Origin of the sequence: Roseivivax jejudonensis (genome assembly GCF_900172265.1) — a bacterium.
Classification (GTDB): Bacteria; Pseudomonadota; Alphaproteobacteria; order Rhodobacterales; family Rhodobacteraceae; genus Roseivivax; species Roseivivax jejudonensis.
Genome location: NZ_FWFK01000005.1, coordinates 1 through 54506, shown reverse-complemented (window position 1 = coordinate 54506; position 54506 = coordinate 1). Strand labels below are relative to the sequence as shown.

Here is a 54506-nt window from a genome sequence, read left to right as displayed (position 1 = left end):
CCGGCGCGCCCTGGCGCAGGTTCGACAGGAACCCGTAGCCGTCGGTGTTGTCGGCGTGGATGCGCCCGTCCTTGCGGAAGATCAGCGTGTTGACGGCGCCGATCAGCGTTGCGCGGTCGGTGACGAGATCGGCCAGTTCGAGCGTCGCCTCCTTGTGCGGGATCGTCACGTTGGCGCCGACGAAACCCATCTCGGGGAGGGTGCGGATCACGCGTTCGAGCGCGTCGGGCGCGACATCGAGCGGCACGTAATGCCCCGGAATGCCGTGCTTGCGCAGCCAATAGCCGTGCAGCCGCGGCGAACGCGAATGCGCGATCGGGTGGCCGATCACCGCGGCGAGCGGAATCCGGGCAGGGGTATCGCGGGTCATGACGGCAGATCGCCCCGCAGCGTGAGGTAGCTGACGAGTTCGAGAAGCGGCAGACCCAGTATCGTGAAGTGGTCGCCCTCTATCCGCGAGAACAGGCGCACGCCCTCCTCCTCAAGCTTGTAGGCGCCGACAGAGCTGGCGACGTCGGGCCAGTTGCGGTCGAGATAGGCATCGAGGAAAGCGTCGGAAAAGTCGCGCATCACGAGTCGCGCGACGCCGACATGCCGCCAGACCGGTTCCGCGTTCTCGTAGAGGACCGCGGCCGAGAGAAGCTGGTGGCGGGTGCCACGCAGCAGGCGCAGCTGATCGGCCGCCTCGGCGCGGGTTTCGGGCTTGGCCATCACGCCATCGGGGCCGGCGAGGATCTGGTCACAGCCAAGCACGAGCGCCCCGGGGTGACGCGCCGCGAGCTTGCGTGCCTTCATCTCTGCCAGTGCATCGGCGAGGTCGCGCGGGCCGGCGCCCTCGGCCTCCAGACCGGCGCGGGCCGCTGATTCGTCGATTCGCGCGGGCTCGGATCGGTGCGGAATTCCGGCACGGCGCAACATGTCGGACCGGATCTGAGACGCGGATGCGAGGACCAGCTCGAAAGACATCTGGGGACAATTCCGGGCACAAGTGCAGGCGAGATCTGCGCGCGGTTCTGCGGAAATCCTGCCGTCAATGCAAGCGACGTGGACAACCCGCTGATCCGTCCCGGTCGGTCCCGATCTTCTCCGCCCGGGGGAAGGACAAGTCTGCGCCTGTTGAGAACCGGCGGTCAGCCGGCCCGCAGCGGTTTTGTCCCACGCCCGGTTTGCTCAGCGCTATTTCGTATCCTGTTGATCAGAATATTCTTTTTTCGGTCGTATACCAATGTGCGCGGACTCGTCCCGTGACTTGTCCACATACCGGCCAGGATGTGCACAACGGCATGGAGGATCGCGTAATCCACAGAAATCCGGCTCCCTACTTTCCAAATCAACTCTTTCTTAAAGATATGATTGAGTAGGGAGACCGGACCGGGGCGCCTCATAGGCCGGCACGGATTGACTCCGACGCGGTGGCTGTCTATCTCCCCACTCACTCCTCGTCCGAGGAGAAACATCCCGACGACACATGACCGATCCGCACGGCGCGCCCGTGCCAGCAAAGACGTGCCGCGACCTGCCACGGGCTGCGTGCATCGGAGACGCAGATGAACCTCGAGAAACTGAACCTGTCCGACCTCAAGGCGCAGAGCCCCAAGGCGCTCCTGGCGCTGGCCGAGGAGCTCGAGATCGAGAACGCCTCGACCATGCGCAAGGGCGAGATGATGTTCCAGATCCTGCGCGAGCGTGCGGACGAAGGCTGGGACATCTACGGTGACGGCGTGCTCGAGGTGCTGCAGGACGGCTTCGGCTTCCTGCGCTCGCCGGAAGCGAACTACCTACCGGGCCCGGACGACATCTACGTGTCGCCCGACATGATCCGGAAGTTCTCGCTGCGGACGGGGGATTCCGTCGAGGGGCAGATCAAGGCGCCCGACGACAACGAGCGGTACTTCGCGCTCATCGATGTCGGTCAGATCAACTTCGAGGATCCGGAGAAGGCGCGGCACAAGATCGCCTTCGACAACCTCACGCCGCTCTATCCCGACGAGCGGCTCAAGATGGAGATCGAGGATCCGACGATCAAGGATCGCTCCGCCCGGATCATCGACCTGGTGGCGCCGATCGGGAAAGGCCAGCGGTCGTTGATCGTGGCGCCGCCGCGAACGGGCAAGACCGTGCTCCTGCAGAACATCGCGAGCTCGATCGAGCGCAACCACCCCGAATGCTACCTGATCGTGCTGCTGATCGACGAGCGGCCCGAAGAGGTGACCGACATGCAGCGCTCGGTGAAGGGCGAGGTCATCTCGTCGACCTTCGACGAGCCGGCGACGCGGCACGTCGCGGTCAGCGAAATGGTGATCGAGAAGGCGAAGCGTCTCGTCGAGCATAAGCGAGATGTTGTTATTCTTCTGGATTCGATCACAAGACTTGGTCGTGCGTTCAACACGGTGGTACCATCGTCGGGCAAAGTTCTGACCGGTGGTGTCGACGCGAACGCACTGCAACGTCCGAAGCGCTTCTTCGGCGCGGCCCGGAACATCGAAGAGGGCGGATCGCTCACCATCATCTCGACCGCGCTGATCGATACCGGTAGCCGGATGGACGAAGTGATCTTCGAAGAGTTCAAGGGCACCGGCAACTCCGAGATCGTGCTGGACCGCAAGGTTGCCGACAAGCGCGTGTTCCCGGCGATGGACATCCTGAAGTCGGGCACCCGGAAGGAAGAACTGCTGGTCGACAAGGCAGATCTTCAGAAGACCTTCGTCTTGCGCCGGATCCTGAACCCGATGGGCACGACCGATGCGATCGAGTTCCTGTTGTCCAAGCTCAAGCAGACCAAGACAAACTCGGAATTCTTCGACTCGATGAACACCTGACGAGGTGATGCCATGGACACGATCTTTGCCCTGGCCACCGCGCCGGGGAAGGCGGGCGTGGCCGTGGTACGGGTGTCGGGGCCAAAGGCCGGGGCGGCGGGCATCCGCCTTGCCGGGACGTTGCCCGAGCCGCGCCGCGCAAGCATCCGGCGCCTGACGGACGCCGCAGGTGCCTTTCTCGACGAAGCGCTGGTGCTGGTGTTCGAGCCGGGGCGCAGTTTTACCGGCGAAGCGGTTGTCGAATTTCATCTGCACGGTTCGATGGCGATCATCCAGGCGGTCCTGGCGGCATTGTCTGGTCTTCCCGGGCTTCGTCCGGCCGAGCCGGGGGAGTTCACGCGAAGGGCGATGGACAATGGACGCCTCGACCTGTCGCAGGTCGAAGCGCTCGCCGATCTGATCGATGCCGAAACCGAGGCCCAGCGTCAGCAGGCGCTTCGGATCTTTGCCGGCGCGTTGGGCGAGCGCGTCGCGATTTGGCGGGTGAAGCTGGTCCGCGCGGCCTCTCTTCTCGAAGCAGTGATCGACTTCGCGGACGAGGACATCCCGACCGACGTGTCGGGCGAAGTCATGGACCTGCTCGAGGACGTTCGGCATTCCGTTCGCACGGAACTCGCCGGTTTCGACGGGGCGGAGAGGGTGCGTACCGGGTTCGAAGTGGCGATTGTCGGTGCGCCGAATGTCGGCAAGTCGACGTTGTTGAATGCCCTCGCGGGACGCGACGCGGCGATCACGTCGGACATTGCCGGAACAACGCGCGACGTGATCGAGGTGCGGATGGATCTCGGCGGCCTGGCCGTAACGCTCCTGGATACAGCCGGGTTGCGCGAGACCGGCGATGCGGTGGAGGCGATCGGCGTGGCCCGCGCAAAGGAACGCGCCGAGGCAGCGGACCTGCGGATATTTCTGAGCGAAGCCACGGATGATCCTTCGAGCTTTGGCGGGGTTCGCGCGCAAGCAGGAGACCTGTCGTATCGGACGAAGTCGGACCTCGGTAGCGGAGAGGGAATCTCCGCTCTGACCGGGGCCGGGCTGGATCGCGTGATTGATGACGTTCGGCGGGCGCTTGAAGGGCGTGCGGCATCTGCCGGGCTGGTGACTCGGGAGCGGCATCGGCTCGCCATGACGGCCGGAGCCGATCGGCTTGAGGCGGCTGTGGACGTGGTGGCGCAGGGGCCGGAAATGTATGATATCGCGGCGGAAGAGGTGAGGACGGCGATTCGTCGTCTGGATGCGCTCGTGGGAAAGGTGGATGTCGAGACCGTTCTCGACGAGATCTTTGCGAGCTTCTGCCTTGGGAAATGATCGATCGACGGAGTGTTTCACGTGAAACATCAGGGCTACGACGTGGTGGTCATCGGGGGCGGTCACGCTGGTGCGGACGCCGCGCACGCGGCTGCCCGGACGGGTGCGAAGACTGCGCTTGTTACGATGCGCGAGTCGGATATTGGCGTGATGTCGTGCAATCCGGCGATCGGGGGACTCGGGAAAGGTCACCTCGTTCGCGAAATCGATGCACTCGATGGTGTGATGGGACGCGTCGCGGATCGCGCGGGCATCCAATTTCGCTTGCTCAATCGTCGGAAGGGCCCAGCGGTTCAGGGCCCCAGGGCTCAGGCGGATCGTGCGTTGTACCGGACGCATATGCTGGCAGAGATAAAATCCCAACCAAACCTCGACATCGTCCTCGGAGAGGTCGTCGATCTCGAGATGCAGTCCGCCCGCGTCACCGGTGTCAGTCTTGCGGATGGTAGCGTCGTTGCGGCCAAGGCGGTCGTACTGACGACGGGCACCTTCCTGCGCGGCGTCATTCATATCGGCGATGAGCGTCGATCTGGCGGCCGAATGGGCGACCGCGCGTCAGAGCGTCTGGCGAGCCGGATCGACGATCTTGGACTGCCGCTCGGTCGCTTGAAAACCGGAACGCCGCCGCGTCTGGACGGACGGACGATCGACTGGACGCGCTTGGAATCCCAGCCGGGCGACGACGATCCAGTCCTGTTCTCTTTTCTGTCCGACTCGCCTAGGGCGCGACAAGTGGCGTGCGGTATCACGCACACGAACGCGCGCACGCACGAGATCATCACGGAAAACCTGCATCGGTCCGCGATGTATGGCGGGCACATCAATGGCGTCGGACCACGGTATTGCCCGTCGATCGAAGACAAGGTCGTGCGCTTTGCGGAAAAGGAATCGCACCAGATCTTCCTCGAACCCGAGGGATTGGATACGCACATCATCTATCCGAACGGCATATCGACCTCGCTTCCTGTGGATGTCCAAGCGGAGTACGTTCGAACGATTGTCGGGCTCGAGGCAGTCGAGATCGAGCAGCCCGGGTACGCGATCGAATACGATTACGTCGACCCCCGGGCGTTGGATCTCCGCCTCGCGGTCGGTGCCTGCGATGGGCTGTTTTTGGCCGGACAGATCAATGGCACGACCGGCTACGAGGAGGCGGCGGCGCAAGGGCTCGTCGCGGGGCTCAACGCCGCTGCGTCCGCCATGGGGCGGGATCCGGTCACGTTCAGCCGCGCGGACAGCTACATCGGCGTCATGGTCGATGATCTGACGACGCGGGGGGTATCAGAACCTTATCGCATGTTCACGTCCCGCGCCGAATTTCGTTTGTCGCTCCGCGCGGACAATGCGGATCAGAGGTTGACGCCGAAAGGGATCGAGGTCGGGTGCGTCGGCGCGGAGCGTCGCGAAACGTTCGGTCGGAAGATGGAGTCGCTCAATGCGGCGCGCGACGTTCTGGAGGCGCTCAGCCTCACGCCCAAGGATCTCAAGGCGCTCGGCATCGAGGTGAACGCGGACGGAACGCGCCGCACCGGATCTCAGGTCCTGGCATTCGCGGATGTGGATGTCGCCCAGCTCGAACCCGCAGCACCGGCACTTCAGAATCTCGCCCCGCGGATTCGGCAACAGCTCAAATATGATGCGATCTACGCAAATTACATCGAGCGGCAGCGCGAGGACGTTGCGGTTCTGCGCCGTGAAGAGGCGACGGCAATTCCAACCGGTTTCGACTTCTCGGCGCTCGATGGTCTTTCGAATGAGCTGAAAACCAAGCTCGACGCTGCGCGGCCGAACAATCTTGCCCAGGCCGGACGGATCGACGGCATGACGCCGGCGGCGCTGACCTTGATTCTGTCGCGGCTTCGGCACGACGCGCGGAAGCGCTCTGCATGACCGTTGGCGGGATGGCGGGTGTGCTGCCCGATGTTTCACGTGAAACAACGGAACGGCTGGAGCATTACGCCAACCTTGTCCGCAAGTGGTCGCCGAAGATCAACCTCGTATCGCGGACCACTCTGGCGGACCTCGAAAACCGGCATATTGCGGATTCCGCTCAGATCTTCGCCTGCGCGCCGACGGCACGACGTTGGGCGGATCTCGGATCGGGTGCAGGATTTCCAGGGCTCGTCTGTGCGATCCTGGCGCTGGAGCGAAGCCCGGACACGACGTTCACGCTTGTGGAGTCCGATCTTCGCAAGGCGACATTCCTTCGGACCGTGATCCGCGAAACAGGACTGACCGCGACCGTGGTGTCCGAGCGGGCGGAGTGTACCGAACCGCTTGCGGCAGACGTGGTGAGCGCGCGCGCGCTCGCCGATCTGGCAACCTTGCTGTCTTACGCCGCGCGGCACATGGCATCGGGCGGTACCGCGTTGTTTCCCAAAGGTGCCACCTGGGAAAAAGAGGTCGCAGACGCCCAGGCCGCATGGTCATTTTCGATGACCCGGCATAAAAGTGGGACACACCCCGACGCCGTCATTCTGCAGATTGGAGATGTCGCCCATGTCTGATCCGACCCGCCCCGCCGGTCCCAAAATCGTCGCCATCGCCAACCAAAAGGGCGGCGTGGGCAAAACCACCACGACGATCAATCTCGGCGCGGCTCTCGCGGAGCAGGGAATGAACGTTCTGATCGTGGATCTGGATCCGCAGGGCAATGCGTCCACGGGGCTCGGGATTGAACCGGACGAGCGCGAGTACACGACCTACGAACTTCTGCTCGAGGACATCGCGCTCAATGACGTGATCCAGAATACGCAGATGGAGCGGCTCGCCCTGGTGCCGGCAACTGTCGACCTCAGTTCGGCGGATATCGAGCTTTATTCCAACGAGAAGCGCAGCTTTCTGCTGCGCGATGCGCTGCGCCAGACGGGAATGGACCGGTACGGATACGACTTCATTCTGATCGATTGTCCTCCGTCCCTGAACCTTTTGACCGTCAATGCCATGGTTGCGGCCGATTCCGTGCTCGTTCCGCTCCAGTCGGAGTTCTTTGCGCTCGAAGGCCTGTCGCAGCTGATGCTGACGATTCGAGAGGTTCGGCAATCGGCCAACCCCGCGCTGCGGATCGAAGGCGTCGTGCTGACGATGTACGACGCGCGCAACAACCTCTCCCAGCAGGTTGAGGCCGATGCACGCGCCAACCTGGGGGACCTTGTTTTCGATACGGTCATTCCCCGCAATGTCCGGGTCAGCGAGGCGCCGTCCTATGCCATGCCGGTGCTGGCCTATGACAGCCAGTCCAAGGGGGCGATTGCCTATCGCGCGCTGGCGACGGAATTGCTGAAAAAGAACACACGGCTGGCGGCCTGACGAGGAGACAGAGCAGATGGCAGACAAACGCGAACAGCGTCGCGGCCTCGGCCGTGGACTTTCCGCCCTGATGGCGGATGTCGAACCGACGCAAGAAAACGACTCGCCCGCGACGGACGGCGCCCGCCGGGCCGATCGCCTGATCCCGATCGACATGATCGAACCCAATCCGGATCAGCCGCGGCGCACCTTCACTCAGGATCAGCTCGACGAGCTCGCAGCGTCGATCCGTGCCAAGGGCGTGATTCAGCCGATCATCGTTCGGCCGAAGCCGGATGACGACGACCGGTTCGAGATCGTCGCCGGTGAACGCCGCTGGCGCGCGGCGCAGCTGGCGAACCTGCACGAGATGCCGGCGCTGGTGCGGAGCTTTACCGACACCGAGGTGCTCGAGGTCGCGATCATCGAGAACATCCAGCGCGCGGATCTGAACGCCATCGAAGAGGCGGCGGGCTATCGGCAATTGATGTTCAAGTTCGGCCACACGCAGGAAAAGCTCGCCGAGGCGCTCGGCAAGAGCCGGAGCCATATCGCGAACCTGCTGCGTCTCCTGAACTTGCCCGACGACGTGCAACAGATGGTTGGCGCGGGCGAGCTGTCCGCCGGCCACGCCCGCGCGCTGATCACGGCGCAGGATCCGTCGGCGCTCGCGCGCCAGGTGGCGAAGAAGAAGCTGTCCGTGCGCGAGACCGAGAAGCTCGCCAAGATCGGTGGTGAAGGCAGCCCCCAGCTGCGCAAGAGCCGGCCCGACGGCATGGCGCTGGAGAAGGACGCCGACACCAAGGCGCTCGAGGGCGATCTGTCTGCCGCGCTCGGCATGAAGGTCTCGATCGATCACAAGCCCGGGGCTGAAGCGGGGCGGCTCACGATCAGCTACGATTCGCTGGAGCATCTCGACGCGCTCTGCGGCCTGCTCGGGTCCGGCCGCTGAGCCTCAGGGCAGAAGTTCGGCGATCACCCCGTTCAGGACGAGCCGTCCCTGCGGCGTCGCGGAAAGCCGTGACCCGGTCTGCGTCACGAGACCCAGATCCTGCAGATCGCGGCTGCGCGCGGTCAGGTCGAGCTCCGGCGCGATCGCACGGGCGCGATCCACATCTATGCCATCCAAAACTCGCATCCCCATCATGATGTATTCGCCAACATGATCCTGTGGGGATAAAGGATCATCGACACGATCACCGGTCCCGTCCTCCACGTGTTCGAGCCATGCGCCCGGATTTCGCCAGGCTGCGACGGCGCGACGCGTCCCGTCCAGTGTCAGCCTGCCATGCGCCCCGGGGCCAATCCCGGCGTAGTCGCCGCCCCGCCAATAGACGAGGTTGTGACGCGACTCGCCGCCCGGCACCGCGTGGTTCGACACTTCGTAGGCGGGCCGCCCGGCGGCATCGCAGATCTCCTGCGTGCGCTCGTACATGTCGGCCGAAAGATCCTCGTCCGGCAACCCGGGCAACGTCCCGCGCCGGGCGCGATCCCAGAACGCCGTGCCCTGTTCGAGCGTCAGCTGGTAGAGCGAGAGGTGATCCACCGCCATCGCCAGCGCCTCGTTCAGTTCACGCTCCCAGTCCGGCACGGACTGATCCTGTCGCGCATAGATCAGGTCGAAGCTCACGCGCGGAAAGACCGCGCGCGCGGTATCGTACGCCGCGCGCGCCTCGGCGACCGAGTGCAGCCGGCCGAGCCGGTGCAGATCGCGGTCGTTCAGCGCCTGAAGCCCCATCGACAGGCGGTTCACCCCGGCCTCGGCATAGCCGCGAAACCGCCCGGCCTCGACCGAGCGGGGGTTGGCTTCCAGCGTGATCTCGGCGTCCGGCGCCAGGGTCCAGGCACGGCGGGTCGCGTCGAGGATCCGCGCCACCAGATCCGGCGACATCAGGCTGGGCGTTCCGCCTCCGAAAAAGATCGTGTCCAGCTGGCGCGGGCCGGTGCGCCGCGCAGTGCGTGCGATCTCGGCCTCGAACGCCGCGCCCCAGCGCGCCTCGTCGATCTCGCGCGAGACATGGGAGTTGAAGTCGCAATACGGGCACTTGGCCTCGCAGAAGGGCCAGTGCAGATAGAGCCCGAAGCCCCCGGCGTGCCAGTCTTCAGCCAAAGAGCCCCGCTTCGAGCTTGGCGAAGGCGTCGGCGCGGTGGCTGATCCTGTTCTTGGCCCAGCGGTCCATTTCGCCGAAGGTCACGTCGTGGCCGACGGGCTCGAAGATCGGGTCGTAGCCGTGGCCCTGATCGCCGCGCATCGGCCAGACCACGCGGCCTTCCATCACGCCGGGAAACACCGCATCGGTGCCGTCGGGCCATGCGAGGACCAGCGTGCAGCAGAACCGCGCGGTCCACGGCTCCGGTGCGCCCCGGGCGACCAGTTCGTCGTGCGCGCGACGCATCGCTTTCTCGAAATCGCGGCCGGACGGGGTTTCGGCCCAGTCAGCGGTGTAGACGCCCGGCGCGCCGTCGAGCGCGTCGATCTCGATCCCGGAATCGTCGGCGAGGGCGGGCAGGCCGGTCGCCTGCGCCGCGGCATGCGCCTTGATCCGGGCGTTCTCGACGAAGGTCGTGCCGGTCTCTTCAGGCTCGGGCAGACCGCGGTCGGCGGCGCCGATCACGGCGACGCCGCGCGGCTCGAACAGCGCCGCGATCTCCTCGAGCTTGCCGCGATTGTGCGTCGCGACGAGGAGCGTGTCGCCGCCGATCCCCCGGGTCATGCCAGCGCCGCGGCCTGCGCGTCGACGAGCGCCGCGACCCCGGTTTCGGCGAGGCCGATGAGCTGGTCCATCTCGCCGCGCGAGAAGGTGGCGCCCTCGGCCGACATCTGCACCTCGATCAGCCGCCCGTCGCCACGCAGGATGAAGTTGCCGTCAACTCCGGCCTCGCTGTCCTCGGCATAGTCGAGGTCGAGCACCGGCTGGCCGGCGTAGAGCCCGCAGCTGACGGCCGCGACCGGCGAGACCAGCGGGTCGCTTGTGACGTCGCCGGCCTTCATCAGCGTGTTGACGGCCTGCCGCAGCGCGACCCAGCCGCCCGTGATCGCGGCGCAGCGGGTGCCGCCGTCGGCCTGGATCACGTCGCAATCGACGGTGATCTGTCGCTCGCCCAGCGCCACGCGGTCGACCCCGGCGCGCAGGCTGCGGCCAATCAGGCGCTGGATTTCCACCGTGCGGCCGCCCTGCTTGCCGGCGGTCGCCTCGCGGCGCATCCGGCTGGTCGTCGAACGCGGCAGCATGCCGTATTCCGCGGTGACCCAGCCAAGCCCCGATCCCTTGATGAATGGCGGCACGCGGTCCTCGATCGTGGCGGTGCACAGGACGTGGGTGTCGCCCACGCGAATCATGCACGATCCTTCTGCATGCTTGGTGATGCCGGTCTCGATGGACACCGCGCGCATCTCGTCTAGCTTCCGTCCCGAGGGCCGCATGATCGTCTCCTGGTCTAGCTGTCCCCGCGGGCTTAACGAAGCCGGCGTAGGGTGCCAAGGGCGATTGACGGCGCGGTCCCGCTCGCCTTGAATGCCGCGGCAGAGAGCCCCCCGGATGACCCAGACGCCCGATCTCCTCGACCAGATGAACGACCGCTCGCGCGAGGTGTTTCGCCGCGTGGTTGAAGGCTATCTCGAAAGCGGGGAGCCGATCGGATCGCGCACGCTGACCCGAACCCTGTCCGAGAAGGTGTCGGCGGCGACGATCCGCAACGTGATGCAGGATCTTGAGTATCTCGGCCTGCTCGACAGCCCGCATGTCAGCGCCGGCCGGATCCCGACACAGCTCGGCCTGCGGCTTTTCGTCGACGGGCTGCTGGAGGTGCGCGATCTGGGCGACGACGACCGCCACCGGCTGGATGCGACGCTGGGGTCGAACACCGACGACGTGGCGGGCTTTCTCGACCGGGTGGGTGCGGCGCTCTCGGGCGTCACGCAGGGCGCGTCGCTGGTCCTGTCGCCCAAGCACGAGGCGCCGGTGCGCCACATCGAATTCGTCAGCCTCGCGGCGGACCGGGCGCTCGTGGTGCTGGTCTTCTCCGACGGCCATGTCGAGAACCGGGTATTCACGCCGCCGCCGGGTCAGACGCCGTCATCGATGCGCGAGGCGGCGAACTTTCTCAACGCCCTGATCGAGGGCAAGACGCTGTCCGAGATCCGCGGCGAGATGGGCGAGGCGATCGCCATGCGCCGCCGCGAGATCGACACGCTCGCGCGCGAGCTCGTGGAGCAGGGGCTTGCGGCCTGGACCGAGGAGGGCGGGCAGGCGCCCGAGCGGCTGATCGTGCGCGGACGCGCGAATCTGCTGTCCGAGGAAGGTCAGGCGGAGGAGCTCGAACGCATCCGCGAGCTGTTCGACGACCTCGAACGCAAGCGCGACATCGCGGAATTCCTCGATCTGACGCGAGAGGGCGACGGCGTGCGCATTTTCATAGGGTCAGAGAACAAACTTTTCTCGCTTTCCGGTTCCTCTCTGGTCGTGTCTCCATATATGAACGCGGACCGGAAAATCATCGGCGCGGTGGGGGTCATCGGGCCCACCCGTCTCAACTACGGACGCATCGTGCCGATCGTCGACTACACCGCACAGCTGGTCGGGAAACTGATCTCCGACCGCAGCTAAAGGAAGACCATGGCAGATCCGAAGGCAGATCAGACGAACGACGATTTCCTCGACGACGTCGAGGCGGCCGAGGCCGAGGCCCGCGCCGTCGAGACCGAGGAGCCCGACGCCGACGCGCTCGAGGCCGACGAGGTGGAAACGCTGCGCGCCGAGCGCGACGAACTGCGGGACCGGTTCATGCGCGCGCTCGCCGACGCCGAGAATGCCCGCAAGCGCGCCGACCGCGAACGCCGCGACGCCGAATCCTATGGCGGCACACGGCTCGCCCGCGACCTGCTCCCCGTCTACGACAACCTCGGCCGCGCGCTGGCCGCGGCGGGCGAGACGGAGGGCGAGGGCAACGCCGCGCTGATCGAGGGGGTCGAGCTCACGCTCAAGGAGCTCACCAACGTGTTCCACAAGCACGGTATCACCGAGATCGCCCCGGCGGTCGGCGACCGGTTCGATCCCAAGATGCACGAGGCGATGTTCGAGGCGCCGGTCCCGGGCACCCGCGCGGGCGACATCATCCAGGTGTCGGCCGTGGGCTTCATGCTGCACGACCGGCTGCTGCGCCCGGCGCAGGTCGGGGTGAGCTCCACCCCGGCGGGGTGAGTGGATCCCGAAATGCGTGGGGGCTCTGCCCCCACACCCCCGGGGTTTAAGGGCAAGATGAAGAGCGGGGCGGCCGCGCGGCCGTGTTTCACGTGGATCGCGGGATCACTTGGCGGCGAGCGCCTTGAGGTCGTAGAGCGCCTGCAGCGCGTCGCGCGGGGTCATTTCGTCCGGCGCGATTTCGGCGAGGCGCGATTCGATCGGTGAGGGACCGCTCGGCTGCGGCGCCGCCTCGGCCACGGCCGCGAAGAGCGGCAGGTCGTCGATCAACGCCTTTGGCGTCGGTCGGTCGCGCTCGCCCTGTTCCAGCGCCTCGAGCACGGATTTCGCGCGGGCGACGACCGCCGGCGGCAGCCCGGCGAGCTGGGCCACCTGGACGCCGTAGGAGCGATCGGCGGCGCCGGGGCGCACCTCGTGCAGGAAGATGACCTCGCCTTCCCATTCCTTGACCGCCACGGTCGCGTTGCGCACGCCCGGCAGCGTCGCGGCCAGCGTCGTGAGCTCGTGGTAATGCGTGGCGAAGAGACCGCGCACGCGGTTCACTTCGTGCAGGTGTTCGAGTGTCGCCCAGGCGATCGAGAGACCGTCATAGGTTGCGGTGCCGCGGCCGATCTCGTCGAGGATGACGAGGGCGCGGTCGTCGGCCTGGTTCAGGATCGCCGCGGTTTCGACCATCTCGACCATGAAGGTGGACCGGCCGCGCGCGAGGTCGTCCGAGGCGCCGACGCGGCTGAAGATCTGGCTGACGATGCCCAGATGCGCCGACCGGGCGGGCACGTAGGCGCCCATCTGCGCGAGGATGGCGATCAGCGCGTTCTGGCGCAGATAGGTCGACTTGCCGGCCATGTTGGGCCCGGTCAGCAATTCGAGTGCGGCGCCGTCGCCGTCCGGGGCGAGCGTGCAGTCGTTGGCGATGAAGGGTGCGCCGCCCTGCGCGCGCAGGGCGCGTTCGACCACCGGGTGGCGCCCGCCCTCGACCGCGAAGACGCGGCTTTCGTCGACGCGCGGGCAGGTCCAGTCCTCGGCGCGGGCGAGATCCGCCAGCGCGGTGGCCAGGTCGAACTCGGCCAGCGCCGCGGCGAGCGTGCCGAGCGGACCGGCGGCGTCGAGCACGGCGGCGGCGAGCGCGGCGAAGATCCGCTTCTCGATCTCGAGGGCCTGGCTGCCGGCGTTGAGGATGCGGGTCTCGAGCTCCGACAGGGCGAGCGTGGTGAAGCGGACCTGGTTCGCTGTCGTCTGGCGGTGGATGAAGGTCTCGGACAGCGGCGGGGACATCATCCGCTCGGCGTGGGTGGCGGTCGTCTCGATGAAATAGCCGAGCACGTTGTTGTGCTTGATCTTCAGAGAGCCGATGCCGGTATTCTCGATGTATTCCCGCTGCATCCGCGCGATGACGCCGCGGCCCTCGTCGCGCAGCTCCCGCGCGGCATCGAGATCGGCGTCGTATCCCGACGCGACGAAGCCGCCGTCGCGGGCGAGGAGCGGCGGCTCGGCCACGAGCGCCGCGTCGAGTGTGCCGAGCAGGTCGTCGTGGCCGGCGAGCGCCGCGCGTTCCGCGGCGAGGTGCGCGGGAAGGTCCACGCCACCCAGCCGGGAGGACAGCGCCTCGGCCTGGATCAGCGCGCCGCGCAGTGCGGCGAGATCGCGCGGGCCCGCGCGGTCGAGCGACAGCCGTGACAGCGCGCGTTCGACATCCGGCACGGCGCGCAGCGCGTCGCGCAGTGCGGCGGCGGTGTCGGCGTGGTCGAGCGCCCAGGTCACGGCGTCCTGGCGTGCGCGGATCGTCGCGAGATCGCACGATGGCGCGGTGAGGCGTCGTTCGAGCAGCCGCGCGCCGCCGGCGGTCACCGTGCGGTCGATCGTAGCGAGGAGCGCGCCGGCGCGGCCGCCGGCCATGCCGTGGGTCAGTTCGAGGTTGCGCCGGGTGGCGGCGTCGATCTGCATGAGGCGGCTGACCGCGTCGCGCCGCGGCGGGGCAAGGCGGGGCAGCTTCCCCTTCTGGGTGATGTCGAGATAGTCGACGATCGCGCCCATGGCCGAGAGCTCGGGGCGCGAGAAATCGCCGTAGGGCACGAGGCTGGCCACGCCGTAGAGAGCGGTCAGCCGGGTTTCGGCGCCTGCGCTGTCGAAGGACGCGCGGCCGAGCGGCGTCGCCTGCAGCCCGAGATCGTCGAGCACCGGGCGCAGCGTGGCCTCTGCCGCATCGGTCGCGAGCACCTCGGACGGCGCGAGGCGGGCCAGTTCGGCGCCGATGCGCGCCTGCGCCAGGGGCATGACGTGAAAGGCGCCGGTCGAGATGTCGGTCCAGGCCAGCGCCCAGTCGCCGCGCAGTTCGGCCAGCGCGACGAGGTAGTTGTGACGTCGCGCCTCGAGCAGGGTTTCCTCGGTCAGGGTGCCGGGCGTGACGAGGCGCACCACGTCACGGCGCACCACGGATTTCGCGCCGCGCTTCTTGGCCTCGGCGGGGCTTTCCATCTGTTCGCAGACGGCGACCCGGAAGCCCTTGCGGATCAGCGTCAGGAGGTAGCCCTCGGCCGCGTGGACCGGGACGCCGCACATCGGGATGTCGTCGCCCGCGTGCTTTCCGCGTTTCGTCAGCGCGATGTCGAGCGCCTCGGCCGCGGCGGCCGCGTCGTCGAAGAACAGCTCGTAGAAGTCGCCCATCCGGTAGAACAGGAGCGCGTCGGGATACTGCGCCTTGATCTCCAGATACTGCGCCATCATCGGCGTTGCCGCGGTCATGGGTGCCTCCGCCTCTGTCGGTGGCAGACAGTAGAAGTTGCGCGCGGGCGGTGAAAGCCGCTTTTGGCGTCATGCGACACGGCCCAGCCGGACGATCGGGGCGGGACGGGACGTGGCGCGAAAGCGGGAATTACCGTCATCGAACTGCCAGGTGACAGCGGCATCATTCTTGCGAGATTTCACCCGAAAGGACATTGACCATGAAGATGAAAGCGACCGATTTGCCGCCGGCGCGCGCCCAGCTCAAGGGTCTGCTGCATGGAGCCGACATGGGCGAGATGCAGGGTGCCTACCTACCGTCCCGGCCGGAACCGATTTCTGCCCGCTGCCGGAGGGGCTGAAGAACGATCACTGCCAATGCCCGCACTGGGGGTACCTCATCGAGGGCCGTATTGTCGTCAACACCGAGGATGGCACCGAGGAAATCGTGGAACCGGCAGATTTCTGTTACTGGCCTGCCGGCCATACCGTCCGCATGGAGGCGGATACGAAACAGGTGGAGTTCAGCCCGCGGGACGAGATGAACGCGGTTCCGGACCACGTCGTCGGCAAGATGGGCTGACCACGCGCCGCGCGGCGGCGCTAGTTGGCGCGCCGCCGTTCCTCTGCCTTGTCCAGCATCGCCATCGCCTCGTCGGATTCGCCGCGGCCGACGATGCGGAAGGGGCGTTCGATCATCCGGTTGTAGGTGTCGAAGAATTCCTCGACGTCCCAGGCGAAGCCGTCGCGCATGTCGCTCAGCGTCTCCACCGCGCCGAAGATCCGGCTCATGTTCGCGATGGCGACGACCCGGTCGTTGCGGGCCATGGTGCCGTCCTCGTCGTTCTCCATCTTGAGCACGCCGATCAGGCGGCTTTCGATCAGTGCGCCGGCGGGGACGGAGCCGGCGGTGACGAGCATGATGTCGAGCGCATCGCCGTCCTCGGCCAGCGTGTTCGGCACGAAGCCGAAGGAGAACGGGAAGGTCACGCCCTCGGGCAGTTCGAGCGCGATGCGGAAGAGCCCGCTGTCGTCCACGTCGTACTTGTGCCGGCTGCCCTTGGGCGTTTCCACGAAGACGTTGACGGCGCCGCCGTCGGTGCGCGGCGGAACGGTCTCGATCGCTGTGTTGAACATCGGGTTCTCCTGGCTGGGGCTCGCGCGGCCAACGTCCGGGCCGGGTCGGGGGTTTCATCGCGAGCGGCATCGGGTCGCGCCGCATCGGGCGACTGGCCGCGCGACGAGCCCCGCGATAAGAGGGTCGCGCCCGACGGAGGAGAGAGGCCGCATGACCCGACAGAAGTATACCCGCGAAGAGGCGCTCGCGTTTCATCTCGAGCCCGAGCCGGGCAAGTGGGAGGTGCAGGCGACGGTGCCGATGACGACCCAGCGGGACCTGTCACTGGCCTATTCGCCGGGCGTCGCGGTGCCCTGCGAGGAGATCGCCCGGGATCCGGAGCTGGCCTACGACTATACCAACAAGGGCAATCTCGTCGCGGTGATCTCGAACGGGACGGCGGTGCTCGGGCTCGGCAACCTCGGCGCGCTCGGCGGCAAGCCGGTGATGGAGGGCAAGTCGGTGCTCTTCAAGCGGTTCGCCGACGTGAACTCGATCGACATCGAGCTCGACACCGAGGACCCGGACGCGTTCTGCAACGCGGTCCGGCTGATGGGGCCGACCTTCGGCGGCATCAACCTCGAGGACATCAAGGCGCCGGAATGCTTCATCATCGAGCAGCGTCTCAAGGAAGAGATGGACATCCCCGTCTTTCACGACGACCAGCATGGCACCGCGGTGATCTGCGCCGCCGGGCTGATCAACGCGCTGCACCTGAGCGACAAGAAGATCGAGGACGTGAAGATCGTGCTGAACGGCGCGGGCGCCGCCGGGATCGCGTGCATCGAGCTTCTGAAATCCATGGGCGCGCGCCACGAGAACTGCATCGTATGTGACACCAAGGGCGTGATCTACCAGGGCCGCGCCGACGGCATGAACCAGTGGAAGTCGGCGCATGCCGTGGCGACCGAGCTGCGCACGCTCGAGTAGGCGATGCAGGGTGCGGACGTGTTCCTCGGCGTGTCGGTGAAGGGCGCGGTGACGCAGGACATGGTCCGTGGGATGGCCGACAAGCCGGTGATCTTCGCGATGGCGAACCCCGATCCCGAGATCACGCCCGAGGAGGCGCAGGAGGTGCGCCCCGACGCCATCGTCGCGACCGGGCGGTCGGACTACCCCAACCAGGTGAACAACGTCCTCGGGTTTCCCTACCTGTTCCGCGGCGCGCTCGACATCCATGCGCGGGCGATCAACGACGAGATGAAGATCGCCTGCGCCGAGGCACTGGCCGCGCTGGCCCGCGAGGACGTGCCCGACGAGGTCGCCATGGCCTACTCGAAGACGCTGAGCTTCGGGCGGGACTACATCATCCCGACGCCGTTCGATCCGCGGCTGATCTACACGATCCCGCCGGCGGTGGCCAAAGCCGGCATGGACACCGGCGCGGCGCGGCGGCCGATCGTCGACATGGATCGCTACGAACTGCACCTGAAGCAGCGGCTGGATCCGACCGCGTCGATCCTGCAGGGGATCACGGCGCGGGCGCGCGCCGCGCAGGCGCGGATGATCTTCGCCGAGGGCGACGATCCGCGCGTGCTGCGCGCCGCGGTCATGTACCAGCGCAACGGCTTCGGCCAGGCGCTGGTGGTGGGCCGCGAAAGCGACGTCGCCGCGAAGCTCGAAGCCGCCGGCATGGCCGACGCGGTGCGCGAGCTCGAGGTGGTGAACGCCGCCAATACCCGGCATCTCGAGACCTACAAGGAGTTCCTCTATGCCCGGCTGCAGCGGCAGGGACAGGACCGGCAGGACATTCACCGGCTCGCCGCGCGGGACCGCCACGTCTTTGCCGCGCTGATGCTGCGGCACGGGCACGGCGACGGGCTGGTGACGGGGGCGACGCGAAAGTCGGCGCACGTGATGCGGCTCATCAACCACGTCTTCGACGCCGACGCGGCGCACGGCGCCGCCGGGGTCACGGCGCTGGTGCAGAACGGGCGGATCGTGCTGATCGCCGACACGCTGGTCCACGAATGGCCGGACGAGATCGACCTGGCCAACATCGCCGAGCGCGGCGCCGGCGTGGCGCGGCATCTCGGGCTCGAGCCGCGGGTCGCCTTCGTGTCGTTCTCGACCTTCGGCTACCCGGTATCGGAACGCGCGGAGAAGATGCACAAGGCGCCCGACGTGCTGGACGCCCGCGGCGTCGACTTCGAGTACGAGGGCGAGATGACGGTGGACGTCGCGCTGAACGCGCGCGCGCGCGAGGCCTACCCGTTCCAGCGGCTGACCGGATCGGCCAACGTCCTGGTGGTGCCGGCGCGGCATTCGGCCTCGATCTCGGTCAAGTTGATGCAGGAGATGGCGGGTGCCACGGTGATCGGGCCGATCCTGTCGGGGATCGACGAGTCGATCCAGATCTGCTCCACCGGATCCACGGCGAACGACATTCTCAACATGGCGGTCCTCGCCGCGTGCAAGGTCGGATGAGGCGGGCGGATCCGATGCGGCCCGGTACGTGGCCCGTCACCCCGGCGGCGGTCCGGTCGGACAGCTTTCGGATCGAGTATTTTGACCAAGAAGAAGCGGGGGGCGCGGCGCACCGTGCCGCGCCTCCGGCCTCGGGCATGAGGGGAGTGCGGGGATGACCATCTGGAACCTCGGGTCGATCAACGCGGACCTCGTCTATCGCGTGCCGCACCTGCCGGGGCCGGGCGAGACGCTCGGTGCGCGGTCCCTGAGCCGCGGGCTGGGCGGGAAGGGCGCGAACATGTCCGTGGCCGCGGCACGCGCGGCGGCGCGGGTCGTGCATCTGGGCGCGGTCGGGCGCGAGGGCGCCTGGATGGTCGAGCGGCTGCTGGAATACGGGGTCGACACGCGGTGGATCGCCACGCGGGCGGGCGACAGCGGACACGCGGTGATCTGCGTCGACGATGCCGGCGAGAACCTGATCGTGATCCATCCCGGCGCCAACCGCGAGATCCAAGATGCCGAAGTTGCGGCGGCGCTCGACACGGCCGCGCCGGGCGACTGGTTCCTGTCGCAGAACGAGACCAACGGACAGGTGGCGGGGGCCGAGGCGGCGCGGGCGCGGGGGCTGCGCGTGGCCCATGCCGCCGCGCCGTTCGAGCCCGACGCGGCCCGCGCGATCCTGCCGCTGGTGGACCTGCTGGTTCTGAACGCGGTGGAGGCGGCGCAGCTCGAGGCGGCGACGGGGGCGCGGATCGATGCGCTCGGCGTGGCCGATGTGGTGGTCACCCGCGGCGGCGACGGGTGCCGATGGCATCATGGCGACGCGTCACCGGTGGACGTGCCCGCACTTGCCGTCGACCCGGTGGATACGACGGGGGCGGGGGACACCTTCACCGGGTTCCTGATCGCCGGTCTGGATCGCGGCCTGCCGATGCGGCAGGCGCTGGCCCTGGCCACGCAGGCGGCCGCGCTCATGGTCACGCGGGCCGGGGCCGCAGACGTCATCCCCGATCTCAAGGAGATCGAGGAGTCGCGCCTGGGCTCCTGACCGGACTCAGACGAACGGCGCGTCCTCGCCCCAGATCTCGCGGACGCGTTCGTCGCGGCGGCAGGCGGTCCGGTAGCGCTCGTAGGCGTCGGCGCGGTCGATCCAGCCGAAGCGGGTCAGCGTGCGCTCGGTGCTCTTGTAGTAGTCCTGGTGGTAGTCCTCGGCCTCGTAGAAGGTGTCGGCGTCGAGGATGGGCGTGACGACCTCGCGGCCGAGCGTCTCCTCGGCGGCGGCCTTTGCGGCCTCGGCGTCGGCGCGGGCCACGGGGCCGTCGACGAAGATCGCGGTGCGGTAGCTTTCGCCGCGGTCGCAGAACTGGCCGCCGTCGTCGAACGGGTCGATCGAGCGGAAGAACAGGTCGTAGAGCTGGCGGCGCGACACCGTCTCGGGGTCGTAGACGATCTCGGTGGCCTCGTAATGGCCGGTGCCGCCGGCGACGACCTGCTTGTAGGTCGGATCCTCGACATCGCCGCCGGTATACCCGGAGACGACCTCGCTCACGCCGTCGACCTTTTCGAAGTCGGCCTCGACGCACCAGAAGCAACCGCCGGCGACGGTGATCTCGGCCGCGGCGGCGGCGCCGGCGAGGGCAGGCATCGCGGCGCAGGCGAGCGCGGCGGCGCGCAGGACTTTGGGCAGGGTCATGATCGCTCTCCTCTGCAGGCTGTGCCCGTGAGGGTGGAGCGGTCCGGACCGCGCGGCAACATCCCCTGCCGCGCGGTCACGGAGAGATGAAGCGTCTCAGCAGGCCATCTGCGGACGCGGCGAGACGTCGTCGAGCAGCGAGGTGGCGAGATCCTGGATCCGGCCGGCCTCTTCCTCGGTCAGCGCGCCGCGGGTCAGCAGCTTCTTGCACAGGGCGCGGAAGGTCTGCTGCGTCGAGCGGCGCGGCGTCGGGTCCGCGGCGAAGACATCGCTGTGCGCGGGCGTGGCGAGGAGCCGGCGCGCGGACTGGCGCACACGGTTGCGGCGCAACGCGCTCTGCGGGACCGAAGCGATGAGGGCGATATCCATGAGTGTGTTGTTGGCAAGCGTCATGATCTTTCTCCGCGACACGCCTGACGTGAGGATGTCAGGCTCAGGTTGTGCCTTAATTCTTAACCACCATTCAGGGGTTGTGAATGCGGGGATTCCCTTAACGCGTTCACCCAGTGGCAACAGTGAAAGGGTCCGACCCCTCATTATGTCGCGATCCGGCGACAATAGGTTGACGCCAATCAGCCCCAGGGCCCGGAATGCGGCGACGATTCGCGTCTGACGGGAGACTTCGCCATGTTCCCGGAGCCTGCCGCCATCTTTTCGAGGGCGATGACACGATTCTCGGTCGCCGGGTGTGTCGCGAACAGGTTGTCATGCCGGTGCGCGTGCAGGGGGTTCACGATGAACATGTGCGCGGTCGCCGGGTTGCGTTCGGCGGCGTCGTTGTCGATGCGCGCGGCGCCGGCTGAAATGCGCTCCAGCGCCGAAGCGAGCCAGAGCGGGTTGCCGCAGATCTCGGCTCCCGCGCGGTCGGCCGCGTATTCGCGCGTGCGGCTGATGGCCATCTGCACGAGCGCCGCAGCAAGGGGCGCGAGGATCATCATCAGGAGGGCCCCGACGATGCCGAGCCCGCCTTCGCGACGTCCCCCAAAAAAGAGCGCGAAGTTCGCCAGCATCGAGATCGCGCCCGCGAAGGTCGCGGTCACGGTCATGATCGCGGTGTCGCGGTTGCGGATATGGGCGAGCTCGTGCGCGACGACGCCGGCCAGTTCCTCGCGGCTGAGGCTCTGCATGAGGCCGGTGGTCACGGCCACCGCGGCGTTCGTCGGGTCGCGGCCCGTGGCGAAGGCGTTGGGCTGCGGCGTCTCGACGATGTAGACCGCCGGCATCGGCAGCCCGGCGTTGCGGGCCAACTCCTCGACCATGCGCGAGAGGCCCGACGGGTCGTTCGGCGGGATGGGCCGCGCATTGTGCATGCGCAGGACCATCTTGTCCGAGTTCCACCACGACCAGGCGTTCATGCCGGCCGCGACGACGAGCGCCACGACCATGCCGCCGGTTCCGGCAAGCAGGTAGCCGAGCCCGATAAAGAGGGCCGTCATGGCGGCCATCAGGAGGGCCGTCTTGGCGTAGTTCATCGCGCGCTCCCGCAGAAAGGACGCCGCAGATATAGGCGCGCGGGAGCGCGCCACAAAGTCGCCAACTTCATCCGGCGGCGAAGGTCAGCCACATCGCGACCTCGGCGATGCGCTGCACCGCGCCGAGCACGTCGCCGGTCTGACCGCCAAGGCGGGACTGCACCCGGGCTGCGACGGCGGCGACGGCGAGCGTGGCGACGAGCGCGGCAGCGAGGGCCGGCGGCCCGAGAAGGAGGCCGAGCGCGAGGCAGAGGACCGTGCCCGGCGCCCACGCGCGCCCGAGCCCGCCCGCGGCCGAGTGGCCGAGCCCGTCGTCCCGGGCCGGCGGCATCCAGCCCGACGCGCAAAGCATCGCGAGCCGGCTCGCCGCCGCCGCGAAGAGGAACTGCCCGAGATCCGCGTCCGGCCCGAGCGCGCCGAGCGCGGCGGCCTCGACCCCGATGATGAAGACGAGGGCGAGCACGCCGTAGCTGCCGATCCGGCTGTCGCGCATGACGTCGAGTATATGCGGGCGGTCGCGGCCCCCGCCGAGCCCGTCGGCGAGATCGGCCAGACCGTCGTGATGCAGACCGCCTGTGACGAGCGCCATGCCACCGAGCGCCAGAAGCGCGGCGGCGAGCGGTGGCGCGCCGGCGGCAAGAGCGAGCGACAGGACCGCCCAGCCCAGCGCGCCAACCGGCAGGCCCGCGAGGGGATAGGCCCAGCGCGCGGCCGACAGCGGCGGCGGCGGGTCCACGAGCCGCCCCACCGGCAGGCGCGTGAGCAGCATCAGCGCGAGCCGCAGTTCCTCGGCGCGGCGGCGCGGGCCGGTCATCCGCCCGCGACGCCCGCTTCGGCGAAGGTGGCCATGCCGTTGTGGCATTCGAGCGCCGCGCGCAGGAGCGACAGGGCAAGCGCCGCGCCGGTGCCCTCGCCCAGCGCCATGCCGAGATCGAGAAGCGGATCCTGGCCGATCGCGGCGCACAGGCGGGCATGGCCGGGCTCTCGGCTGACATGCGCGACGCGCGCGTGCGCGAGAAAGGCGGGATCGGCGGCAAACAGCGGGGCGGCCGCGGCCGTGCAGATGAAGCCGTCGAGCAGGACCGGAATGCGCGCGACGCGGGCGGCGAGGATCGCGCCGCAGATCGCCGCCTGTTCGCGCCCGCCGAGCGCGGCGAGGATGGCGAGGCCGGTCGCGTCCGCATGGCGGGAGAGGCCGGCCTCGACCGTCGCGATCTTGCGCGCGACGCCGGCATCGTCGGCGCCGGTGCCGCGGCCGACCCAGTCCACCGCCGGACCGCCGCATACCGCGCAGGCGAGCGCGGCGGACACGGTGGAATTGCCGATGCCCATTTCTCCGAGGATCAGGACATCGCACTTGGGATCCACCGCCTCTGCGCCAGTGCGCATCGCATCGAGACATTCGGCCTCGGTCATCGCCGGGGCTTCGGTGAAGTCGGCCGTGGGGCGATCGAGCTCCAGCGGAACGACCGACAGGCGCGCGCCGGCGTGACGGCACAGCTGGTTGATGGCGGCGCCGCCGCGTTCGAAATTCGCGACCATCTGCGCGGTCACCTCGGGCGGGAAGGGGCTGACCCCGCGCGCGGTGATGCCGTGGTTCCCCGCAAAGACGAGCGCCTGCGCATCGAACACGTGCGGCCGCGGATCGCCGCGCCACCCCGCCATGAAGATCGCCAGCTCCTCGAGCCGGCCGAGCGATCCCGGCGGCTTCGTGAGCGTGTCCTGCCGCGCGCGCGCTGCGTCCGCGGCCCCGTCATCGAAGCCGGGCAGGGTGGGGGCGCTGTCCGCCAAGGCGGCGAGGCTGTCGAAGGGAAGATCGGTCATTGCGGCTTTACCTTCACGGGGTAGCCCGCGACGCAGAGCGTGACCTCGTCGGCCACCCGCGCGACGCGCTGGTTCAGAAGGCCGGCCGCGTCACGGAACCGGCGGGCGAGGGCGTTGTCCGGGACGATCCCGCCGCCGACCTCGTTCGTGACCAGGACCACCGGCGCGGTCTGGCGGGCGAGGGCGTCGGTCAGGGCATCCGCCGCGGCCTCCCAATCGTGCTCTGCAAGAAGCAGGTTGGTGAGCCAAAGCGTCAGGCAGTCGACGAGGCGCGGCGCCGTGCCGTCGCTGTCCTCGATCGCTTGCGCCAGGTCGATCGGGGCCGCGACCGTGCGCCATTCCGCGCCGCGCCGGGCCTGGTGCCGTTCGATGCGCTCGGCCATTTCGGCATCGTGCGCTTTGGCGGTGGCGATGTATATCGCCGGCGTGCCGAGCCCCAGCGTCACGGTCTCGGCCAGGGTGCTCTTGCCCGACCGCGCGCCGCCGGTGATGAGGATCGACTTTCCCATGGCGTCGTGACATTGCAGAAAGCCCGCCGGGGGAAAAGACCTCTCATGTCACCGGATCCGACCGTGCCCGAGCCCGCCGCATTGCCGCCCGCGCTCCTTCTCGTGCGCCACGCGCCGGCCGATCACGGCGGGCGGCTGACGGGGCGTCGCGACGTTCCGGCATGCCTGCCGCCGGACGCGGCGCTCGATGCGATCCGGCGCGCGATCGCCGGCGCGCGGATCGTGGCGAGCCCGGCCCGGAGATGTCGCGAAACGGCGGCCGCCCTGGCTGGCGGGGTCGACGTGCCCGTGGATGCACGGCTCTGGGAACAGGACTTCGGGACCCACGAGGGCGTGCCGTTCGCCGACCTGCCGGACCTCGGACCGATGTCGCGCGTGGCGCTGGCGGCGCACCGCTATCCGGGCGGCGAGAGCTTTCTCGACATGGCGGCGCGCGTTGCCGAACCGCTGTCGGAGTTTGCCGCAGAGGTGCGGAACGGTGCGCGGATCGCGGTGATCGCCCATGCCGGCACGGTGCGCGCGGCGCTGGCCCTCGCGCTTGGGGATCCGGCCGATGCGCTCGGCTTCGAGGTGGCGCCGTTGTCGGTCACGCGGCTGACCTGCTGGCCCGGTGGGCTCTCCGTGGCCTGCGTAAACTGGAGTCCGGAGTGACCGGGATGGTGCGGGTCGCCGGTCACTTCGGCGAATGGGTGCAGGGCCGGGTCGGACCCGGCGGGCCGCTGGCGCTTGTCACCGTGTCCTGCCCGGCGCTGGCCGTCACCGCGCGGGTCGAAAAGGACGGGTCCGCCGGCATCGATCAGCGGCCGGTCGTCCTGTCGCCCGAGGCGATCGCGCGGCTTGTCGCGGCGCTCGGGCTCTCGCCCGGGCGCGTTGTAATGCGGGCCGAAATGCCGCCCGGCGGCGGCGCAGGGGCATCGACAGCGGCGCTGGTGGCGCTGGCCCGCACTTGCGGCAGCGCGGCGGGCCCGGCGGAGATCGCCGCGGCATGCCTGGCCGCCGAGGGCGCGACCGACCCACTGATGATGCCCGCGCCGGACGCTCTTTTGTGGGCGCCGCGGGCGGCACGGCCTCTGCGCGCGGTGCCGCCGCCGCCGCGGGCCGAGATCGTCGGCGGTTTCTTCGGCCCGCCGATTGCCACCGATCCCGCCGATCTCGACTTCCCCGACGTCCAGGACCTTATCGAGTCGTGGGGCGCGGCGCGCAGCCTGTCGCGCATCGCGTGGATCGCCTCGACCTCGGCGCGCCGCACGACGCGGGCGCGCGGGCCGAAAGACGACCCGACCGCGGAGATCGCTCGCGAGCTTGGCGCGTTGGGCTGGGTGCGTGCCCATACCGGCTCGGCTCGCGGGTTGATCTTTGCGCCCGGGACGGTCCCGCCCACGGCCGAGCCCGCGTTGGCTGCGGCCGGTCTGACCGGGATCATGCGCTTCGCGACCGGGGGTCGGGCATGAGCGCGGCGCTGGCGATGTTGCTGGCCGGGCTGATCGACGCGCGGGTGGGGTGGCCCGACGCGGTCCATGCGCGGATCGGCCACCCGGTGACGTGGATCGGAGCGCTGATCGCCCGGCTCGACCAACGTCTGAACGATCCTCATGCACGCGACGATGCGCGCGTTCGGGCCGGAACAGTGACTGTTATCGCGGTTCTCGGTGTGGTCGCGCTTGCGGCGATCGTCGTTCAGGCGCTGTTGCCGGGCGGCGTGGTTGGAGTCGCCCTGACCGCGCTTCTCGCCTGGCCGTTCCTTGCCGTGCGGTCGATGCACGATCACGTCGCGGCGGTGGCTGAGCCGCTTGGCGATGGCGACCTGTCCGGCGCGCGCGCTGCCGTGGCGATGATCGTCGGGCGGGATCCCCGGCGGCTCGACGACGCTGGCGTGGCGCGCGCGGCGCTGGAGAGCCTCGCCGAGAACACGTCGGACGGCATCGTCGCGCCGTTGTTCTGGGGCGTGATCGGCGGACTTCCGGGGATCGCGCTCTACAAGGCGGTGAACACGATGGATTCGATGATCGGCCACCGGACACCGCGGCACGCGGCCTTCGGCCGGACGGCCGCGCGGCTCGACGATCTCGTGAATCTTGCGCCCGCGCGGCTGACCGGGCTGATCTTCGTGCTCGTCTCCTGGCGCCCGCGCGCCGCGTTCGGCGTGATGTGGCGCGACGCGCCGACGCACCGGTCACCCAATGCCGGATGGCCGGAGGCGGCGATGGCCGGGGCGCTGGGCGTACGGCTTTCGGGCCCGCGCGTCTATGCCGAGGGCGCGGCGCCGGAGCCGTGGATCAATGACGGCGCGCGCGATCCCGACGCGGCGGACCTCGCCGGCGGGCTTGAACTCTACCGCCGCGCGATGCTCTGTCTCGCGCTGATCCTCGCCGGCCTCGCGCTGGCCTGAAGCACGGGAGCGCGGACGATGCGCGATCACGGCGGCGACCTCGACAGGGCGATGGCGCAGTATGGTGCGGGCGACTGGCTCGACCTGTCCACCGGTATCAACGCCGTGCCCTATCCGGTGCCGCCGATCCCGGACCGCGCCTTTGCCGCGCTGCCGACCGTGGCCGAGAAAGCCGCGCTGGATGCGGCGGCGCACGAGGCCTACGGCGCGAGGGTCACGCCCGTTGCGCTCGCTGGCGCGCAGGCGGCGATCCAGCTGGTGCCGCGCCTGGGGTCGCCCGGGCACGCTCGGATCCTCGGGCCGACGTACAACGAGCATGCCGGCGCGCTGTCGGCGCAGGGCTGGACCGTCACGGAGGTGGACACCATCGCGGCGCTGTCCGGCGCGGATCTCGCCGTCGTGGTGAACCCCAACAATCCCGACGGACGCCGCTGGCGGCCCTCGGACCTCCTCGCGCTGCGGAAGGATGTGGACCGGTTGATCGTCGACGAGAGCTTTGCCGATCCGGAGCCAGAGCTGTCGCTTGCGCCCCAGATCGCGGACGCGACCGAGGGCCTCGTCGTCCTGCGCTCCTTCGGCAAGTTCTTTGGTCTGGCCGGGTTGCGGCTCGGCTTCGCGCTCGCCGGATCGGCGGAATCGGAGGCATTGCGCGCGCTGGCGGGGCCGTGGGCCGTGAGCGGGCCGGCGATCGCGATCGGCGCCACGGCGTTGCGCGACGGCACATGGCAGGCGGCAACGCGGGCGCGTCTGAACGCGGACGCCGCGCGGCTCGACGCGCTGGCGGACTCGGCCGGATGGCGGCTGGTGGGGGGCACGCCGCTCTTTCGGACCTATGTCACGCCCGATGCGACCGCGGCGCAGGCGGCGCTGGCCACACGGCAGATCTGGACCCGCATCTTCCCCTATTCGGACCGGTGGATCCGGCTGGGGCTTCCGGGGCGCGAGGCGGACTGGCAGCGGCTCGAAACCGCGCTCATGCGTCTCTAGCCCGCCGCGAGAAGCAGCCCGTCGATGTCGAGATGCGCCTCCAGGTGCGCGGCGAGCGCGTCGAGCGTGGCGTCCACGGTCGCGTCATAGCGCGCCTCGGACCGTGCGCCGAACCCACCGAGCCATGCGGCTCGGAACGCGTCGTCGCGAAACATGCCGTGCAGGTAGCTGCCTGCGACGCGGCCATCGGGTCGCACCGCGCCCTCGGGTCTGCCGTCGACCCGGGCAAAGGGGCGCGCGCGGTCCGGGCCGTCGGTGCGCCCGATATGGATCTCGTATCCCGAGAAGGCGGTGCCGGAGGCCACGTGCTCGGCAGACACCTCGCTCAGCCGCTTTTCCGGGTGCATGACGGTGGCCGCGTCGAGCAGGCCGAGCCCCGGATCCGTGCCGGGGTCGCCCTCGATGCCGCCCGGATCGGCGACCGACGCGCCAAGCATCTGGTAGCCGCCACAAATTCCGAGGACATGGCCACCCCGCCGCACATGCGCGGCAAGATCGACATCCCACCCCTGGGCCCGCAGAAAGGCGAGGTCGCCCCGCGTCGATTTCGTGCCCGGCAGGATCACGACATCCGCGTCGCCCGGGATCGCGTGACCGGGGCCGAGCATGGTCAGGCGCACGCCGGGCTCCTGCGCGAGCGGGTCCAGATCGTCGAAGTTCGCGATGCGCGACAGGCGCAGGCACACGATGTGCAGCCCCTCGGCCCGGCCGCCTTCGGCGATATCGAGAGCGTCCTCGGCCGGCAGGCGCCATGCCTCGCCGAACCACGGCACCACCCCGAAGCCGCGCCAGCCGGTGCGCGCCTCGATGAGCGCATAGCCGTCGTCGAAGAGGCTGGGATCGCCGCGGAACCGGTTGATGAGAAAACCGCGGATCCGGGCGGCATCTGCGTCCGAAATCACGGCCTGCGTGCCCACGATCTGCGCGATGACGCCACCGCGGTCGATATCGCCGGCGAGGATCACCGGCACGTTCGCCGCCTCTGCAAAGCCCATGTTGGCAATATCGCCCGCACGCAGGTTCACCTCGGCCGGGCTTCCGGCGCCTTCGACCAGCACGAGGTCGTGTGCGGCGGTCAGGCGGCCGAAGCTTTCGAGCACCTTGTCCATGAGCTGCGGCTTCAGCCGCGCATAGTCGCGGGCCCGCGCGGTGGTCAGCCGCCGTCCCTGCACGACGACCTGCGCGCCCACATCGGTTTCGGGTTTCAGAAGCACCGGGTTCATGTCGGTGTGCGGCGGCAGGCCGGCGGCCAGCGCCTGCAACGCCTGCGCACGCCCGATCTCGCCACCGTCGGCGGTCACCGCCGCGTTGTTCGACATGTTCTGCGGCTTGAACGGCGCGACGGACAGCCCGCGTGCCCGCGCCGCGCGGCAAAGCCCCGCGACGAGCAGCGACTTGCCGACATTGGAGCCGGTGCCCTGGATCATCAGCGCCGTCACGTCGTGTTCCTCAGCCCAGGCCGATGCGGCGCGGGAGCTCCGCGCGGCTGTGCGGCGTGAAGTGGAAGACGCGCCAGCCGCGCCGGGCTGCGGCGTCGACATTGGCCTCGGTGTCGTCGATCAGCAGGATGCGGTCGGGCCGAAGCTGCGCCCAGTCTTCGATCGCCCGGAAGAACCCGGCATCGGGTTTCGCGACGCCAAGTGCGCCCGAGGCGAACATCTTTTCGACCCGCCGGGCGAAGCCCATCCAGTGCATGATGTCGTCGGCGCGGCGGACAGGGTTGTTCGTGCCGATCACGGCGCGCGGTCCGCTGCGTTCGAGCCATCCGATCGTTTCCGCGTCGGGCCGCGCATCGGCGGCCAGCCAATGCGAAAAGAACGCCTCGCCGCTCAGTCCGTGCCCCTCGGCGGCCAGCCACGCATCCAGTTCGTCCACCGGATCGACCGCGCCGGTAAGCGCCGCTTCGGCGAGGCCCGGACGGGAGAGGAAGGCGCGGAACGCCGCAGGCGGGATGCCGAGATCGGTCTCGAGGTCGTCGACCCACGGGAACGGGCCGGTCGGCGGTTCGTGGTTCAGAACGCCGTCGAAGTCCCAGACGACGAGGTCCGGCGCCGTCATTCAGAACTCGACCCCGGCCTGCGCCTTCACGCCGTCGCGGAACGGATGCTTCACGAGGCTCATCTCGGTCACGAGGTCCGCGGCCTCGATCAGCTCCGGCTTGGCGTTGCGGCCGGTCAGGACGACGTGGGTCATCTCCGGTTTCTCGGTCAGCAGGAACTCCACCACCTCGTCGATGTCGAGGTAGTCGTAGCGCAGCGCGATGTTGATCTCATCGAGCAGGACGAACCGGATGTCGGGGTCGCGGATCTGGTCCTTCGCGATGTCCCACCCCGCGCGTGCGGCGGCGACGTCGCGCTCGCGGTCCTGGGTTTCCCAGGTGAAGCCCTCGCCCGACACGAAGAAACGGCACTCTTCGGCGAAGCGATCGCGAAGGAAGGTCTTTTCGCCGGTATCCCACGTGCCCTTGATGAACTGGACCACCGCGCAGGGCATGCCGTGGGCGATGCAGCGCATGATCATGCCGAAGGCGGAGGACGACTTGCCCTTGCCGGCGCCGGTATGGACGACGATCAGGCCCTTCTCCTCGGTCTTGGTCTTCATGATCTCGTCGCGGGCGGCCTTGATCCGCTTCATCTTCTCGTTGTGGCGGGCGGTGACGTCGTCCACGGGGCGGCTCCTTCGGCGAGGCTTGACAAGATCGGCGCTTCGCGCGCATGTCAGCCCATGCTGGTGCCCGTGTAAACGGGTGAAAAGGGAACGCCGAGGCCGGATCGTCCGGCCGAACGCAGCCGCCCCCGCGACCGTAGACGGAGGCGCCGTTCCATGCGCCACTGGCCCGTAGGGCCGGGAAGGCGGAACGGTCTGTCGGAGCCTCTCCGACCCTCCGCGAGCCGGGAGACCTGCCAGCCGGAACGACGCACGAACCGGACGGGGTGTTCCGGTGTCGGGACGCGAACGACCGGCGGCGCGGATCACGCAGCACCCGGCCGGATCGCCGCACCCGTCACCCGCCATGCCGTCCCGACCTTCGAAGGGAGGCCGAGATTGACCGACGATACGCGCGCTGCGGCGCCGGCCGAGCTTCTGGTCTGTATCAAGTGCCGCAAGGGGCAGGAGATGCCCGAGGACGCGCGGCGCCCGGGCGCGCACCTGTTCGATGCGCTGGCCGCGCGCGGTGCGCCCGAGGGGGTGTCGATCACCCCGGTCGAATGCCTGCAGAACTGTGACGCCGGCTGCACCGTGGCGCTGCGCGGTCCCGGGCGCTGGACCTACGTCTATGGCGGCCTCGATGCCGCGCGCGATGTCGAGACTCTGCTCGACGGCGCGGCGCGGTTCCGCGACACGCCCGACGGCCTGATCCCGTGGCGGGCCCGCCCCGAGCATTTCAAGCGCAATTGCGTGGCCCGCGTGCCGCCGCCGACACTTCCCACCTCCGAGGAGACCCCGCATGGCTGATCTCGAGAAGCTGCCCGTCACCATCGTCACCGGCTTTCTGGGTTCGGGAAAGACGACGCTGATCTCGCACCTGATGAAGAATCCCGAAGGCAAGCGGCTGGCCGTGGTCGTCAACGAATTCGGCGACGTGGGCGTCGACGGCGAGATCCTGAAGGGCTGCGCCATTCCCGATTGCCCGGCCGAGAACATCCTCGAGCTGGCGAACGGCTGCATCTGCTGCACCGTGGCGGACGATTTCATCCCGACGATCGAGGCTCTGCTGGCGCTGGATCCGCGGCCGGAGCACATCCTGATCGAGACGAGCGGGCTCGCGCTGCCAAAGCCGCTTCTGAAGGCGTTCGACTGGCCCGATATCCGCTCGCGCATCACCGTCGATGGCGTCATCGCGCTCGCCGACGCGGAGGCGGTGGCCGCCGGCCGGTTCGCGCCCGACGTGGCGCGCGTCGACGCGCAGCGGCTGGCCGACGACAGCCTCGACCACGAAACGCCGCTGTCGGAGGTGTTCGAGGACCAGATCTCCTGTGCCGACATCGTGCTCCTGACGAAACCCGACCTCGCCGGGCCGGAGGGTGTCGCGAAGGCGCGCGAGGTGATCGCGGCCGAGGCGCCCCGGCCGCTGCCGGTGGTGGAGGTCGCCGAGGGTGCCGTCGACCCGCGCGTGATCCTCGGGCTCGGCGCGGCCGCCGAGGACGACATGGACGCCCGCCCGTCGCATCACGACACGCCGCACGATCACGACCACGAGGATTTCGAAAGCGTCGTGATCGACCTGCCCGAGATCGACACGCCTGCCGCGCTGGTCGCGCGGATCGAACGGCTGGCCGAGGAACAGCGGATCCTGCGCGTGAAAGGGTATGCCGCCGTCGCCGGAAAGCCGATGCGGCTTCTGGTGCAGGCGGTCGGCGCGCGCGTGCGGCACCAGTTCGACCGGCCGTGGGCCCCGGACGAGACCCGCGCCGGACGGCTCGTTGTGATCGCCGAACACGACGATGTCGATGTGGCCCGGATCCGTGCGGTGCTGGCGCCGGAGGCGGTCGAGGCCGGCTGAGATGCACGTCGTCTTCCGCGAAAGCCAGGGGCTCGAAGAGAGCGCGACACCAACCGACCTCGGGCAGACGCCCGGCGACCTGGTGGTGCTGTCGTTCTCGGATTCGGACCTCGGCGCTTTCGCGGCGGGCTGGGATCGGGGCGGCGGGCGCGATGGGCGGTTGCCGTCGCTGCGCCTCGCCAACCTCGCGGCGCTGACGCATCCGCTGTCGGTCGATACGTACCTGGATCAGACCCTGATCGGGGCAAAGGGCATCCTGATCCGGCTGATCGGCGGGCGGGCCTACTGGAGCTACGGTCTGTCGCAGGTCGAGGCGCTGGCGCGGGACAAGGGTCTCGCGCTCGCGGTGTTGCCCGCGGACGGACGGCCCGACCCGGCGCTCGACGCGGTGTCGACGCTTCCGGTATCGACCCTTCGCCGCCTGTCGCACCTGTGCGACCAGGGCGGTGCGGTCCCCGCGCAGGCGGCGCTGGCGCAGCTTGCGCTGGCCGCCGGGCTGTATGCCGGGCCGGTTCGCGGCGCGAAGGTGTTGCCGCAGGTGGGGGCGTGGACCCCCGAAGACGGGGTGTGCTGTCCGGCCGTGACGCAGTTCGCCCCGCAGGAACCGCACGGCCAGCTTCCGGGCGCCGATGCGATCCCGGACGAAACGGCGCCCCTGGTGCCGGTGGTGTTCTACCGCTCCTACCTTGCGGCGGCGGATCTGGCGCCGGTGACCGCGCTGATCGGCGCGCTGCGGGCGCGCGGCTTTCGCGCAATGGGGCTCTTTGCACCCTCGCTGAAGGCTCCGGGCGCGGCGGGCTGGCTGGCGCGGCAGATCGCGCATCTTCGACCCGCCGCGGTCATCAACGCCACCGCGTTCTCCGGTCAGGGGACGGACGGCACCTCCCCGCTCGATGCCGGTGGCGTGCCGGTCTTCCAGGTGGCGCTGGCGACCTCGACGCGCACCGCCTGGGCCGAAGCCGAACGCGGACTGTCGCCGGCCGACCTGGCGATGCACGTGGTGTTGCCGGAGGTGGACGGGCGAATCCTGGCCGGCGTCGCGTCGTTCAAGGAGCCGCAGGCGCGGGACCCGGACCTCGAGATCGCGCGGATGGCGCACGTGCCCGAGCCGGGGCGGATCGCCGCGATCGCCGACCGGGTGGCGGGCTGGCACCGGCTGGCGGCGGCAGCGCCCGAGACGCGGCGCATGGCGTTGGTGCTGTCGACCTATCCCGGGCGCGACTGGAACATGGCGCACGCCGTCGGGCTCGATCCGCTCGCCTCGGCCCGCGCGATGATGGCCGACCTGCGGGCGGAGGGGCACGACGCGCCCGATCCCGGCCCGCTCGACACCGCGCTGGGCGCCGCCCGGGTCCGCTGGCCGGTGGCAGAGTACCGCACGGCTCTGGCGCGCCTGCCGGAGGCGCTTCGGGACCAGCTTTTTGCCGCGTGGGGCGCACCCGAGGCGGTGGCTGACGATGGCGCGTTCACCTTTACCGCGCTGCGCTGCGGGTCGGTGACACTGGCGTTGCAACCCGAGCGCGGCGCGGTGTCCGACCGGGTCGAGAGCTACCACGACCTCGCCCGCGTGCCCTGCCATGGCTACGTCGCGTTCTACCTGTGGCTTCAGGAGCAGGCCGACGCGTTGGTACACGTGGGCGCGCACGGCACGCTCGAATGGCTGCCCGGCAAGGCCGTGGCGTTGTCCGAGGCGTGCTGGCCCGAAGCGCTGACCGGGGCGCTACCGGTGATCTACCCGTTTATCGTGAACGATCCGGGGGAGGCCGCGCAGGCCAAGCGGCGAATCGGGGCGGTGACGCTCGGGCACGTTCCGCCGCCGCTTCGCGCCTCAGGCACGCCGGCGCGCCTTGCGCGGCTCGAGGCCTTGCTCGACGAGTTTTCCAATGCCGACGGGCTCGATCCGCGGCGGCGCGGGCGACTCATCGGCGATATTCGGGACGAGGCTCGAAGCCTCGGGGTGGAATCGGATCTCGGCATCGACGACGCGGCCTGCCCGGCCGAGGCGGTGACGCGGATCGACCGGTTTGTCTGCGATGTGAAGGAAAGCCAGTTCGGCGACGGCCTGCATGTCTGGGGGCGCGCGGCCGAGGGCGAGGACACGGCGTCGGCCGAGGCAGAGCGCCGTGCGCTCATCGATGCGCTGTCCGGGCGGCGTATCCCGGCAGGGCCGTCGGGGTCGCCGCATCGGGGGCGGCGCGACGTGCTGCCGACCGGGCGCAACCTTTTTACCACCGATCCGCGGTCGGTGCCCACGAGGTCGGCCTACGCGCAGGGCGCGCGGCTCGCCGACGAGCTGGTGCGGCGTCACCTGCAGGACGAGGGCGACTGGCCCCGCGGCGTTGTGGTCGACCTCTGGGGGTCGGCGACGATGCGCACCGCGGGCGAAGAGTTCGCGATGGCGCTTGCGCTGATCGGCGTCCGGCCGTGCTGGGACGCGGGATCGGAGCGCGTGTCGGGCCTCGAGATCCTGCCCATCGCAGAACTCGACCGGCCGAGGATCGACGTCACGCTCCGTGTTTCGGGCCTGTTCCGGGACGTTTTCCCGACGCTGTCGGGCCTGTTCCAGCAGGCGGTGCGTATGCTGGCGGCGCGGGACGAGGCGGCCGACTGGAACCCCTATGCCGGCGGCCCGGCGGAGGCGCGGGTCTTTGGCCCGGCGCCGGGGTCGTTCGGGCTCGACATGGGCGGGATGCTGGACAGCTACGGCGATGCCGGGCGGCAGGCCGCCGGAGAGGCTTGGCTTGCCGCGTCGTCCTGGGCGCTCGACGGCGGCGAGGCGGCGCACGCGCCGGACGCCGTGCGGAGCCGCGTGGCGGCGGCCGATGCCTTCGTGCACCTTCAGGACCTGCCGGAGACGGACATCCTTCTGGCCGAGGACTATGCCACACACGAGGCGGGGTTCGCCGCGGCGCAGTCCGTTGCCGGGGGCGAGGCGCGGCTCTGGCATGTGGACAATACCGATCCGGAGCGCCCGCGCGCCCGTGCGCTGACCGAAGAGGTCGCGCGCGTCGTCCAGGGGCGCGCGGCCAATCCCGAGTGGATCGCGGGGATGCGGCGGCACGGCTTCCGCGGTGCGGCCGAGATCGCCGCGACGCTGGAAACGATGGCGGCCTTCGCGCATCTGGCGGGCGTCGTGCCGGCGCACCTTTTCGACCTGTACTACGAGGCGACGCTCGGTGAAGACGATGTCGCAAGGTTCCTCGAAGAAGCCAATCCCGGCGCGTTCGAGGCGATGCGCGGCCGCTTCGCCGCGCTGGCCGAAGCCGGGCTGTGGCAGACGCGGCGGAACTCGATCCGCGCCGATCTCGAGGCGACGGGATGAGCGCGCCGGAGATCCGCGGCTGGTGCCCGTCGGCGCACCGGCCGATGGCATCGGGCGACGGGCTGGTCGTCCGGGTCCGGCCGCCGGCGTCGGGCCTCGGGGTGGGCGCCCTGCGCGGGCTGGTTGACCTGGCCGAGCGGTTCGGGACCGGCGCGGTAGAGGCGACACGCCGGGCGAACCTTCAGATCCGCGGCGTTGCCGATACCGCGTTTCCCGATCTGCTCGACGCTCTCGATGCGCTGGGCCTAATCGATGCCGATCCCGGCGCCGAGGCGCGGCGCAACATCGTCTGCGAGGTGACCGGCCCGGACGCGGCAGAGCGGATCGAGATCGCGCGGCGCCTGTCCCATGGCCTTGGCGATCCGGCGTTGGCGGGACTTCCGGGCAAGTTCGGCTTCGCTGTCGATTGCGCCACGGGCGGACTGCGGCTGACCGATATCATCGGCGATGTTCGGATCGAGAGGGCCGGCGCGACGCTCATCGTTCGCGCGGACGGCCGCGCGACCGGGCGCGCGGTCGCCGATGCAAACGCGGCGGTCGACACGGCGCTGGCGCTGGCCGCGTGGTTCGTCGAGTCCGGCGGCATCGGCGCGGACGGGCGGGGCCGGATGGCCCGGCACCTCGCCTCGGGCGCGGCTGTGCCGGCGGCGCTCGACGGTGACATCGCGCCCGACCCGGCGGGGCCGCCAGCAGCACCCGGCCCGGTGTCCGCAGGCGTCGCCATGGCCGCGCCGTTCGGGCAGTTTCCCGCGCGCGCGCTGGCGCGCCTCGCCGAAACGCTGCGGGTGGGAGAAGTCGTGCATGTCACGCCGCACCGGATGATTGTGGCGCCGCGGGTGCCGGCCGATAGCGGGCTCATCACCGGGCCCGGGGATCCCAGGCTCGACATCGCCGCCTGCACCGGCGCGCCGGGCTGCGCGCAGGCGAGCGTCGAGACACGGCCGCTGGCCGAGGCGCTGGCGGCGCGCGGTGTGCGCGACCTGCACGTCTCGGGCTGCGCCAAGAGCTGCGCAAGCGGCGCGGCGGCCGCGGTCACGCTGGTGGGGCGTGCGGGGCGCTTCGATCTTGTCCGGGCGGGGCGTCCGTGGGATGAGCCGGAGCGCCGCGGGCTGACCGCCGACGCGGTGCTGCGGATCATCGGGAGCTGACATTGCCCTACGCTTACGAAACCGACGGCGCGGCGATCTACGCCGAAAGCTTCGCCACGATCCGGGCCGAGGCCGACCTTGCCCGCTTCGCGCCCGAGGACGAGCCGATCGTCGTGCGGATGATCCACGCCGCCGGCCTAGTCGGACTCGAGGCCGACGTGGCGGTGACACCGGGCATGGTCGCCGCGGCGCGCGCGGCGCTGGAGGCTGGCGCGCCGATCCTGTGCGACGCGCGCATGGTCAGCGAGGGCATCACGCGGCCACGCCTGCCGGCGGAGAACGAGGTGATCTGCACGCTTCAGGACCCCCGCGTTCCGGAGCTCGCGCGGTCGCTCGGTACGACGCGGTCGGCGGCAGCGCTGGAGCTTTGGCGGCCGCAGCTCGACGGAGCGCTGGTGGCGATCGGAAACGCGCCGACGGCCCTTTTCCATCTGCTCGAGATGCTGGAGGACCCGGAATGTCCGCGGCCCGCCGCGATCATCGGCTGCCCCGTCGGCTTTGTCGGCGCGGCGGAGTCGAAGGATGCGCTCTGGGCCGCGGCGCCGGTGCCCGCGCTGATCGTGCGCGGTCGGCTGGGCGGCAGCGCGATAACCGTGGCAGCGGTCAACGCCATCGCGAGCCGCGCCGAATGAGCGTGATCTGGGGGGTGGGTCTCGGCCCGGGTGATCCGGAGCTGATGAGCGTGAAGGCGGATCGCCTCGTGCGCGGCGCCCGGCACGTCGCCTATTTCCGGAAGGCGGGGCGGCCCGGACGCGCGCGCGCCATCGTCGCAGGGATGTTCCGAGAGGACGCCGTCGAAATACCGATGGAATACCCGGTGACGACCGAGATCCCGCTCGACGATCCCCGCTATAACGAGATCCTGTCGGCGTTTTACGCAGAGGCGGCGGGGCGGCTCGCGGATCTTGCCCGTGGCGGCGATGAGGTCGTGGTTCTGTGCGAGGGCGATCCGTTCTTCTACGGCTCCTTCATGCACCTGCACAGCCGGCTGAAGGACGTGGCGGACGTGCAAATCGTGCCGGCGATCACCGGCATGTCGGCGGCGTGGACGGCCACCGGCGCTCCGGTGACGTGGGGCGACGACGTGCTGACGGTCCTCATGGGCACCCTGCCCGAGGCCGAGTTGACCCGCGGGATGCTGAACGCCGACGCGCTGGTGGTGATGAAGGTCGGGCGCAACCTGCCGAAGATCCGCGCGGCGCTGGCCGCGGCCGGCAAGCTCGACCGCGCGTGGTACGTCGAGTGCGCGAGCATGGCCGAAGAGCGGGTGATGCCGTTGTCGGAGGCCGGCCTCGACACCGCGCCCTATTTCTCCATCGTCGTGGTCCACGGGCAGGGGCGGCGCCCTTGAACGGCTGGGTCGCCATCGCGGGGCTCGGGCCCGGCGCCGACGCTCTGGTGACGCCGGAGGTGACCGCGGCGGTCGCGGAGGCGACCGACATCGTCGGCTACATCCCGTATGTGCGGCGGATCGACCCGCGGCCGGGGCTCACCCTGCACGAAAGCGACAACAGGGTGGAGCTCGACCGCGCGCGGCACGCACTGGAGATGGCGGTGGACGGCGCGCGCGTGGTGGTGGTCAGCTCCGGCGATCCCGGCGTCTTCGCGATGGCCGCGGCGGTGTTCGAGGCGGTCGAGGACGGGCCCGCGGCGTGGCGCGCGCTCGATATACGCGTACTGCCCGGGATCACGGCGATGCTGGCGGCCGCGGCCCGGGCCGGCGCGCCGCTCGGCCACGATTTCTGCGCGATCAACCTCAGCGACAACCTCAAGCCCTGGGCGCTGATCGAACGCCGCCTGCGGCTCGCGGCCGAGGCGGATTTCGCGATGGCCTTCTACAATCCCCGTTCCAAGGCCCGGCCGGAGGGGTTCGGTCGCTCGCTGGAGGTGCTGCGGTCGGTCCGGTCGCCGGACACGCCGATCCTGTTCGCGCGCGCCGTATCGACGGCCGAGGAAGAGCTGAGGGTGGAGACGCTGTCCGACGCGACGCCCGAGATGGCGGACATGCGCACGGTGGTGATCGTCGGATCGTCGACCACGCGGGTCATCCACCGCGAGGGTGCGCCGTGGCTCTATACCCCGAGGTCGGTCGGCGCATGAGCGATCCAGTCCATCGCCTCGGCGACCGTGCCGACCTCGGGTCGGGCGGGCAGCGCCGGGCGGTCGATCATCACCACCGGCAGGCCGAGATCGCGCGCCGCCGCGATCTTGGCGTAGGCGCCGCTGCCGCCCGCGTTCTTGGAGACCACGATCCGGATGTCGTGGTCCGTCATCAGCGCGCGGTCGCTGCCGGTGTCGAAGGGTCCGCGGTCGACGATGACGTGATGCCGGGGAAAGGGCGGCGGCACGTCGGGCGGGTCGACCAGCCGGAGCAGGTAGCGATGCTGCGGGTTCGGCGCGAAGTCGGCGAGGTGCATCCGTCCCACCGCCAGCAGCACGGAGGTGGCCGGACGGTCGAGCGTGGCGACCGCGGCGGCGATGTCGGGCACCCGGATCCAGTCGTCGCCTGGCGCCTCGGTCCAGACGGGCCGGGTGAGCGCGAGGAGCGGAACCCGCGCCATTGCGGCGCCCGCGACCGCATTTCGGCTCATCTGTGCCGCAAAAGGATGCGTGGCGTCGATCAGATGCGTTATGCCTTCTGCGCGCAGATAGGTGGCGAGGCCCTCGGGCCCGCCGAAGCCGCCGACGCGCTGCGGAAGGGGCTGACGGCGTGGCCGCGCGACCCGGCCGGCGAAGGACACGGTGCCCGCGAGGCCCGCCTCCGCCGCCGCCTGCGCGAGCGCGGTGGCCTCCGTGGTGCCGGCGAGGATCAGGAGGTTGGGGCGCATGGCTGAGGATCCGTGGCTCACGATCGTGGGGCTGGGTGAGGATGGACCGGACGGGCTGTCGGCCGCAAGCCGGGCCGCCATCGCCGAGGCGGACGTGGTGATGGGCCCCGAGCGACACCTGTCGCTGTTGCCCGAAAGCGCGGCGGAACGGATCGTCTGGCCGGTGCCCTTCTCCGATGGCTTGCCGAAGCTCGAGAAGCTGCGCGGGCGGCGGACGGTGGCGCTCGTGTCGGGGGATCCGTTCTGGTACGGGGGCGGCCGTGTCATCGCCCAGCGCCTCAGGGCCGGGGAATGGCGGGCCATGCCGGCCCCGTCGACCTTTACGTTGGCGGCCGCGCGCATGGGCTGGGCGGTGGAATCGACGCTGTGCGTCGGTCTGCACGCCGCGCCGCTGTCGCGGCTTCGGCCGCATATCGCGCGCGGGCGTCGGATGATCGTCTTGTTGCGCGACGGCGAGGCCGTGTTCGACCTGTGCGGCTGGCTGACGGCCGCGGGGTTCTCCGAGACCAAGGTCGCCGTGCTGGAGGCGCTGGGCGGGCCGAACGAGCGGCGCACCGACGGACGGGCCGGCACGCTGACGGGTGATTTCCAACACCCGGTGGCCGCCGCCCTCGAGATCGCGGGCAAGGGCCGGACGATGCCGGTGGTGCCCGGGCTCGACGATGCGCTGTTCGACCATGACGGGCAGATCACCAAGCGCCCGGTGCGCGCGCTGACGCTGGCGGCGTTGGCGCCCCGTGCCGGCGAGACGCTTTGGGATATCGGCGGTGGCTCGGGTTCCGTCGCGATCGAGTGGCTGCTGGCGCATCCGCTGACCGAGGCGATCAGCATCGAAGCCGATCCCGCCCGCGCCCGCCGGATCCGCGCGAACGCCGCGCAGCTCGGTGTCGACCGGATCGAAGTCGTGGAGGGATGGGCGCCCGAGGCGCTGGGCGGGTTGCCGGATCCCGACGCGGTGTTCGTGGGGGGCGGCCTCTGCGCCGCGCTGCTCGAGCACCTGACCGCACGGCTGGAGACCGGCACGCGGCTCGTGATCAACGCGGTAACGCTCGAGAGCGAGGCGGTTCTCGCGGATTGGCACGCGCGGCGCGGTGGCGATCTGATGCGGATCGAAGTGTCCGAGGCGCAGCCTCTCGGAACCCGTCGCGGTTGGCAGGCGGCCTACCCGGTGGTGCAATGGCGGGGCCAGCTGTGATCGTGGCCGGCTTCGGGTTCCGCGACACCGTGAGCAACGAAAGCCTGTCGGACGCGCTCGCCCGCGCGCTGGGCGACAGGCCGGGCGAAAGCGTCGCGGTCTTCGCCACCGCCGCGGAAAAGGCGACGCGGCTGCGGCGCTTTGCCGGAGCGATCCCGGTCCGGGGGATTGAACAACCGGCCCTCGTGGCGCAGGACACGCGCACGCGGTCGGCGGCGTCGATCGCCGCGCACGGCGCCGGCAGCGTTGCGGAGGCCGCCGCGCTCGCCGCCGCGGGACCGGGCAGCGTCCTGCTCGGATCGAGGGTGGTGTCGGGCGATCGCCGCGCGACCTGCGCACTGGCACAGGGAAGGACCACATGACCGTGCATTTCATCGGCGCCGGACCCGGGGCGCCCGACCTTCTGACGCTACGGGGGCGCGACCTGATCGCGGCCTGCCCTGTGTGTCTCTATGCCGGCTCGCTGGTGCCGGCGGCCGTGCTCGATCATTGCCCCAGGGACTCGCGCATCGTGAACACCGCGCCGCTCGACCTCGACGCGATCATGGCCGAGATCCGCGCGGCGGAGGCGGCGGGCCACGATGTCGCGCGGTTGCATTCAGGCGACCTGTCGGTCTGGTCGGCGATGGGGGAGCAGATCCGCCGGCTCGCGGCCGAGGGCATCGCCTATACCGTGACGCCGGGCGTACCGTCGTTCTCGGCTGCGGCGGCGGCGCTCGGGGCAGAGCTGACATTGCCGGAAGTGGCGCAGTCGGTGGTTCTGACTCGCACGCCGGGTCGGGCGAGCACGATGCCCGAACGCGAGAATCTGTCGGCGTTCGGCGCCACCGGGGCGACGCTGGCGATCCATCTGTCGATCCAGAACCTCGACCGGGTGATCGCCGATCTTGTCCCGCATTACGGCGCAGCGTGCCCGGTCGCCGTGGTCTACCGCGCAAGCTGGCCGGACGAACGCATCCTGCGTGGGACGCTCGGCAGCATCGCCGGGCAGGTGGACGACGGCATCGCGCGCACCGCGCTGATCCTCGTCGGGCCGGCGCTGGCGGCCGAGGGCTTTGCCGAGAGCCGCCTCTATGCCGCCGATTACGACCGACGCTACCGTCCGCAGAGCGCCGACAGCCCGTGGGCCGAATGGCAGGACGACGCCGCTCCGGCCGGGGGCGCCGATGGCTGATCTGCCGCGCGGGCTGCTCGTGTCCGCGCCCGCCTCGGGCACGGGCAAGACGACCGTGATGCTGGGCCTTCTGCGGGCGCTGGCCGAGGACGGGCTGACCGTTCAACCATTCAAGTCGGGCCCCGACTACATCGATCCGGCCTTCCACCGGGCGGCCTGCGGGCGCGCGTCGTTCAACCTAGACACCTGGGCGATGGGCGACGACCTCCTCGATGCGGTGACGGCGCAGGCCGCGGGCGCCGAGCTGTGCCTCGCCGAGGGATCGATGGGGCTGTACGACGGCGTGGCGACGCGCGGCCGGGCCGGGTTCGGGTCGAGCGCGGAGACCGCGCAGCGCATGTCATGGCCGGTCATACTCGTTCTCGACGTGGGCGGGCAGGCGCAATCGGCGGCTGCGACGGCGCTCGGTTTTGCCCGCTATGCGCCGGATCTGCCCTTTGCCGGCGTGATTCTCAATCGTGTGGCGAGCCCGCGTCACGAACGGCTCACCCGGTTGGGGATGGAGCGCGCCGGCCTGCCGGTTCTGGGCGTGCTGCCGCGGCGTGGCGACCTGACCCTGCCGGAGCGGCATCTTGGCCTTGTCCAAGCCGTCGAGCATCCCGATCTCGACGCGGCGATCTCCGACTATGCCGCGTTCCTGCGGGCGCATGTCGACCTGGCCGCGATCCGCGAGGCGGCCGAAGGACGGCCGCTCCCGCCGCCCGGCGCGATGCCGCGGCCGCCGGCGCAGCGCATCGCGCTCGCCCGTGATGCGGCGTTCTCGTTCACTTATCCGCACATCCTGCGCGGCTGGCGCGATGCGGGTGCGGAGATCCTGCCGTTCTCGCCCCTGGCGGACGAGGCGCCGGACCCGTCGGCAGACCTCGTGTGGCTGCCCGGCGGCTACCCGGAGCTTCATGCCGGGACGCTTGCGGCGGCGGACCGGTTCAAGGCGGGCCTGCGGACCCACGCGGACACGCGGCCGGTGCACGGGGAATGCGGGGGCTACATGGCGTTGGGCGCGGCGCTCATAGACAAGGCCGGCACGCGGCACGAGATGGCGGGGCTTCTGGGTCTCGTCACCTCCTACGAGACGCGCAAGTTCCACCTCGGCTACCGTCGCGCCGTTCTCGAGGCGGCGATGCCGGGGCAGGCGGCGGGCACCGCGCTGCGGGGGCACGAGTTTCACTATTCCACGATCCTCGACCAGCCGGACGCGCCGCTGGCCGCGGTCGCGGACGCGGACGGTGCGCCCGTTCCCGAAACCGGGTCGCGGCGCGGGCACGTGACCGGCACCTTCTTTCACCTCATCTCGGCCGAGGCGGAGTGATGAGCGGGTTCGTCAGTTTCGTGGGCAGCGGTCCGGGCGACCCCGAGCTCTTGACGCTGAAGGCCGTCGATCGGCTCAAGCGGGCGGACGCGGTGCTGTTCGACGACCTGTCGTCGGGTCCGATCCTGTCGCATGCCCGGCCCGGTGCGGATCTCGTCGGTGTCGGCAAGCGCGCGGGGCGCCCCTCGCCCCGGCAACATCACGTCTCGCGCCTGCTGGTCGATTACGCCGCGGAGGGCGGGCGGATCGTGCGGCTGAAATCTGGCGATGGCGGCCTGTTCGGACGTCTGGAGGAGGAGCTGGTGGCGCTGCGCGAGGCCGGCATCGGCTACGAGATCGTGCCGGGGGTTCCCTCGGCCGTCGCGGCCGCCGCCGCCGCAGGCATCCCGCTGACCCGGCGGCTGACCGCGCGGCGCGTCCAGTTCGTCACCGGGCACGACGCGGCCGGCGGTCTGCCGCGCGATATCGACGTGGCGGCGCTGTCCGATCCGGCGGCCTGCACGGTGGTCTACATGGGGCAACGCACCTTTCCCGAACTGGCCGACGAGCTGATCGCGGCGGGCTTGCCCCCGGAGACGCCTGCCCTGTTTGCCGAAGGCGTGAGCACGCCGGAGCAGAAGGTCACGCGCACCGATGTGGCCAGCCTCGCCGCGCAGCTGCGCGCCGGAGTGAGCCCGCTTCCGGCGTTGATCCTCTACGGGCCGCTGGCCGATGCGTGAGCTCTGGCTCGTCGGCATCGGGACGGGCAATCCCGATCACCTGACCCGCGCCGGGGCGCGTGCGCTCTGCGACGCGGCGCTGATCCTCGTGCCTCGGAAGGGGCCGGAGAAGTCCGACCTTGCGGATCTGCGCCTTGCGATCCTCGACGCGGTCGGCGCGACCGCGCCGGTGGCCGAATTCGACATGCCGGTGCGTGACGCGGGCTACGATTACGCCGAGCGTGTGTCGCGCTGGCACGATGACATCGCGGCGATCTGGGCCGAAACAGTGTCGAAGGCCGGGGTTTCCGGGCCGGTGGCGCTTCTGGTCTGGGGAGATCCGGGTCTCTACGACAGCACGCTGCGCATCGCCGACCGCCTGACGCCGCGGCCCCGGCTGCGCGTGGTGCCGGGGATCACCGCGCTGCAGGCGCTGACGGCGGCGCATGCCATCCCCTTCAACAGCGTGAACGGCGCGGTGACGGTGACAACCGGCCGGCGCCTGCGCGATCATGGCTGGCCTGGCGAGGCGGAGACGGTGGTCGTGATGCTCGATGGCGAGTGCAGCTTTCGCGGGCTCGACCCCGGTGGTGTGACGATCTGGTGGGGCGCGTTCCTCGGCATGGCGAACGAGGTGCTGGAGGCCGGGCCTCTCGCCGAAGCCGGTCCGCGCATCGTCGAGGTGCGCGCCGCGGCACGCGATGCGCATGGCTGGATCATGGACACCTACATGATGCGGCGGGACCCGTCATGACGGCCAGCCTGCCGCAGAGCGCCGCCAGCGATGGCGCGGACGATACGCCGGGCCGTGCGCGGACATTGCGACCGTCGAAGCGGACGCGAAGATCGAAGGAGGACGGGCGTGAGCGAGGTTGACTGGATCGCCGTCGATTGGGGCACGACCGCGCTGCGCGCGTGGATCGTCGGCGGGACGGGCACAGCTCTCGGGCCGCGCCGGTCGGACCGCGGGATGGCGGTCCTCGCCCCCGAGGATTTCGAGCCGGCGCTGCTCGATCTCGTGGGCGAGGCGCTGCCGGCCGGGCGGACCGTTCCGGTCCTTGTCTGCGGTACGGCCGGCACGCGCGAGGGCTGGCGGGAAGTGCCGTATCGCACGGTGCCCTGCGCGCCGCCGGGCGGCGCGGATGCCGCCCGCGTGGCGACCCGCGATCCTCGGATCGACGTGCGGATCCTGCCGGGGATGAGCCAGTCGCGGCCGGCCGACGTGATGCGCGGCGAGGAGACGCAGATCGCGGGGGTCCTCGCAGCGCGGCCCGGCTATGACGGCGTGATCTGCCTGCCCGGAACGCACACCAAATGGGCGGAGGTGAGCGCGGGCGAAGTCGTGAGCTTCCGCACCTTCATGACCGGAGAGCTTTTCGCGCTGCTGTCCGAGCGGTCGATACTGCGACACACGCTGTCTGACGGCGACTGGGACGCGCCTGCGTTCACCGAGGCGGTCGACGCTGCAATCGCGCATCCCGCCCGGTTCGCGGCCGATCTGTTCGCGCTGCGCGCCGGGGCGCTTCTGGACGATCTGCCGGCCTCCGCTGCGCGGGCGCGACTGTCGGGATTGCTGATCGGGCTCGAGCTCGGCGCGGCTCGGCCCTACTGGCTTGGCCAGCCGGTGATCCTCGGGGGCGAGGGTGCGCAGGCCGATGCCTATACAACCGCGCTTGGCGGACAGGGGGTGACGGTGGATCGGCTTGATGCCACCCAGATCACGCTGGCGGGGCTGGCGGCGGCGCGCGGGCAGCTGCGGCAGGAGGGATCATGAGCCGGAACATCATCGCGATCCTGCGCGGCATCACGCCGGGCGAGGCCGGGCCGGTCTCGCGCGCGCTGGTCGCGGCGGGGATAACGCAGATCGAGGTGCCGCTGAACTCGCCGGACCCGTGGGACAGCATCGCCGCCATACTCGAGGAAACCGGAGAGACCGCGACCGTCGGTGCCGGCACCGTTCTGCATCCCGATGAAGTCGCGCGGCTGGCCGCGATCGGCGCGCGGATGGTCGTGTCGCCCGACTGCAACCCCGAGGTCATCACGGCGACGAAGTCCGCGGGCCTCCTGTCGTATCCCGGCGTCTTCACGGCGACGGAATGCTTCGCCGCGATCCGCGCGGGTGCGGACGGGCTCAAGCTCTTTCCGGCCTCTCTTCTCGGGACCAGCGGGCTGAAGGCGCTTTCGGCGGTCCTGCCGCCCGACGTGCCAGCCTACGCGGTTGGCGGTGTCGATGCGCCCGACTTCGCCGCGTGGCACGCGGCCGGGGCTGCCGGCTTCGGGATCGGCACGAGCCTCTATGCGCCCGGCCGCGACGCGAACGACGTCGGCGCGCGGGCGCGCCGGCTGGCCGACGCGTGGGACGCGCTTTTGCCGTGAGCATGTGGCGTGCCGGCGTCACCCCGATGCTGCGCCGGGCACAAAGAGGCGGGTATCGGTGACGCAGAGTGACGATAGCCAAAACGGTAACGGTGGCGGGGCGCTGCCGCTGGATCCGTTCGCCACGGACGACGATCCGCGCATCGGGCTGAACCGTGTGTGGTTCAACCTTCTGCGGGTGCAGCGCAGCATGACACCGCGCATCGTGCGCGCGTTGCGGCGCGCGGGGCTCGAAGATCCTGTATGGTACGAGATCCTGGTGGAGATCGAGCGGGCCGGGCCGGACGGCCTCGCGATGCACGAGCTTGAACAGCGCCTGTTCACGCCACAATACGCGCTGTCGCGGCAGGTCGGGCGGATGGCCGAGAAGGGATGGATCGCGCGCAGCCCGAGACCGGGCCGGGGCCGCGGCCTGATCCTGACCCTGACCGGCGCGGGTCAGGGCCTGCATCAGAGCGTCTGGCCCACCTACGAGGCGGTCATCCGCGAAGAGATCGGGGGCCGGCTGACCACCGACGAGGCCTACGCACTCGCGCGGCTGCTCATCCGGCTTTATCCGTGAGAGTTGCCGCCGGCGCGTCGGGCGCCGGCGGCGGGGCATCCGGCCTAGAACCGGGCGACAGCCGTGATCGATACGGTCCGCCCCGGCTCGCGAAGCGTCGTCACGTCCGGGAAATCGCTGCCGTAGGTCGCGCGGTCGGCATATTCGGCATCGAAGAGGTTGGTGACCTCGGTCCGGAGCGTGATGTTGTCGAAGCGCGGCGGCACGTATTCGGCAAAGACGTTCACGGCGTGATAGCCCTCGAGGTCCTCGGTGGCGTAGCTCTTTTCCGGGATCTCGTAGTCGAGTGCCGCGTCGATCCCGCCACCGACGCGAAGACCGGCGACGCCGGTATCCTGCTCGACCTCGAAGGCGATCACGGTGCCGAGCGGCGCGCCGAAATCGAGAGTGTCGTATCCGTCCGCGCGCTCGCCGCCCACTGTCACGTCGCTCTTGGACAGGGTCGCACGCGCAAAGCCGCTCGCCCAGCCGTAGGTCGCCCCCAGATTGAAGCCCTGGCTTTCGAAGTCGAAATTGTCCGGGCCGCCCCTGGCATTTTCGATCTCGGTCTTGAACAGCTCGCCGCTCAGGGTGAGGCCGGCCACCTCGTAGTCGAAGCCCAGCGTGGCATTGCGCGCGCGGCTGGGTTCGAGATCGCCGTAATCGTAGGGCGGCAGGAACTCGTAGTAGATGTAGTTGTCCTCGATATCGATGCCGCCGAACACGGATGACACACCACCGCGCAGCGTGAAGGCATCGGTCACCGCGTAGCGGGCCGACAGGTTTGCCGAGGCACCGGAGTGGGAGACGTCCTGACCCTCCACGCCCTCGAACTCCTGCCAGTCGTAGCGCGCGCCGAAGGACAACCGGAGCCGGTCGATCGGGGTGATGCGGGCCTGCACGAAGACGCCGGTGTTGCGGCTCTCCTCGGTGTAATATTCGGAGTAGAGCGGGCTGTCGTACTCGCCAAAGCTGTTCCGGTAGTCGATCCCGGCCACGATCGTGTTGTCGCCGCTCAGGTTGAAGGTGTTCTGCACGGTCGCCGATTTGGTCCAGGACAGGCCGTTGCTGTCATAGGGTTCGTCGACGATGACATCGCTTTCGGAATAGCCGAGCTTCACCATCGGATCGACGAGGCCGGTGGCCTGCGTCGTCTCGTAGGTCAGCGAGTAGCTCTTGCGCGTCGTGTCGTAGAACCGCAGCCCTTCGCCGGGGCGGGCCGGGCCGCCGAAATTCGCGCGCCATTGCCGGTACGACTGATCTTCAAGCTGCAGGCCCGAGAATTCGATGCGATGGCCCGTCTCGGTCTCGTAGGCGACCTTGCCCAGCACGCTGTCGAGGTCGGCCGCGGTGCCGCCGATCACATGACCGTCGCCGGTCTCGTAGTCCTCGCCCGTCGCGCGCTTGGCGTAGCCGAGCCACGAAAACCCGCCCGAGCGGCCGGTGACGGTCAGCGCCCTCTGGAACGTCTCGCCGTTGTCGCCGTAGCTCAGGCGGACGTTGCCGCCGAAATTGTCCCCCTCGGAGAGCAGGTCGCTCGCGTCGAGCGTTTCGAACACGACCGACCCTGCGAGCGCATGGGGCCCCGCATCCGCGGGCGAGATCGTAGCGTCGGCGCGCACCTCTTTCAGCAGGCCCGGATCGATGGCGTTCGCGGTCACGTGGTGGAAGGCGCGGTTGTTCTGTGCCGCGCCGTCGATGGACACGCCGAGGTTCAGCATGTCCACGCCGTTGACGAAGATCTTCTGCGCCACCGGGATACCCCCGCCGACCGACACCGACGCGATCCCGGCGAAGGCATCCTTGAGGTCGCCGGTGCGCGCGCGCTCCAGCTCGAGATCCGAGACGTACATCGACGTCGCCCGATCCGCCGCGCCGACGAAGTCGTCGCGCCCTTCCACGATCAGAGGATCGAGTTCGTAGGTGAGTTCCTGGGCCTGGAGCGCCCCTGCCGCAACGAGCGCGGCCAGGCTGGCGGACGAAAGCCCGAGCGGGCGTAAGATCTGCATGGACTATCCCCTGTCTTCCTTGTCTGGCTGGGGATGTGCCCTGGCTTCTCGCGTCCTGATCTACGGAGTCGCGTCATATCATGCAAGTGCATCAAAAGCCATTGTTGCGCGTCCCGAAGATTGGCGGCCGGCTGGCAACAGGTGGAGATTGGGACGATACAGAGACGCATATCAGTGGCCAGAGTGCCGCTGCGACCGGTCAGCGGAATTCGATCCAGATGGAGTAACTGCGGTTCGCGCCCGGTGGTGGCGGCGGGAAGGGCGCCGCGCGGCGGATGATCTGGATGGCGGTCTGATCGAGCGCGCTCGCGCCGGAGCTGGCCGCGATGCCGAGCGCGGCCAGCCCGCCGGACCCCGCGATCGTGAAGCTGACGCGCGTGCGTCCGCGGCGGTTCATGCGCGGTCGGCCGACGCGGTTGATCCGTGCCATGACCTGCCCGGGATAGTTGCTGGCGGCGGCGTTGCCGGATTGCGGCGCGGTGCCCTGGCGCGTTCCTTGCCGGGTGGATTGCGACTGCGCCTGGCCAGTGGCCGAGCCCGCTTGGGCGGATTGCGAGGCGTTGCCGCGCCGCTGCTGCGCGGGTTGCTCCTGCCGCTGCGGCTCTGCGGTCTGTCGGCGCTGCGGTTGGGGCGCCGCGCGCTCGGGCTCGGGCGGCGGGGGTGGCGGCCGGTGCTCCTCCTCGAACTCCGCGCTCCGCTGCATCGGCCGGAGCGACCGCGTCGGCGCGGCGTTATCCGGTTCGTCCGATTCGACCGTCTCGAGAGGCGGCTCCGCCCGCTCGGGACTCTCGGGTGCGACGGGCTCGAGCGGTTCGGGCGCGACCGGCTGGGCCGTTTGGGGCGTGTTAACCTCGGGCGGCGCTTCGGCGTCCGGTGTCGTGGGTGTCAGGGGCTCCGGCTCCACGGGCTCCGCGCGCTCTGCCGTCACGGTGACGCGGCCGTCCGGCCGCTGCGGGAGCAGGGCGGCCAGGGCATCCGGCGACGGGGTATCGGTGTCCGGCCCGACCTCGGGCGTCGCAGACGCGGTGGGCGCCGTGACAGCCTCGGGCCGGGCGCGATCCGCCGCGGTTACGGGCGCGCTTCTGTCGGTCACGTCCGGTTCCGGCCGGTCAGCCGCTTCGGGGGTGTCCCGGGCAGTTTCCTCCGGCGTCGGTCCTGTGGGGCTGGGATCTGGCGGTGCGGGCCGGGCGCGCTCCTCCGTGTCCTCGGTGTCCATCGTGCCCTCGACGAGATCGGCGAACGTGCCCATGCGAGCGGATTGTCCGCCCTGCGCGCCTTCGATCTCGGGCCGTTCGTCGGCATGGAGCGCGAGCGCCACGGCGACATGCGCGGCGCCAGCGGCGAGCAGCGCGCCGATCTTCGCCGCGGTCGATGAGGTCACGCCGCGGGTCACTCGAGCCCCCGTTCGGTCACCACGAGCACGCGCGCCGCGCCCGCCGCGCGCAGTTCTCCGGCGATGCGCACCAGCTGTGACGCGTCGAGATCGCGGTCGGGCACGATTCGCACGCTTGGTCCGGAGTCGCCCGGCATCGTCTCGGCGTCGGTCCGGTCGAGATAGTCCGCCGCCGAGGCCACGTCGTCGCCGCGATAGCTCAGCCGTCCGTCGGGATGCACAACCAACGCGTCCGGCGGCGCCCGGCCTTCGAGGTCGCGCGTCTGCACGAGGGTCAGGTCTCCGTCGAGCGGCGCCGCGAGCGTGCCGGCGACCATGAAGAACACGAGCATCAGGAAGACGATATTGATGAGGGCGATGGTCGGCTCACGGGCCGCCCGCTTCGGTCGCGCTCTCATGAGGCCCCCATCACGGTGGGCGTGACGTTGTCGAGACCGCGGATCGCCACCAGAAGATCCGTCAGGCGTTGGGCGGTCACCCCGTCGCGCAACGCGACCAGCAGGACGCGCGCGCCCTCGGCGGTCTCGGGGTCGAGCGCGCCCGGGAGATCCTCGAGAGCGACCGCTTCGCCGTTCAGGCGGATGTCGTCCGCCCCGAGCTGGAGGAAGAGCGGAGGCGAATTGCCGGTGGCGGACGACGCACGCGCCGCCGCGGTCAGCTCCACTTCCGAGAACTTGGAGAAGGTCGACGTCAGCATGAAGAAGAGCAGCAGGAGAAAGATGACATCGATCAGCGATGTCATCGACAACCGCCGCCGTGTCCGGGTCTTACGCATGGGCGGGTGCGCGCCCCGGTTCGGCTGCGGCGTTCGTGAGTCCGCCGCGACCTTGCGGAGCGAGGATCGTGTGGATGGCGCGGCTCGCGGTCACCCGCTCGGAATCCATCCGCGCCTCGAACCAGCTGAGCGCCAGCGCCGTCGGCATCGCCACGACGAGGCCCACGGCCGTGGTCAGCAGTGCCACCCAAATGCCGCCGGCCAGGATCGACGGATCAACCTGAGACCCCGCCTCCTGCAACGCCTGGAACGCCTCGATCATGCCCAGAACCGTGCCGAAGAGGCCGAGAAGCGGCGCCAGCTGCGCGACGGAATCGAGAAAGCGCAGGCCGCGCTCCAGGCGGGCGAAGCGGGTTTCGGCCTCGGCCTCCAGCCGCGTCGCGGCGCTCGAGCCGGCGCCGAGCGCCATGTCGATGACCGGGGCGAGGTAGCTTTTCGACCGGCCGAGTGCGGCGCGCGCGGCCGAACGATCGCCGCGATCCCACGCCGAAACGGCCTCGGCCAGCGCCGTATGCCGGCCCACGCCGGCGCGGCTGAATTGCCAGAGCTTGTAGAGCACGACCGCGAGCGTCACGATCGACACCGCGATCAGCAGCAACACGACCGGACCGCCGAGATCGGCGACCCGCTGAATGGCGTCGGTGAGACCGGTCATCCGATCACCTCGATGTCGGTGCGGCTTTCGAGCCGGATGTCGGTTTCACAGGCGGCGGGATCGAGCGCCTCGGCCTCGCAGCGGTCGGCGCCGTTGAAGAGCACCCGGCCCAGCCCGTCGCAGGGCGTGCCCGAGATCACGAACTGTCGAACGCGCGGTCGGCCGGCGGGCAAAGCGCCGAAGTCGAACAGCGTCAGACGGTCGACCTGGCCATCTGCATCGAAGAGAACCGTTTCGAAGACCGCCTGTGCGACGTCGCTGTCATGCCCATTGAGCACCACAAAGGACATTTTGCAGCTTTCGCCGTCGGTTTCGGCGGCATTGAGTTCGATCGAGAGGCGCGCCCCCAGATCTTCCTGTGCGGCGGCGGGCGACATCGCGGCGGCGCCGCACAGCGCGGCTGCGGCGGCCAGGGGTCTTACTGTGGTCATGTCCGAGTCCTGTTCGGTGCGTCATGAAGAATGGCGCATGCGTGGCTTCGGACATTGGCTGGCATACGGAAGTCTTGCCGACTCCGAGCATGTTTTCCGCCGAAGGGCAATAGCCGATAGATTTCGTCAGGATGAAGGTCGGCGCCGCGCGGCTGCGGCTGCGACGCTGCGCCGGCCCACGGGGATCGCCGGTTATCCACACGCAAGACAGGTGCGAACCGGCGTTTTGCGGGCTGCGCGGCCATAAACGTGGCGCGCGCCAGAGGGCAGCAGAGCGGCGCTCGGCAACAAGAAATCCCGGAACGGAAACCGGCACTGTCCAAGTAAGGGCCGGGTCTTGAGGCGGCTCGATACCCGCGAAACGACAAAGGCCGCTCGGTTGAGCGGCCCGCACGTCATCTGTCCCTAAAGGGAAATCTGGTGCCGGTGATAGGCATCATTGACCAATCATACCGCGATTGGTGGACCAAGCTAAGCACCCACTTTTCCAGCGGAAACCGCTGCTACCGACACTGAACGCAGCGGTCGGAAGAAAAGCCTGTGTGTGGCAGTTTGTGGGGCAGAATGAGGATCGAGGAGAACACTTGTATTGACGGCATCGAGCGCAGGGGCCGGGTCTACTACATGCGAATTCGCGTTCCGAAGAGGTTCGCCGAGGTCGAAGCCCGGCGGGAGGTAAACCAGTCCCTGCGAACGCAGGACTACCCGGATGCGAAGGCAAGGTTCGCCGTCAAGAGGCAGGCGCTGCTCAGAGAGTGGGAAGCACGGCTTTCGTCGGCGGGAGCTTGCACGTCCGCTGACAACTACACCGCAGCCATGTCCCTGCTCGATTCCCTCGGATTTTCATACAAGCCGATGGAGCAGCTGATCGCCGGGCGTCTCGACGATCTTGTTGAACGGATCGAAAAGGTAGGCCGGCAAGATCACGGAAGTGCGCTTGCTCCGGCGGCATTGGGAACGTTGGACGTGCCGCCGGTGCGGATCTCCGAAATGCCGGAGATAATCGAGAAGTTGAAGAAGGCGGACATATCCGCAAAAAACGCGCGCCAACTCTGGATGTGGCGGAACAAGTATATTCAGGCTGCGGCCTCGTTCGCACAGATCGTTGCGGACAGGCCGATTGTGGACATATCCGAAAAGGATGCTCTGCGCTACCGGGGTCGTTGGAAGCAACGTCGCGACGATGGAGAGGTGACGACAGAGTATGTGACGAAGAAGCTCCGATTCGTCAGATAACTGATCGACGCCTACTATGAATGGTTCGAGGTTCCGGGCAGTCAGCGCACGAACTCTTTTGCAGGTGTTCGACTCGATCCCCTCAAGGCCGAATTGGAGACGAAGACGTCCAAACTCGCTTTCCCCATGCCGTGGGTCCAGAGCGTCTTGATCAAACAGAACGGCTTGAGCGGTCTAAATGACCAGGCACGCGATATCGCGACAATCTCTGCGGAGTGCGGTTGTCGACAGACCGAGATCATCGACCTGGGTCCGCGCGACATCCATCTCGATCACGACATCCCGCATGTTCAACTGCGCCTGGTCACAGATGGTGAGCACAAACGCCAGATCAAGAATTCGGTCTCAAAACGACCAGTGGTTCTACTTGGCGCAGCTCTGGAATGCATGCGCCGGCATCCGAACGGCTTTCCGCGGTATCGCGGAAAGGAGGGCTACTCAGCGACGGTGAACGCATATATGCGGGAGAACGAGCTTTTCCCGAAGCCTGAGGAAGGTGAAACCAGACACTACACAATCGGCTGCACTCGGCACACTTTCGAGAACCGGATGATACATGCAAAAATGTCGAACGAGGAGCGCGCCTTCCTTATGGGTCATTCCATCGGGCAGGTTCGAAACAGGCCCGTTTACGGTTCTATGCCGGACCTGAAGATGAGAGCCGTCTTTCAGGAAATGGTCTCCTTTGCGACAGTGAAATGGGCCCCGCGACCGATCGCGGTTCTCAGGGATGAGGTTGACCGTCTTGCCTCCGAGCTTGGGTTCCGCGTGCGATGAAGCGTGGCAACGCACAAACCGAAGATCTGAAGCCCTGCAAGCGCCAGGATGTTCACTTCTTCCTATCGAGCCCGACCCAGCGGCAGGTGAGTCGAAGTCAAACTGAGAATGGCCATGTTTAAGTGCTTCAAGGCATCACAAACGCTCTTTGTTGTATCGGACAACACGGATTTTCGGATAGTAACAAGGTCATGGAAGCCGACGCTCTCCGCAGCGACACGCACATCTCCCGCGAGGCCTCTAAGATGATTCTTCCGGAGATCGACCTGGCCTCTGACCTGCTCCCCGGATTGTCCTCGTTCAGAAGTTTAGTCCGTTCCGGGTTTGGTCCTTCTCTGACCTGTTGAAGTATTCCCGCGGGGTAAGCCCGTCGAGGCTCGTGTGCGGGCGGTGATGGTTGT

At 69.3% G+C, this 54506-nt stretch carries 56 protein-coding genes, 1 pseudogene and 1 riboswitch (1 of these 58 running past the window's edge); of the genes and pseudogenes, 34 read left to right on the top strand and 23 right to left on the bottom strand.

What is annotated here, in order from left to right:
* Both ROJ8625_RS13860 and ROJ8625_RS13855 read right to left on the bottom strand, forming a co-directional pair.
* Positions 1-370: the 5' portion of a shikimate dehydrogenase gene (locus tag ROJ8625_RS13860; RefSeq protein ID WP_085792507.1), read on the bottom strand. 473 nt of this gene lie to the left of the window's left edge; the window shows 370 of its 843 coding nt (coding positions 1-370); it begins with the start codon at positions 368-370; its stop codon lies off the left edge, out of view.
* Positions 367-966 carry a Maf family protein gene (locus ROJ8625_RS13855; RefSeq protein ID WP_085792506.1) on the bottom strand — a complete coding sequence of 200 codons (600 nt, stop codon included), beginning with the start codon at positions 964-966 and terminating at the stop codon, positions 367-369. Before ROJ8625_RS13855 ends, ROJ8625_RS13860 begins: the two co-directional genes overlap by 4 nt.
* 581 nt (positions 967-1547) lie before the next feature.
* On the opposite strand from ROJ8625_RS13855, the gene rho reads away from it, so the two are divergent.
* From rho to ROJ8625_RS13825, 6 genes are read left to right on the top strand one after another with little or no spacing between them, the layout of a single operon-like run.
* A complete protein-coding gene (gene rho / locus ROJ8625_RS13850) occupies positions 1548-2819 on the top strand; it encodes a transcription termination factor Rho (protein ID WP_085792505.1) in 1272 nt (423 codons plus the stop codon).
* 12 nt (positions 2820-2831) lie between these two features.
* The gene (gene mnmE, locus ROJ8625_RS13845) at positions 2832-4124 is read left to right on the top strand and encodes a tRNA uridine-5-carboxymethylaminomethyl(34) synthesis GTPase MnmE (RefSeq protein ID WP_085792504.1); all 1293 of its coding nucleotides are present in this window, start codon (positions 2832-2834) and stop codon (positions 4122-4124) included.
* A 21-nt stretch (positions 4125-4145) separates the two neighbouring features.
* Entirely contained in the window at positions 4146-6014 is a 1869-nt protein-coding gene (gene mnmG / locus ROJ8625_RS13840) for a tRNA uridine-5-carboxymethylaminomethyl(34) synthesis enzyme MnmG (protein ID WP_085792806.1), read from the top strand.
* Positions 6011-6631 carry a 16S rRNA (guanine(527)-N(7))-methyltransferase RsmG gene (gene rsmG / locus ROJ8625_RS13835; protein ID WP_234984270.1) on the top strand — a complete coding sequence of 207 codons (621 nt, stop codon included), beginning with the start codon at positions 6011-6013 and terminating at the stop codon, positions 6629-6631. The genes mnmG and rsmG overlap by 4 nt, the downstream gene beginning before the upstream one ends.
* Positions 6624-7433 (top strand): ParA family protein, encoded by an 810-nt coding sequence (locus ROJ8625_RS13830; protein WP_085792805.1) that lies wholly within the window; start codon positions 6624-6626, stop codon positions 7431-7433. The genes rsmG and ROJ8625_RS13830 overlap by 8 nt, the downstream gene beginning before the upstream one ends.
* Before the next feature lie 16 nt (positions 7434-7449).
* A complete protein-coding gene (locus tag ROJ8625_RS13825) occupies positions 7450-8364 on the top strand; it encodes a ParB/RepB/Spo0J family partition protein (protein ID WP_085792502.1) in 915 nt (304 codons plus the stop codon).
* A gap of 3 nt (positions 8365-8367) precedes the next feature.
* Here ROJ8625_RS13825 and hemW read toward each other — a convergent pair whose 3' ends face one another.
* From hemW to rph, 3 genes are read right to left on the bottom strand one after another with little or no spacing between them, the layout of a single operon-like run.
* On the bottom strand, positions 8368-9522 hold the full coding sequence (gene hemW, locus ROJ8625_RS13820; protein WP_085792501.1) for a radical SAM family heme chaperone HemW: 1155 nt from the start codon (positions 9520-9522) through the stop codon (positions 8368-8370).
* The gene (rdgB, locus tag ROJ8625_RS13815) at positions 9515-10126 is read right to left on the bottom strand and encodes an RdgB/HAM1 family non-canonical purine NTP pyrophosphatase (protein ID WP_085792500.1); all 612 of its coding nucleotides are present in this window, start codon (positions 10124-10126) and stop codon (positions 9515-9517) included. Before rdgB ends, hemW begins: the two co-directional genes overlap by 8 nt.
* Positions 10123-10836, bottom strand: coding sequence for a ribonuclease PH (gene rph / locus ROJ8625_RS13810; RefSeq protein ID WP_085792499.1), 714 nt, complete (start codon positions 10834-10836; stop codon positions 10123-10125). The genes rdgB and rph overlap by 4 nt, the downstream gene beginning before the upstream one ends.
* A gap of 115 nt (positions 10837-10951) precedes the next feature.
* On the opposite strand from rph, the gene hrcA reads away from it, so the two are divergent.
* Both hrcA and ROJ8625_RS13800 read left to right on the top strand, forming a co-directional pair.
* Positions 10952-12019: a heat-inducible transcriptional repressor HrcA gene (hrcA, locus tag ROJ8625_RS13805; protein ID WP_085792498.1), complete on the top strand. Its 1068-nt coding sequence runs from the start codon at positions 10952-10954 to the stop codon at positions 12017-12019.
* A 9-nt stretch (positions 12020-12028) separates the two neighbouring features.
* Complete coding sequence (locus tag ROJ8625_RS13800) at positions 12029-12613, top strand: nucleotide exchange factor GrpE (RefSeq protein ID WP_085792497.1); 585 nt, start codon at positions 12029-12031, stop codon at positions 12611-12613.
* Positions 12614-12718: 105 nt separating this feature from the next.
* Here ROJ8625_RS13800 and mutS read toward each other — a convergent pair whose 3' ends face one another.
* The gene (gene mutS, locus ROJ8625_RS13795) at positions 12719-15355 is read right to left on the bottom strand and encodes a DNA mismatch repair protein MutS (protein WP_085792496.1); all 2637 of its coding nucleotides are present in this window, start codon (positions 15353-15355) and stop codon (positions 12719-12721) included.
* Positions 15356-15555: 200 nt separating this feature from the next.
* Here mutS and ROJ8625_RS21055 point away from each other — a divergent pair, with 200 nt between their 5' ends.
* Positions 15556-15696 (top strand): hypothetical protein, encoded by a 141-nt coding sequence (locus ROJ8625_RS21055; protein ID WP_159456774.1) that lies wholly within the window; start codon positions 15556-15558, stop codon positions 15694-15696.
* A gap of 86 nt (positions 15697-15782) precedes the next feature.
* On the top strand, positions 15783-15917 hold the full coding sequence (locus ROJ8625_RS21485) for a hypothetical protein (RefSeq protein WP_268794699.1): 135 nt from the start codon (positions 15783-15785) through the stop codon (positions 15915-15917).
* Between the two features lie 20 nt (positions 15918-15937).
* On the opposite strand, the gene ROJ8625_RS13790 is transcribed toward ROJ8625_RS21485, so the two are convergent.
* Complete coding sequence (locus ROJ8625_RS13790; protein WP_085792495.1) at positions 15938-16471, bottom strand: inorganic diphosphatase; 534 nt, start codon at positions 16469-16471, stop codon at positions 15938-15940.
* A 151-nt stretch (positions 16472-16622) separates the two neighbouring features.
* Here ROJ8625_RS13790 and ROJ8625_RS13785 point away from each other — a divergent pair.
* A pseudogene (locus ROJ8625_RS13785) lies at positions 16623-18878 on the top strand (NADP-dependent malic enzyme).
* A 154-nt stretch (positions 18879-19032) separates the two neighbouring features.
* Positions 19033-19908 (top strand): PfkB family carbohydrate kinase, encoded by an 876-nt coding sequence (locus tag ROJ8625_RS13780; protein WP_085792494.1) that lies wholly within the window; start codon positions 19033-19035, stop codon positions 19906-19908.
* Between the two features lie 6 nt (positions 19909-19914).
* On the opposite strand, the gene msrA is transcribed toward ROJ8625_RS13780, so the two are convergent.
* From msrA to cobU, 6 genes are all read right to left on the bottom strand, one after another.
* On the bottom strand, positions 19915-20553 hold the full coding sequence (gene msrA, locus ROJ8625_RS13775) for a peptide-methionine (S)-S-oxide reductase MsrA (protein ID WP_085792493.1): 639 nt from the start codon (positions 20551-20553) through the stop codon (positions 19915-19917).
* 96 nt (positions 20554-20649) lie between these two features.
* Positions 20650-20946 carry a hypothetical protein gene (locus ROJ8625_RS13770; protein WP_085792492.1) on the bottom strand — a complete coding sequence of 99 codons (297 nt, stop codon included), beginning with the start codon at positions 20944-20946 and terminating at the stop codon, positions 20650-20652.
* Between the two features lie 179 nt (positions 20947-21125).
* On the bottom strand, positions 21126-22025 hold the full coding sequence (htpX, locus tag ROJ8625_RS13765) for a zinc metalloprotease HtpX (protein ID WP_085792491.1): 900 nt from the start codon (positions 22023-22025) through the stop codon (positions 21126-21128).
* 67 nt (positions 22026-22092) lie between these two features.
* Complete coding sequence (locus ROJ8625_RS13760) at positions 22093-22839, bottom strand: adenosylcobinamide-GDP ribazoletransferase (RefSeq protein WP_085792490.1); 747 nt, start codon at positions 22837-22839, stop codon at positions 22093-22095.
* Positions 22836-23849, bottom strand: a complete 1014-nt coding sequence (cobT, locus tag ROJ8625_RS13755) for a nicotinate-nucleotide--dimethylbenzimidazole phosphoribosyltransferase (protein WP_085792489.1) — start codon at positions 23847-23849, stop codon at positions 22836-22838. Before cobT ends, ROJ8625_RS13760 begins: the two co-directional genes overlap by 4 nt.
* Positions 23846-24358, bottom strand: a complete 513-nt coding sequence (gene cobU / locus ROJ8625_RS13750) for a bifunctional adenosylcobinamide kinase/adenosylcobinamide-phosphate guanylyltransferase (RefSeq protein WP_085792488.1) — start codon at positions 24356-24358, stop codon at positions 23846-23848. The genes cobT and cobU overlap by 4 nt, the downstream gene beginning before the upstream one ends.
* A 45-nt stretch (positions 24359-24403) precedes the next feature.
* Between cobU and ROJ8625_RS13745 the strand changes: the two genes are divergently transcribed.
* From ROJ8625_RS13745 to cobD, 4 genes are read left to right on the top strand one after another with little or no spacing between them, the layout of a single operon-like run.
* Entirely contained in the window at positions 24404-25009 is a 606-nt protein-coding gene (locus ROJ8625_RS13745; RefSeq protein ID WP_085792487.1) for a histidine phosphatase family protein, read from the top strand.
* Between the two features lie 5 nt (positions 25010-25014).
* On the top strand, positions 25015-25809 hold the full coding sequence (locus tag ROJ8625_RS13740) for a hypothetical protein (RefSeq protein ID WP_085792486.1): 795 nt from the start codon (positions 25015-25017) through the stop codon (positions 25807-25809).
* A complete protein-coding gene (cbiB, locus tag ROJ8625_RS13735) occupies positions 25806-26747 on the top strand; it encodes an adenosylcobinamide-phosphate synthase CbiB (protein ID WP_085792485.1) in 942 nt (313 codons plus the stop codon). The genes ROJ8625_RS13740 and cbiB overlap by 4 nt, the downstream gene beginning before the upstream one ends.
* A gap of 18 nt (positions 26748-26765) precedes the next feature.
* Positions 26766-27734 carry a threonine-phosphate decarboxylase CobD gene (cobD, locus tag ROJ8625_RS13730; protein ID WP_085792484.1) on the top strand — a complete coding sequence of 323 codons (969 nt, stop codon included), beginning with the start codon at positions 26766-26768 and terminating at the stop codon, positions 27732-27734.
* Here the strand turns inward: cobD and ROJ8625_RS13725 are convergent.
* The 3 genes from ROJ8625_RS13725 to cobO are packed head-to-tail and all read right to left on the bottom strand — an operon-like array spanning position 27731 to position 30401.
* Positions 27731-29173 carry a cobyric acid synthase gene (locus ROJ8625_RS13725; protein ID WP_085792483.1) on the bottom strand — a complete coding sequence of 481 codons (1443 nt, stop codon included), beginning with the start codon at positions 29171-29173 and terminating at the stop codon, positions 27731-27733. The genes cobD and ROJ8625_RS13725 overlap by 4 nt on opposite strands.
* A gap of 10 nt (positions 29174-29183) precedes the next feature.
* The gene (locus ROJ8625_RS13720; protein WP_085792482.1) at positions 29184-29792 is read right to left on the bottom strand and encodes an HAD family hydrolase; all 609 of its coding nucleotides are present in this window, start codon (positions 29790-29792) and stop codon (positions 29184-29186) included.
* On the bottom strand, positions 29793-30401 hold the full coding sequence (gene cobO, locus ROJ8625_RS13715; RefSeq protein ID WP_085792481.1) for a cob(I)yrinic acid a,c-diamide adenosyltransferase: 609 nt from the start codon (positions 30399-30401) through the stop codon (positions 29793-29795).
* 44 nt (positions 30402-30445) lie between these two features.
* Positions 30446-30656: riboswitch (cobalamin riboswitch) on the top strand.
* Positions 30657-30779: 123 nt separating this feature from the next.
* Here cobO and ROJ8625_RS13710 point away from each other — a divergent pair.
* The 7 genes from ROJ8625_RS13710 to cobJ are packed head-to-tail and all read left to right on the top strand — an operon-like array spanning position 30780 to position 38808.
* Positions 30780-31190, top strand: a complete 411-nt coding sequence (locus ROJ8625_RS13710; protein WP_085792480.1) for a DUF1636 family protein — start codon at positions 30780-30782, stop codon at positions 31188-31190.
* Entirely contained in the window at positions 31183-32238 is a 1056-nt protein-coding gene (cobW, locus tag ROJ8625_RS13705; RefSeq protein WP_085792479.1) for a cobalamin biosynthesis protein CobW, read from the top strand. Before ROJ8625_RS13710 ends, cobW begins: the two co-directional genes overlap by 8 nt.
* A gap of 1 nt (position 32239) precedes the next feature.
* Positions 32240-35560 carry a cobaltochelatase subunit CobN gene (cobN, locus tag ROJ8625_RS13700; protein ID WP_085792478.1) on the top strand — a complete coding sequence of 1107 codons (3321 nt, stop codon included), beginning with the start codon at positions 32240-32242 and terminating at the stop codon, positions 35558-35560.
* Complete coding sequence (locus ROJ8625_RS13695; RefSeq protein WP_085792477.1) at positions 35557-36708, top strand: ferredoxin-like domain-containing protein; 1152 nt, start codon at positions 35557-35559, stop codon at positions 36706-36708. The genes cobN and ROJ8625_RS13695 overlap by 4 nt, the downstream gene beginning before the upstream one ends.
* 2 nt (positions 36709-36710) lie before the next feature.
* Positions 36711-37340 carry a precorrin-8X methylmutase gene (locus tag ROJ8625_RS13690; protein WP_085792476.1) on the top strand — a complete coding sequence of 210 codons (630 nt, stop codon included), beginning with the start codon at positions 36711-36713 and terminating at the stop codon, positions 37338-37340.
* Positions 37337-38059 (top strand): precorrin-2 C(20)-methyltransferase, encoded by a 723-nt coding sequence (locus ROJ8625_RS13685; RefSeq protein ID WP_085792475.1) that lies wholly within the window; start codon positions 37337-37339, stop codon positions 38057-38059. Before ROJ8625_RS13690 ends, ROJ8625_RS13685 begins: the two co-directional genes overlap by 4 nt.
* Positions 38056-38808, top strand: coding sequence for a precorrin-3B C(17)-methyltransferase (gene cobJ, locus ROJ8625_RS13680; RefSeq protein WP_085792474.1), 753 nt, complete (start codon positions 38056-38058; stop codon positions 38806-38808). Before ROJ8625_RS13685 ends, cobJ begins: the two co-directional genes overlap by 4 nt.
* On the opposite strand, the gene ROJ8625_RS13675 is transcribed toward cobJ, so the two are convergent.
* Entirely contained in the window at positions 38781-39536 is a 756-nt protein-coding gene (locus ROJ8625_RS13675; protein WP_085792473.1) for a cobalt-precorrin-6A reductase, read from the bottom strand. The two genes, cobJ and ROJ8625_RS13675, sit on opposite strands and share 28 nt — an antisense overlap.
* Between ROJ8625_RS13675 and cbiE the strand changes: the two genes are divergently transcribed.
* The 9 genes from cbiE to ROJ8625_RS13630 all read left to right on the top strand — a co-directional run bounded on the left by cbiE (position 39535) and on the right by ROJ8625_RS13630 (position 46850).
* Positions 39535-40731, top strand: a complete 1197-nt coding sequence (gene cbiE / locus ROJ8625_RS13670) for a precorrin-6y C5,15-methyltransferase (decarboxylating) subunit CbiE (RefSeq protein ID WP_085792472.1) — start codon at positions 39535-39537, stop codon at positions 40729-40731. The genes ROJ8625_RS13675 and cbiE overlap by 2 nt on opposite strands.
* Entirely contained in the window at positions 40713-41093 is a 381-nt protein-coding gene (locus ROJ8625_RS13665) for a cobalamin biosynthesis protein (protein ID WP_234984269.1), read from the top strand. The genes cbiE and ROJ8625_RS13665 overlap by 19 nt, the downstream gene beginning before the upstream one ends.
* A complete protein-coding gene (gene cobM / locus ROJ8625_RS13660; RefSeq protein ID WP_085792471.1) occupies positions 41090-41905 on the top strand; it encodes a precorrin-4 C(11)-methyltransferase in 816 nt (271 codons plus the stop codon). Before ROJ8625_RS13665 ends, cobM begins: the two co-directional genes overlap by 4 nt.
* Positions 41898-43214, top strand: coding sequence for a cobyrinic acid a,c-diamide synthase CobB (locus tag ROJ8625_RS13655; RefSeq protein WP_085792470.1), 1317 nt, complete (start codon positions 41898-41900; stop codon positions 43212-43214). The genes cobM and ROJ8625_RS13655 overlap by 8 nt, the downstream gene beginning before the upstream one ends.
* Positions 43214-43933: a uroporphyrinogen-III C-methyltransferase gene (gene cobA / locus ROJ8625_RS13650; RefSeq protein ID WP_085792469.1), complete on the top strand. Its 720-nt coding sequence runs from the start codon at positions 43214-43216 to the stop codon at positions 43931-43933. The genes ROJ8625_RS13655 and cobA overlap by 1 nt, the downstream gene beginning before the upstream one ends.
* Positions 43926-44666, top strand: a complete 741-nt coding sequence (cobF, locus tag ROJ8625_RS13645) for a precorrin-6A synthase (deacetylating) (protein ID WP_085792468.1) — start codon at positions 43926-43928, stop codon at positions 44664-44666. Before cobA ends, cobF begins: the two co-directional genes overlap by 8 nt.
* Positions 44667-44774: 108 nt before the next feature.
* Complete coding sequence (locus ROJ8625_RS13640) at positions 44775-45686, top strand: 2-dehydro-3-deoxygalactonokinase (RefSeq protein ID WP_234984268.1); 912 nt, start codon at positions 44775-44777, stop codon at positions 45684-45686.
* Positions 45683-46288: a 2-dehydro-3-deoxy-6-phosphogalactonate aldolase gene (locus ROJ8625_RS13635; protein ID WP_085792466.1), complete on the top strand. Its 606-nt coding sequence runs from the start codon at positions 45683-45685 to the stop codon at positions 46286-46288. Before ROJ8625_RS13640 ends, ROJ8625_RS13635 begins: the two co-directional genes overlap by 4 nt.
* Positions 46289-46346: 58 nt before the next feature.
* Complete coding sequence (locus ROJ8625_RS13630; RefSeq protein WP_234984267.1) at positions 46347-46850, top strand: MarR family winged helix-turn-helix transcriptional regulator; 504 nt, start codon at positions 46347-46349, stop codon at positions 46848-46850.
* Between the two features lie 44 nt (positions 46851-46894).
* Here the strand turns inward: ROJ8625_RS13630 and ROJ8625_RS13625 are convergent, their stop codons facing one another.
* From ROJ8625_RS13625 to ROJ8625_RS13600, 6 genes are all read right to left on the bottom strand, one after another.
* Positions 46895-48838, bottom strand: a complete 1944-nt coding sequence (locus tag ROJ8625_RS13625) for a TonB-dependent receptor plug domain-containing protein (protein WP_085792465.1) — start codon at positions 48836-48838, stop codon at positions 46895-46897.
* A 199-nt stretch (positions 48839-49037) separates the two neighbouring features.
* The gene (locus ROJ8625_RS13620) at positions 49038-50219 is read right to left on the bottom strand and encodes a TonB family protein (protein WP_143535130.1); all 1182 of its coding nucleotides are present in this window, start codon (positions 50217-50219) and stop codon (positions 49038-49040) included.
* 8 nt (positions 50220-50227) lie between these two features.
* A complete protein-coding gene (locus ROJ8625_RS13615; protein WP_085792463.1) occupies positions 50228-50629 on the bottom strand; it encodes an ExbD/TolR family protein in 402 nt (133 codons plus the stop codon).
* Positions 50626-51006: a biopolymer transporter ExbD gene (locus ROJ8625_RS13610; RefSeq protein WP_085792462.1), complete on the bottom strand. Its 381-nt coding sequence runs from the start codon at positions 51004-51006 to the stop codon at positions 50626-50628. The genes ROJ8625_RS13615 and ROJ8625_RS13610 overlap by 4 nt, the downstream gene beginning before the upstream one ends.
* Positions 50999-51661 (bottom strand): MotA/TolQ/ExbB proton channel family protein, encoded by a 663-nt coding sequence (locus ROJ8625_RS13605; protein ID WP_085792461.1) that lies wholly within the window; start codon positions 51659-51661, stop codon positions 50999-51001. The genes ROJ8625_RS13610 and ROJ8625_RS13605 overlap by 8 nt, the downstream gene beginning before the upstream one ends.
* Complete coding sequence (locus tag ROJ8625_RS13600) at positions 51658-52092, bottom strand: hypothetical protein (RefSeq protein ID WP_085792460.1); 435 nt, start codon at positions 52090-52092, stop codon at positions 51658-51660. The genes ROJ8625_RS13605 and ROJ8625_RS13600 overlap by 4 nt, the downstream gene beginning before the upstream one ends.
* Before the next feature lie 564 nt (positions 52093-52656).
* Between ROJ8625_RS13600 and ROJ8625_RS13595 the strand changes: the two genes are divergently transcribed.
* Together ROJ8625_RS13595 and ROJ8625_RS20690 are read left to right on the top strand one after the other, a co-directional pair.
* The gene (locus ROJ8625_RS13595; RefSeq protein WP_085792459.1) at positions 52657-53328 is read left to right on the top strand and encodes a DUF6538 domain-containing protein; all 672 of its coding nucleotides are present in this window, start codon (positions 52657-52659) and stop codon (positions 53326-53328) included.
* Between the two features lie 147 nt (positions 53329-53475).
* Positions 53476-54105 (top strand): site-specific integrase, encoded by a 630-nt coding sequence (locus ROJ8625_RS20690; RefSeq protein WP_159456773.1) that lies wholly within the window; start codon positions 53476-53478, stop codon positions 54103-54105.
* Positions 54106-54506: the final 401 nt, after the last annotated feature.

Excerpts from the sequence above, each read along its gene's own strand:
- ROJ8625_RS13825 (WP_085792502.1), top strand. The coding sequence starts at position 7,450 with ATGGCAGACAAACGCGAACAGCGTCGCGGCCTCGGCCGTGGACTTTCC.
- cobN (WP_085792478.1), top strand. The coding sequence starts at position 32,240 with ATGCACGTCGTCTTCCGCGAAAGCCAGGGGCTCGAAGAGAGCGCGACA.
- ROJ8625_RS13800 (WP_085792497.1), top strand. The coding sequence starts at position 12,029 with ATGGCAGATCCGAAGGCAGATCAGACGAACGACGATTTCCTCGACGAC.
- ROJ8625_RS13595 (WP_085792459.1), top strand. The coding sequence starts at position 52,657 with ATGAGGATCGAGGAGAACACTTGTATTGACGGCATCGAGCGCAGGGGC.
- rsmG (WP_234984270.1), top strand. The coding sequence starts at position 6,011 with ATGACCGTTGGCGGGATGGCGGGTGTGCTGCCCGATGTTTCACGTGAA.
- cbiB (WP_085792485.1), top strand. The coding sequence starts at position 25,806 with ATGAGCGCGGCGCTGGCGATGTTGCTGGCCGGGCTGATCGACGCGCGG.
- cobT (WP_085792489.1), bottom strand. The coding sequence starts at position 23,849 with ATGACCGATCTTCCCTTCGACAGCCTCGCCGCCTTGGCGGACAGCGCC.
- ROJ8625_RS13790 (WP_085792495.1), bottom strand. The coding sequence starts at position 16,471 with ATGTTCAACACAGCGATCGAGACCGTTCCGCCGCGCACCGACGGCGGC.
- cobA (WP_085792469.1), top strand. The coding sequence starts at position 43,214 with ATGAGCGGGTTCGTCAGTTTCGTGGGCAGCGGTCCGGGCGACCCCGAG.
- cobD (WP_085792484.1), top strand. The coding sequence starts at position 26,766 with ATGCGCGATCACGGCGGCGACCTCGACAGGGCGATGGCGCAGTATGGT.
- ROJ8625_RS13745 (WP_085792487.1), top strand. The coding sequence starts at position 24,404 with ATGTCACCGGATCCGACCGTGCCCGAGCCCGCCGCATTGCCGCCCGCG.
- rdgB (WP_085792500.1), bottom strand. The coding sequence starts at position 10,126 with ATGACCCGGGGGATCGGCGGCGACACGCTCCTCGTCGCGACGCACAAT.
- ROJ8625_RS13625 (WP_085792465.1), bottom strand. The coding sequence starts at position 48,838 with ATGCAGATCTTACGCCCGCTCGGGCTTTCGTCCGCCAGCCTGGCCGCG.
- msrA (WP_085792493.1), bottom strand. The coding sequence starts at position 20,553 with ATGACCCTGCCCAAAGTCCTGCGCGCCGCCGCGCTCGCCTGCGCCGCG.
- ROJ8625_RS13605 (WP_085792461.1), bottom strand. The coding sequence starts at position 51,661 with ATGACCGGTCTCACCGACGCCATTCAGCGGGTCGCCGATCTCGGCGGT.
- ROJ8625_RS13655 (WP_085792470.1), top strand. The coding sequence starts at position 41,898 with ATGGCTGATCTGCCGCGCGGGCTGCTCGTGTCCGCGCCCGCCTCGGGC.
- ROJ8625_RS13830 (WP_085792805.1), top strand. The coding sequence starts at position 6,624 with ATGTCTGATCCGACCCGCCCCGCCGGTCCCAAAATCGTCGCCATCGCC.
- ROJ8625_RS13740 (WP_085792486.1), top strand. The coding sequence starts at position 25,015 with ATGGTGCGGGTCGCCGGTCACTTCGGCGAATGGGTGCAGGGCCGGGTC.
- mnmE (WP_085792504.1), top strand. The coding sequence starts at position 2,832 with ATGGACACGATCTTTGCCCTGGCCACCGCGCCGGGGAAGGCGGGCGTG.
- cobM (WP_085792471.1), top strand. The coding sequence starts at position 41,090 with ATGACCGTGCATTTCATCGGCGCCGGACCCGGGGCGCCCGACCTTCTG.
- cobW (WP_085792479.1), top strand. The coding sequence starts at position 31,183 with ATGGCTGATCTCGAGAAGCTGCCCGTCACCATCGTCACCGGCTTTCTG.
- ROJ8625_RS13615 (WP_085792463.1), bottom strand. The coding sequence starts at position 50,629 with ATGAGAGCGCGACCGAAGCGGGCGGCCCGTGAGCCGACCATCGCCCTC.
- ROJ8625_RS13610 (WP_085792462.1), bottom strand. The coding sequence starts at position 51,006 with ATGCGTAAGACCCGGACACGGCGGCGGTTGTCGATGACATCGCTGATC.
- mutS (WP_085792496.1), bottom strand. The coding sequence starts at position 15,355 with ATGACCGCGGCAACGCCGATGATGGCGCAGTATCTGGAGATCAAGGCG.
- rph (WP_085792499.1), bottom strand. The coding sequence starts at position 10,836 with ATGCGGCCCTCGGGACGGAAGCTAGACGAGATGCGCGCGGTGTCCATC.
- ROJ8625_RS13720 (WP_085792482.1), bottom strand. The coding sequence starts at position 29,792 with ATGACGGCGCCGGACCTCGTCGTCTGGGACTTCGACGGCGTTCTGAAC.
- ROJ8625_RS13685 (WP_085792475.1), top strand. The coding sequence starts at position 37,337 with ATGAGCGTGATCTGGGGGGTGGGTCTCGGCCCGGGTGATCCGGAGCTG.
- cbiE (WP_085792472.1), top strand. The coding sequence starts at position 39,535 with ATGGCTGAGGATCCGTGGCTCACGATCGTGGGGCTGGGTGAGGATGGA.
- cobU (WP_085792488.1), bottom strand. The coding sequence starts at position 24,358 with ATGGGAAAGTCGATCCTCATCACCGGCGGCGCGCGGTCGGGCAAGAGC.
- ROJ8625_RS13635 (WP_085792466.1), top strand. The coding sequence starts at position 45,683 with ATGAGCCGGAACATCATCGCGATCCTGCGCGGCATCACGCCGGGCGAG.
- ROJ8625_RS13695 (WP_085792477.1), top strand. The coding sequence starts at position 35,557 with ATGAGCGCGCCGGAGATCCGCGGCTGGTGCCCGTCGGCGCACCGGCCG.
- ROJ8625_RS13770 (WP_085792492.1), bottom strand. The coding sequence starts at position 20,946 with ATGACGCTTGCCAACAACACACTCATGGATATCGCCCTCATCGCTTCG.
- ROJ8625_RS13780 (WP_085792494.1), top strand. The coding sequence starts at position 19,033 with ATGACCATCTGGAACCTCGGGTCGATCAACGCGGACCTCGTCTATCGC.
- htpX (WP_085792491.1), bottom strand. The coding sequence starts at position 22,025 with ATGAACTACGCCAAGACGGCCCTCCTGATGGCCGCCATGACGGCCCTC.
- cobF (WP_085792468.1), top strand. The coding sequence starts at position 43,926 with ATGCGTGAGCTCTGGCTCGTCGGCATCGGGACGGGCAATCCCGATCAC.
- ROJ8625_RS13675 (WP_085792473.1), bottom strand. The coding sequence starts at position 39,536 with ATGCGCCCCAACCTCCTGATCCTCGCCGGCACCACGGAGGCCACCGCG.
- hrcA (WP_085792498.1), top strand. The coding sequence starts at position 10,952 with ATGACCCAGACGCCCGATCTCCTCGACCAGATGAACGACCGCTCGCGC.
- ROJ8625_RS13600 (WP_085792460.1), bottom strand. The coding sequence starts at position 52,092 with ATGACCACAGTAAGACCCCTGGCCGCCGCAGCCGCGCTGTGCGGCGCC.
- ROJ8625_RS13760 (WP_085792490.1), bottom strand. The coding sequence starts at position 22,839 with ATGACCGGCCCGCGCCGCCGCGCCGAGGAACTGCGGCTCGCGCTGATG.
- ROJ8625_RS21055 (WP_159456774.1), top strand. The coding sequence starts at position 15,556 with ATGAAGATGAAAGCGACCGATTTGCCGCCGGCGCGCGCCCAGCTCAAG.
- rho (WP_085792505.1), top strand. The coding sequence starts at position 1,548 with ATGAACCTCGAGAAACTGAACCTGTCCGACCTCAAGGCGCAGAGCCCC.
- ROJ8625_RS13665 (WP_234984269.1), top strand. The coding sequence starts at position 40,713 with ATGGCGGGGCCAGCTGTGATCGTGGCCGGCTTCGGGTTCCGCGACACC.
- ROJ8625_RS13855 (WP_085792506.1), bottom strand. The coding sequence starts at position 966 with ATGTCTTTCGAGCTGGTCCTCGCATCCGCGTCTCAGATCCGGTCCGAC.